Here is a 55,589-nt window from a genome sequence, read left to right on the forward strand (position 1 = left end):
CGATACCCGGATCGCCCGCCCGCACATTGGAACAGCTACACGCCCGAACAACCCCGGCGGAACCCCGTCGCTACAGTTATTGAAATACGGGCCCCCGGACGGACGGAGAACTGCCAGCGCGGCGTGTTCCCGCCCACGCACCCGTCGGCACAACCTTGGACGAGTTGATCCGGGTGGCCGACGCCCGCTGGGCGATCGATGAGTGCTTCCAAAACGCGAAGGGCGAGTTGCGGCCTGGACGACTACCAGGTCCGCCGCTACGACGGCCGGCCCCGGCGCATCATCCTTGCCATGGCCGCCCACGCCTGGCTGACCGTCCTGCGAGCCACCGAACTCGACACAGGGAAAGCAGAAACGGATCAGCCGGACTCGGCCCCTCAGCCTCCCCTAGATCAGACGGTTGATCACCCGCCCCGCCGACCGCCGCCCCACACCCGTGACCGCAGCGCAGTACACGCTTTAGGCGGCGCGTCGAAGTCGATGGCGGCGGGGAGTGGAAGGCTGTCCCGCCCACAGGCCCGTCAGCACGGGGCGTGCACCGCACCCATGACGGGGAGGCTGCCATGGTGCGGCGGCGCGAGCTGGTGACCGAGCTACGCGCCGTGGTCCACCAGGGCATCAGCGATGAGGCGCACGTGGCCGCACTCAAGGTGCTGCGCAGGATGGTCGCCAACGTGATGGCGACGGACATTCCCAGGTTCTGCCCCTTGTTCAAACGGGGACCTCATGCAGCCCCTGCCACCGCGCGTGGTTCAGCAACCTCAGCCTCCGACGTGTATGCCCGGGCGGCGGTCGGGTTCGGGCTCGTGTTTGCGGATGATCTCGCGGGTGACGGGAGCGGTGTCGCCCCGGCCGAGGAGGAAGTAGCGGAACATGTGCCGCAGAGGGCTGCCCTCGGCCCAGGCGAAGTAGCAGTGCGGCTGAACACCGGTGGTGTTGCGCAGGGCGAGCAGGATCGCGGCGATGGCGTTCGGGGCGGCCGGGGCCTCGGCGCGCAGGATGCGGTACCCGTCGACCTCCACGCCCCGTACGGTCAGGGTTTCGCTGAAGTCGGACGGGTCGACCACGTCGATCTCCAGGAACAGCACGTCGGCGGGAGCAGGCACTGGATTGGTGCCGCGCTGCTCGCGCTCCTTGGCGCCGTACTCGGCACCGTCGCCGGCCTGACGACGGTTGGTGATGATGTTGATGGCGTTGTCGTAGGCAAGGGTGTCGGTGATGAACTGGCGGGCGGCCGGGTCGAAGACGATGCGGTCGGCGCGCAGTTCGGTGGTACGCGCCACCCGGGAGATCAGTGACACGGCGATGATGCCGGCGATGAACCCGCCGGAGATGGTGATGCCGTCGGGCTTGTCGACAATGTTGGCCACCAGCGCGTAGAACAGGACCGCAGTGAGCAGAGCGAAGCCTGCAGCGCTCGCGCGCCGACGGCGGCGTACGACCGAGACGGTGACGGCGAAGGCGCCGGAGACCATCATGGCCAGGATGCCTGTGGCGTAGGCGCCGGCCTGGGCGTCGACGTCGGCGTCGAACGCGATGGTGATGACGATGCACAGGGCGGTGTAGACGAGGACGACGGGGCGTACCGCGCGTCCCCACTCCGGGGCCATGCCGTAGTCGGGCAGGTACCGGGGCACGATGTTGATCAGCCCTGCCATCGCGGAGGCGCCCGCGAACCACAGGATCAGAATGGTGCTGATGTCGTAGGCGGTGCCGAACGCCTCCCCGAGGTTCTCATGGGCCAGCCAGGCCAGAGCCCGGCCGTTGGCCGCACCGCCGGCCTCGAACTCCTTGTGGGGAATGAGGACGGTGGTCACGAAGCTCGCGGCAAGCAGGTAAACGCTCATGATGAGCGCGGCGGTGGTCAGCAGCTTGCGGGTGTTGCGGATCCGCGAGCGCTGCCGCTGCTCGGCATCGGTGCCTTCGGCGGATACGAGGGGCATCATGCTCACCCCGGTCTCGAATCCGGACAGGCCCAGCACCAGCAGCGGAAACGCCACCAGCGCCGGTCCCGCCAGATCCCCGAGGCCGCCTCCGCCCTCGACGAGCGCGTCCGTCCACGCCGAAAGAGCCCCCGGTGTGGTGAACACATTCGCCAATCCGACGGCAATGATCACCGCGTTGAGCACCAGGAAGACCGCGACCAGCGGGATGGCCACCCTGACCGCCTCGCTGAACCCGAGCAGGAACACCCCTCCCAGGACCAGCAACAATGACACCGTGAGGGCGACCTCATGACCGTGCAGGGCATGCGGAAAGTATGGGTTCTCCACCACGTGCACGGAGGCGTCCGCCGTGGACAGGGTGATCGTGATGATCCACGATGTGGCCACGAAACCGAGCAGGACCAACACGAACAACTTGCCCCACCAGAACGGCAGCAGGTCCTCCAGCATCGCCACCGACCCGGCCCCGTTCGGGCTCTCCCGGGTCACCCGCCGATACATCGGCAGCATCCCCAGCAGAGTCAACGCCACGATCACCAACGTCGCCAACGGCGACACCGCCCCGGCCGCAAGTGCCGCAATCGCCGGTACATAGGCCAGGCTGGAGAAGTAATCCACCCCCGTCAGGCACATCACCTTCCACCAGGCATGCGGCTCGGTGTGTCCCTCACCGGCCGCCGGCCCGACCGGCTGCACCCGGTGGCGCAGCAACCACCGCGCCAGGCTGCCGGTCGGCTGTGCCCGCAGAGCGGGACTGTCCACCACTTCCGGCAAAGCCAGTTCCGGCGTGGCCAGTTCGTTCGTGTCCTTCATGTCCCCATCAACCTCTTCTAAGACCCGGCGCACCGGGCTCGGCAGTCACCGCACTCACGGCACCGCGACGACCACCGAGTATCCGGCCTCCGTGTGGTACCGACCCCTCCGGGGTCGGCACACGGCAGCGGTGCACGCCGGTGGCTTGTTCCCCGTCCCCCGCTCCCCACCCCCAGTGCGACCGACGCACCCGCGTCAGGCACACCTCCCGCCCGGCGCTTCAGGTGAATCGATCACGAGCGTTACAGCCGCGCCCGGTGGCGAAACGCCATGCCGACAGCCCGGGCTCAAGACCGGGCGGTCGGCCCAAGAAACGACGTCTCAAGGCGAGCCTGCAACATCAAGGGCTGGGAGCAACGGGGCCCATGGGAGTGCGGAGGCACGTACCGCGCAGCGGTTGCCCGCGTAGGGCGAGCCCTCGTCTCAGGGAAGGTGAGGCTCGCTGCGCGGTTCGGTCAGGCCGCTGCATCATCGAGCCACCAGGGCGGTCGACGACCTTGTACGCGTGGGGTGTTGAATCCTCATAGAGATGTCGACAGGTCGGCGGCCGTGATGGCGGCCAGGGTGACCGTGGTGGCTGCCGACCGTCGCCGACGGTCGCCGCTGCGGGCTTCCAGGGCGCGGCCCAGGAGGGTCAGGTCCAGGGCATCGCCCGCAACGCGGGCCCACACACAGGGAGCGGGCCTACGGCTGCCCGCAGTTTGGGCGAAGGAACACAGGGAACCCGCCGCCGCGCAAGCCTGCCTTCGCTTCTCGAGGAGGCGAAACACCGAATCCTCGGCAACCTGAAGCGCGACGCAGCAACAAGGGCGGAGCACTCCGCAGGACCGCCGGTCCCACAAGGCCACACAGTCACACCCCAAGGCCCGGACGAAAGCCCCCACGGTGTGGATCACGGAAGGAAGGCATGAACTGTTCGAACGCGCGCCGAGCCGAGAGGTAGCTCCCCGTTGGGTAGTCGTCACTGTCATGGAGAGCCGGCGGAGGGTTCGGGCACGGGCGCAATGGTTCACGCAAAACGGTGGCTGGAGTGGGAGCTGAGCGCAGTACGTCGGACGATACATTCTGCGCTGCGCCAGCCAGGCCCGGAACGTGACGGGGTCGTGCAGTCCCTCAAGGCTGCCGCGGCGGCGATCGCCGCCTGGGCTCTGACCGGCTGGTGGCTCGAGGCTCCTCTGGCAGTGATGGCGCCGTGGACTGCTGTCGCGCTTGTCGAGAGCACCGTCTACCGGTCGTTGCGGGCAGGGTTCCAGCAGCTCGCGATTATCGTCGTGGGCACGTTGTGGGCGTCCGCCGCTATGGCCGTCACCGGCAGCAGCACCTTGGTCTCCATGGTCCTCACGCTGCCGTTCACCTTGCTGATCGGTAGCCACCGCAGGCTCGGGAGCCAAGGCATCTACGGCGCCACCACTGCCTTGTTCGTCATCACCTACGGCTCCTCCACTCCTACAGATGTGGGGCACAGGCTCCTGGAAACGCTGATCGGCGCCGCGGTCGGCATAGCAGTCAACGCTTTCATCCTGCCGCCGGTACACCTGCGCAGCGTGCGGGACAACCTCGAGCTCCTTGCCCGCGGCAGCGGAACGCTGCTGGATGCCATGGCGGAGGGACTCCGCGAGGACGATGCGCTGACCGACGCGGCCGAGTGGTGCCACCGGGCCGGGCGGCTCACCCAAACAGTGCGGGCTCTGGCCAATGCCCGGCGGTGGGCCACAGAGAGTTTCCGCTTCAACCCCGGCAGGCGCCTCCGTCGCAGCGTGCCCCCTCCCCCGCCCGCCGACGCGGACGCGGCGTGGGAGCGGATAGGCAGCCGCCTCATCGCTGTCACCCGCACGCTGGCGGCCGCCGCCGACAGCGGGTCCCGGCTGGCCGCCCCCTCCCCCGCATACCTCGGCCGCTACGCCGGAGTGCTGGAGCAGGCCGCGATCGTGTGCGGTGCCGACGCCGAACTACTCAAAGACCGCGCCCAGTCGCTGCCGGTGCGCGACCGACGCGACACGGCGCTGAAGAGCGCGTGGAGCACGCTGGAGAGTCTCACCAGGGACTTCGAGCAGGAGAAGGGCACAGCTGCGGCGATTGGGGGTGAGTTGCTGGTCGAGGCTCAACAGCTCCTGTGCGAGCTGACTCCCGGGACGGTGGCGGCCTCGACGGGGTAGGGATTACCAGCCGGTCCTTATGCCGGCTTGCGCACCATGAATACGTCCACCGGATCCTCGGTCTCGACTGTGAACCCATGCCGCTCGTACAGCTGCCGGGCCGGACTGTCCTGCAGCACGTTCAGCCGGACAAGGGCGCCGTTGCGGTCGCATCGCTCCAGCAGCCCGCGCAGCACACCCGAACCGATGCCCGTGCCCTGCAGATGCGGAGCGAGGTAGAAGTGTTCCAGCCAGTGGGCGTCCTCAGCCTGTCGCAGCGCCACACAGCCGGCGAACGCGCCGCCCACCTCGATTACCCAGGTGTGCCTCGGGTCGAATCCGTCCCTCAGCCGCTGCCGCACCCGCTGCTCGTCATACCGACCGAGCCGCTCCAGGTCATCCCGCAGCACCAGGGCACGCAACTCGGCCACCGCCTCGACGTCCGCCACCGACGCCGGCCGAATATCCCAGTCCACCATGATCGCCACGCTACCCCGCCGGACTCACCCTGGTTGCGTTGATTGTCCTCCCTCGGCTCATCAGCCCGACGTTGTCCACCGCGCGGCACCGCGGAGTCACGAGGCTGCCACCGTCACCGGCCAGGTACGGGACAGGTGATCAGGGGTGCTGACGTGGGGTTTCAGGTCACCACCGAACAGCATGGGAGTGAGCACCGGGCACCACCGAACCATGCCGCATTACGCGGCTCTGACAGGCGCACTCCGCGCTCCAATTCGAGCCCCAACCGGCGCCCATGCGCCTCGCATAGTGGCTGCATGCACAGCAGGCGGCTGAAGTATGGTGTCCCACCACATGTGCCACTGACCTGCGTGTTTCTACGGTGTGGCGACACGGAAACGTCCCCGCCAACTGTCCGGAAGTGGTGTTCATGGCCGCCCCCGCAACCGCTCCACCAGGTCCAGCAGCTCCCAGTTCACTCAAGCGCATCGTCGCCGCAAGCCTCATCGGGACCACCATCGAGTGGTACGACTTCTTCCTCTACGGATCGGCCGCCGCGCTGGTCTTCAACAAGCTTTTCTTCCCGGACTCCGACCCGCTCGTCGGAACGCTGCTCTCGTTCCTCACCTACGCTGTCGGCTTCGCCGCCCGGCCGCTCGGGGCGTTGGTGTTCGGGCACTACGGCGACCGGCTCGGCCGTAAGAAGTTGCTGGTGCTCAGCCTGCTTCTGATGGGTGGCGCCACGTTCGCGATCGGCCTGCTGCCCACGCACGCCACCGTCGGGAGCGCCGCGCCGGTGCTGCTGACCGTGCTGCGGCTGGTGCAGGGGTTCGCGCTCGGCGGCGAGTGGGGCGGGGCGGTCCTGCTGGTGTCCGAGCACGGGGATGCCGAGCGCCGCGGGTTCTGGGCCTCTTGGCCGCAAACGGGGGCGCCGGCCGGGCAGTTGCTCGCCACAGGTGTGCTCTCGGCGCTCACCGCGCTGCTGTCCGACGCCGCGTTCACCTCGTGGGGCTGGCGCGTTCCCTTCCTGCTCTCCGGAGTACTGGTCATCGTCGGCCTGTGGATTCGTCTCTCTGTCGATGAATCGCCGGTCTTCAAGGCGGCTCTGGCACAGGCCGAGGAGCGCAAGGCGGCCGCCGGCCAGGTGGAGAAGATGCCGCTCGTCGCCGTGCTGCGGCACCACTGGCGCGATGTGCTCATCGCCATGGGCGCGCGCATGGCGGAGAACATCAGCTACTACGTGATCACCGCGTTCATCCTCGTCTACGCCACCACCGCCGTGGAGATGAGCAAGCAGACCGCGCTCAACGCCGTACTCATCGCCTCGGCCGTGCACTTCGCGGTCATTCCGCTGTGGGGCGCGCTCTCGGACCGCATCGGGCGCAGGCCGGTGTATCTGATCGGCGCGATCGGGGTCGGTGCGTGGATGTTCCCGTTCTTCGCGCTCATCGACCGGGCGTCCTTCGGATCGCTGCTGCTCGCCGTCACCGTGGGCCTGGTGCTGCACGGGGCGATGTACGCGCCGCAGGCCGCCTTCTTCTCGGAGATGTTCGCGACCCGGATGCGCTACTCCGGCGCCTCCATCGGCGCGCAGTTCTCGTCCGTCGCGGCCGGGGCGCCCGCGCCGCTGATCGCGACCGCGCTGCTCGCCGACTACGGCTCGTCGACGCCCATCGCCCTGTACGTCATCGCCGCCGCACTGCTCACGGTGGTGGCCATCGGATGTGCCCGGGAGACCCGTTACCGGGACCTCAATGCCGTGGACGCCACGGACCCGGGGGCGGTCGGGGACGCACCTGCCGCCCAGGCTGCGGCGGACGCACGCACCGCCTGACGGTGTGACGGCGGTACGGAGTTGCGAAGCCGCGCGGGCCTGAGGTCCGCGCGGCTTCGCGTTTGCCGCGCCCAGTTGCCCGGTGGGCGTCCGCTACGAGGAACCGCGCGGCCCGAGGGGGGCCGCGCGGCTTGACGCACGGCTGGTCGCAGCCGCGCGCCGGCTTCGTGGTGGCTCAGTGCTCGACGGCCGCCGACATCGCGTGCAGCCGCAACGCCAGCTGGATCTCGAGGGATCTGGCCGGCGACTGCCAGGTGGGCCCGAGCAGTCGCCCGATCCGCTCCAGGCGCTGGGCCACCGTGTTCACATGGACATGCAGATCGTCCTTGGTGCGCGCCGGGCTCATACCGCTCGCGAAGTACGCGTCGAGCGTTCCGACCAGGTCGGTGCCGCGGCGCCGGTCGTAGTCGACGACCTCGCCGATCGTGCGGTGCACAAAGCCTTCGATGTCACCGGGGTCGGCGAGGAGCAGCCCGAGGAAACCCAGGTCCTGTGCCGCCGCGCCCTGCCCGGAGCGCCCGAGCAGCCGCAACGCGTCCAGGCAGCGGCGGGCCTGTGCGTACGCGCCCCCGATCGGGCCGGGATCGTCGGCCGGGGAGGCCACCGGGGACGAGGCGCCCACGGTGACCGACTCCCGTAGTGTGCCGCCCAGTTGCCGCGCGGTCTGACGGGCGAGGTCGGCCGGGGTGTCGCCGGGGCCGAGCGGCAGCAGCAGGACCGTGCCGCCGTCTCTGGCAGCGGCGAGGCCCGAGCGGGTGGCGGCCAGATGCGAGGCGGCGGACCACAGGCGCTGGCGGTCCGCTGTCTCCCTGGCCGCCGAGGCTCCTGGGTCTCGGGTACCACCGGCACCACCGTCCCTTGCCCCTCCGTCGCGGGTGCCCGGGTCCGTGCCGGGCCCGTCGATACGGGCGGCGAGCACCACATGGGGAGCGTCCAGGTCGGCACGCAGCCGGGCGGCCCGTTCCCGCAGAAGCCTGGGGTCACGCTCGGGCGCATCCAGCAGGTCGTCGAGCAGTTCGCCCCGTACACGCTGTTCGGCGTCATGCGCGGAGCGACGGGCGAGCAGCAGCAGCGAGGTCACCATGGCGGCGCGCTCCAGGGTGCGCTGGTCGACCGGGTCGAGGTCGGGGTGACCGCGCAGCACGAGCGCGCCGAACACCTCACCGCCGGCCGAGACCGCGGCGACCCAGTCGTCGCCGTGCCTGCTCGCATGGCCGTCCGCGCTCGTGGACTGCGGCGCGATATCGGTGAACTCGACGGTCCCATGGAGGACTTCGGACAAGGCCGCGGCGACATCGTGGACGCCGCCGCCGCGCAGCACCAGCTCGGTGAGCCGGTCGTGGACCTCCGATGCCCGCTCTATCACTCCGCTGTGGTCCTGGATGATGGCGTTGGCCCGCTCCAGCTCGGCGAGGGCCGACCGGGTCTCGCCGAGCAGGTTCGCGGTGTCGATGGCGACGGCGGCGTGTGCGGCGAACGAGGCGAGCAGAGCGACCTGTTCGCGTTCGAAGACCCGGGCGCGGCGATCCGCGGCGAACAGGACTCCGATGACCTGGCTGCCCAGCATCAGCGGTACGCCGAGGATGGCGACCAGTCCCTCGTCGCTGACGGCCGCGTCGATGGTCCGGGTGTGCTCGAACCGGGCGTCGTCGAAGTAGCTGTCGGTGACGTACGGGCGGGCGGTCTGGGCGACGAGGCCGCCGAGTCCCTCCCCCATGCCGAGGCGCACCTGCTGGAAGCGCGCCGACACCGAACCTTCGGTGACCCGCATGTAGGTGTCGCCGGCCGCCGGGTCGTTCAGGCTGAGATACGCGACCTCTGTGCCCAGCAGTGAGCGGGCGCGCTGCACGATCGCCCGGAGCACGGCGTCCAGGTCACGAAGCCCCGCCAGGTCGTGTGCGGTCTCGAAGAGGGCGGAGAGCTCCGCCTCACGGCGCCGCCGCCCCTCCAGTTCGGCACGCACCCGCAGCGCGAGCTGCTTGGCGTGCTCGAGCGCGGCCAGCGCCTCGGGGCCCGCGCCGCTCGCGCGGGCGAGCAGGCCAGGCCTGTCGTACGCCTCCGCGGCGGCACCGCGAGCGAGGAGCTCCAGGTAGGAGGCTTGATCGTGGGGCATGGACACAGGATTACCTGCCGTACGGGCGGTCGCACCAGCCCTGTGGACAACGAATCGGGCCTGATCCGGGGACATGCCTAGTGGGCGGTCCAGCCGCCGTCGAGGGCCAGGGAGGTCCCGGTGATGAAGGCGGCCTGCGGGGAGCACAGGTAGAGGACCGCCTCGGCGACCTCCTCCGGTTCGACGAGCCGCTTGATCGCGGAGTCCTTGAGCAGGACGTCGGAGAGCACCCGGTCCTCCGGCAGGGAGTGCGCGGCCGCCTGGTCGGCGATCTGCTTCTCGACCAGCGGGGTACGCACATAGCCGGGGTTGACGCAGACGGATGTCACCCCGTGCGGTGCCCCCTCGAGGGCGGCGGTCTTGGAGAGCCCCTCGAGGCCGTGTTTGGCCGACACATAGGCGGACTTGTAGGCGGAGGCCCGCAGCCCGTGCACGGACGAGATGTTGACGATCCGGCCCCAGCCCTGGGCGTACATGTGCGGCAGCGCGCCCCGGATGATCCGGAACGGCGCCTCCAGCATCACGGTGAGCACGGTGTGGAAGACGTCCGGCGGGAACTCCTCGATGGGCCGGACCAGTTGCAGCCCGGCGTTGTTGACCAGGATGTCCGCGCCGGCGGCGGCCGCCTCGGCCGCTTCCAGGTCGGTGAGATCCAGCAGTTGAGGTTCCAGGGCACCCGCCAGGCCGGATGTCTGCTTGGCCAGGGCGGCAAGCCCGTCGGCGTCCCGGTCGACGGCCCTGACCTTCGCCCCCGCGGCCGCGAGCCGCAGCGCGCAGGCGCGGCCGATGCCGCCCGCGGCGCCGGTGACGAGTGCGGTTCTGCCGCCGAGGTCGAGGGTGACGGTGTGGGGTGCGGGGCCTGGAGCGGTGGGCGCGGTCATGAGGGCACCCTAGGCAGCGATGATCCCCCGACCGATGTGGTCACCGCCCATACTTCACTGCTGGATGGTGGGTTGGAACCATGCTGGTCCCTCGGCCCGCGCCTGCTTGATCCGGAAGATCGAGAATGTTGTGAGCTCCGGCAGCGCGTCCACGGGGAACCAGCCCACTTCGAGAGACTCGTCGTCGTTGACACCGGCCACGCCGCCCACCGCCCGGCAGCGGAAGGTGATGTCCATGAACTGGCACTCGTCACCGTTGGGATAGACGACCGGCTCGGGCAGCGCCTGCACCAGCACGACGCGCTCCGCCACGCAGCGTACGGCGGTCTCCTCGTACACCTCGCGCTCGGCCGTCGTGGCCGGCTCCTCCCCCGGCTCCGGAATCCCGCCGATGACCGACCACTTCCCGGTGTCGGCGCGCCGACCGAGCAGCACCTGTCCGGCGTCGTCGAAGACCACGGCGCTGACGCCCGGCAGGAACAGCAACTGCCGGCCGGCCGTGGCCCGGATCTGTCGGATGAAGTCAGGGGTGCCCATGGTGTCGACCCTAACGGGCCTCAACCGGCGTCCACGGCCCCCTGATCGGCGTTGCGCTGCCTGCGGCCGCGTACGGCGCCGAGGGTGATCGTGCCCAGCGCTCCCGCCGCGAGCAGCAGCAGCGCCGCCTCGGGCCAGACACCGAGCCGCGTGGCCGGTGTGAGCGAGGACCGCAGCGGCACCTCGGCGACGAGGGCGTCCGGTGTGAACATCTTGGTCTGCCGGACGATCCTTCCGTCCGGCATGATCACCGCGCTGACCCCGCTGGTGACGGGGACGACGACGGGGCGGCTGTGCTCCACGGCTCGCACCCGCGACATCGCGAGCTGCTGGTAGGTCATCTCGCTGCGCCCGAAGGTCGCGTTGTTGCTCGGTACGGAGATGAGCTGGGCGCCATGGGTGACGGTGTCGCGTGCCGCGTCGTCGAACGCGGCCTCGTAGCAGGTGACCAGGCCGACCTTGGTGCCGGCGAGGTCGAACACGCCGACCTTGTGCCCGGGCCCGAAGTCGCGGCGCACCCGGTCGACGTCGGAGCTGAAGATCCGTACGAGGGGCCGCAGCGGGATGTACTCGCCGAACGGTTGGACATGGCGCTTGTCGTAGGTGTCGACGGGGCCGCGCGCCGGGTCCCACTCGATCAGGGTGTTGCGGAGCTTGCCGGTCTCGGGGGTGACCACCGCACCGACGACGGTGGGCACGCCGATCGCCTTCACCGCGTCGTCGATGACCAGGCGGGCATCAGGGTTGCGGTACGGGTCGAGGTCGGAGGAGTTCTCCGGCCACAGCACAAAGTCCGGCTGGGGCACCTTGCCCGCCGACACATCGTCGGCGAGCGCCTCGGTCCGATGGGCGTGGTTGTCGAGGACGGCCCGGCGCTGGGCGTTGAAGTCGAATCCGAGGCGCGGCACGTTCCCCTGGATCGCGGCGACGGTCGCGGTGCCGTCCTCGGCGGAGTCGTCGACGAGAGGCCGGGCGGCGAGGCCCGACACGACGGGCACGAGGAGGCAGAGCAGGGCGGCGGCCGCCGCCCTGAGCGGGAGTTCGCCGGTTCGTCGGCGTACCAGCAGCCGGCGGACGGTCTCGTACAGACCGAAGCCGCACAGGACGACCGCGAAACTCAGCAGGGGCGTCCCGCCGACCGCGGCGAGAGGCAGGAAGAATCCGTCCGCCTGTCCGAAGGCGATCTTGCCCCAGGGGAAGCCGCCGAACGGCGCGCGTGCGCGGGCGGCCTCGCCGGCGATCCAGACGGCCGCTCCCCATACCGGCCACACCGGCAGCCGGGAGACCAGCGCGATTCCCAGGCAGGCGGCGGCTACGAACAGCGCCTCCACGGCCGCCAGTGCCAGCCAGGGCACCGGGCCGACCTCCTCGCCTGTCCAGATCAGCAGCGGCACCAGAAACCCGAGGCCGGTGAGGTAGCCGAGGCCGAGTGCGGCCCACGGGCGCCGGCCCCGCAGGGTCCAGCCGAGCAGCGCGAAGGCGGGCAGCGCCAGCCACCACAGGGGCCGGGGCGGGAAGCTGAGGTAGAGCAGCACACCGGACAGCGCGGCGGCAGCCGGCCGTACGAGTCGCCGCAGCAGCAGCGGTCGGCCGGCGGAGGCCGGCTGGGTGGTGTCGACGGAGGTGATGGTGGCGCTCACCTGGCGGAGTCTACGGCGGTGCGCTGTGGGCGGTGCAGCGCGGTGCCTTCGTACTGAAGCAACGTTTCTGCGCATAACCGTCCCAAACTGCTGTGACTGCCGTTACCGTGTGCGCCGGTCCTCGCGGTTCGACCGCTGGTCGCGGCGGGGCGCGTCATATTCAGGGGCCGAGGGGAAGCGGGGGCGACGCGATGGGTGCACGGGAGGCACGGTCCGCGGCGCGGGAGCGCGGCAGCGCGACCGACGTCGCCGGCGTCGTCGTCCTCGGCGGCTGCGCCATGTGGTCGCTGATCAGCGCCGCCGGTCGCGAGGCCCGGCCCGAGGGTGTGCTGCTCGCCGTGTTCGCCGTCGCGGCGGGATACGCCTTCGGCCGTATCTGCGCCAGTGTCCTGCCGGTCGCAACGGCTGCCGTCGCGACGCTCGGCGCACTCGGCCTGGCGATCGCCTCCGGCCAGGGCATTCCCGGGGCCACCGCCGGAGCGGCCACCCAGCCCGGACACACGGGAGCAACCGCCTCGCTTCTGGTGCTCGGCACGGGCGCGGCCTGCTGCGCCGCGTCGTCGGCGCGGCCCGCCGGGCTGCGGCTCGCCTTGCGGATGCTGGCGATCGCCGTGGCGTGCGTCGCCGTGGCGATCGGGTCGCTCCCCGGCGCGGTGGTGTGTCTCGGTGTCCTGTTGTGCTCGCTCGCGGCGGCCCGGATGCACCGGCGCACCGCCGCGCTCGTGGGGCTCGTCGCCGCGAGCGGCCTGGTGGTCGCCATGTCGTGGAGTGTGGCCGAGGACGCCCTGCCGGACGGGCTCATGGCCACCTTGGAGGGGGCGCTCACCCCCAACCGGGTGGCACTGTGGCAGGACGCGGTCGCACTGGCCTCGCAGGAGCCGGTACGGGGAGTCGGCCCGGAGCGATTCGGCGAACTGAGCGTTACCGCGCAGCAGTCGCTCGGCTCGGACGGCAAACCCCACTCGGCGCCGCTGCAGCAGGCGGCCGAGCAGGGGGTGGTGGGGGTGGCGCTGCTCGCGGCGGCGTTCTGCTGGATGCTGCACGGTCTGTGGCGCTCGCCCCGTCCCACCCCGTTGGTGCTCAGTGCGGGCGCCGCGCTCACCGGACTCGCGGCCTTGGCCGCGGTCGGCAATGCTCTGAGCTTCACACCCGTGACGGCGGGGGCGGGTCTGCTCGCGGGGCTGGCGACGGCGCGTACGACGGGTGACGGTTGCTCCGACCGGGTGGCGGCGGACAGCGCGCGGCCCGCGGACGCGGAGAGCCGGCGATGACGCGGACCGGAGCCGAGCTGACGGGGCCGGCCCATGGAGGCGACCGGCGGACGCCGACAGCACCGCAGGCGCCGGGGAGTCGTCCGTGTCGGCCGGTGGCAGGCGCCGCCTTCCGTGGGCGCCCTGGGATCAGGCCCCTATCGGCGTACCGGTGCCCGCGCCTGTACCCCTGCCGGTCCCGGCCCTGCCCATTCGCTCCCGGATGACCCGTACCGCGGTCTCCGCGTCGTCGACGGTGACTGTGAACGTCCGGCCGTCACCCAGGGTGACGAGAATGCCCTCACCACGTCGTACGATCACGGCGGTGCCCTGCTCCGGACGCCAGCGGTGTCCCCAGCCGCCCCACTGCCGCGGCGTCACGGTGGACACGACCTCGACATCCGCCACGTGGGTGAGCGGGATACGGCGGCGCGGCAGGCCCATATGACCGCAGCGCACTTCCATGGCGTCCTGGTCGACCTTGACGGCCACATGCACGAACGCGAGGGTTCCGTAGAGCATCAGCAGGCCTGCGGCCACACAGCCGATCACGGACATCAGCAACGCTACGAAACCCGAGGCCCAGCTGGAGTCGACGGCCAGCTTGACGCCGAGCGCGAGGCAGGCCGCGCCCGCCACGGCGAGCAGCCACTGCATGCGATTGGTCGCGCGGCCGATCCAGACATCAGGGAGGGGCTCTGAGCCATGCCCCTCATGGTGGGAGTGGTCCCTCATGTCTAGGAGAGTACCCACCATCCGATTGTCCAGCAGTGGTCCGTGTCACCGGCGGCGGATTCCGGATCCCGTCGCGGGAGGGGTCAGTGGGCTGGACTGACAGCCTGGAGCAGACGGCCTTCGGCGTAGCGCAGCGCGGGTCCCGGCAGTGCGCACTCCCGTCCGCTGAGCAGCACCGTCAGCGCGTTGCTCGGTTCCGCTTCGGGGGCGGGCGACTGGCCGATACGGCGCAGTGCCTGGGCGGCGACCGCGCCGGCCGAACCGTGCAGGACGACGGGCGGAAGGTCGGGCCGCTGGAGTGCTGCCCGGATACGGTCGGCAACCAGCTCGTAGTGCGTGCAGCCCAGGACGACGGCCCTGACCCCGGTGGGAGTGAGCGCGGCAGCGGCGGCCACCGTCCGGTCGATGGCGTCCTCGTCAGCATGCTGGACGGCGTCCGCGAGTCCGGGGCAGGGGACCTCCGTGACGTCGACGGAGTCGGCGAAGTCGCGGATCAGCCCGCGCTGGTAGGGGCTGCCGGTGGTGGCGGGAGTGGCCCAGATGGCGACGGGACCGCCGCCGGCCGCGGCCGGCTTGATCGCCGGAACCGTGCCGATGACGGGGATCCCGGGCTCCAGCTCCGCGCGCAGGGCGGCCAGCGCGTGCACCGAGGCGGTGTTGCAGGCGACGATCAGGGCGTCGGGGCCGTGGACGGCCGCGGCCCTGGCCACGGCGAGCGCGCGCTCGGTGATGCCATCGGCCGTACGGGGGCCCCAGGGCATGCCGTCGGGGTCGGAGGAGAGCACCAGACCGGCGTCGGGCCGCAGCCGGCGTACCGCGGCGGCGGCCGCGAGCAGGCCGATTCCGGAGTCCATGAGCGCGATCTTCACCCGGTCACCATAGTCGACCGCCCTCGCGGCCCGGCCGCCGTGGTGCAGACTGCGGCGAATGAGCTCCGTTGCTTGGATCGCCGTGGCATCGCTGGGTGCTTGGGGGTGGCTGCTGCTCGGGCAGGGCTTCTTCTGGCGTACCGACCAGCGGCTGCCGCGCCGTGAGACCCCCGCGGTCTGGCCGGATGTCGCCGTCGTGGTGCCCGCCAGGGACGAGGCCGACGTGCTGCCGCTGAGTCTGCCGTCCCTGCTTGCGCAGGACTACCCGGGGCGGGCGGAGATCGTGTTCGTCGACGACGGGAGCAGTGACGGCACCGGGGAGGTGGCGCGGGCGCTGTCCGAGCGGCACGGCGGGCTGCCGCTGAGGGTCGCGGCCCCTGGTGAGCCCGAGCCCGGGTGGACGGGGAAGTTGTGGGCGCTGCGGCACGGCATGGCCCTGGCCGGTGCGCGCGATCCGGCGTATCTGCTGCTGACCGACGCCGACATCGCCCACCGGCCCGACAGTCTGCGCGAGTTGGTCGCCGCCGCCCATGCGAACGGTCTGGATGTCGTCTCGCAGATGGCGCGGCTGAGGGTGGTGAGCGGCTGGGAGCGGCTGGTGGTGCCCGCCTTCGTCTACTTCTTCTCGCAGCTGTATCCATTCCGGTGGATCAACAGCGCCGGGGCACGGACGGCGGCCGCGGCCGGCGGCTGTGTGCTGCTGCGTGCCGAGAGCGCGCGGCGGGCGGACATCCCGTGCTCGATCCGCCGGGCCGTGATCGACGATGTCTCGCTGGCGCGTGCGGTGCAGCGCTCGGGCGGCCGGATCTGGCTGGGGCTCGCGGACCGCGTGGACAGCGTGCGTCCCTATCCACGGTTCGGCGATCTGTGGCGGATGGTCTCCCGCTGTGCCTACGCCCAGCTGCGCCACAGTGTCCTGCTGCTCGTCGGGACGGTGGCGGGGCTGGCGCTGGTGTATCTCGCCCCGCCCGTGGCGCTGTTCACCGCTGTGGCCACCGGCGACGCGGCGGCGGCCTGGGCCGGGGGTCTGGCGTGGGCGGTGATGACGGGTACATATCTGCCGATGCTGCGCTACTACCGGCAGCCGCTGCTGCTGGCCCCGGCACTGCCGTTCACCGCCGCGCTGTATCTGCTGATGACCGTCGACTCGGCGGTGCAGCACTACCGGGGCAGGGGCGCGGCCTGGAAGGGACGTACCTACGCACGTCCCGAGGCCGCGCCCGACCGCTGACACAACGGGCGCCGGTCTCTCACTTCCTGCCGGGCGTCCAGTTCATGCCCCAGCCGTACGCGTGGTCGATGGTGCGCTGCGGGCTCACACCGCGCTCGGGAACGAGGAAGCGGGCCTCACGCTGCACGACGAGGTCGGAGCCGGTGTTGGTGATCAGCGCGAGCGCGCAGACGGTCGAGGGCACGGTGCACTCGCCGAGAGAGAAGTCGATGGCCGCGCCGTGCTGCGGCTGCAGTGTCACCGTGGCATCCAGATCGGCGAAGCTGCGGGCTCCGGCATAGATGGTCACGAAGATGACGACGCGGCGGATCTCGTTCTTGTGGTCGAGGTTGACGGTGAGGTTCTCGCCGGGCGTACCGCCGGTGCGATCGTCGCCGTCGAGGTGGATGTACGGGGGCTGGTGGAGCGCGCCGAAGGCGTTGCCGAGCGCCTGGACGACGCCCTTGCGGCCGTCGGTCAGCTCGAACAGGGCGCACAGGTCCAGGTCGAGATCGCCGTGCAGGGCGACGGCTCGGCCCAGCTTGGCTCCCCACCCCTGGAACTGCTTGCGCACCTGCCAGCTGAGGTTGACACGCATCGCGCCGGAGGTGCCGCCCTGCTTGGTGAGGGAGACGGACGGGGTCTCCTTGGTCAGGGTGACCTTGGTGAGGCGTACGGGCGCGGACGGGGCGGCCGGGGCAGTCGTGGGCGGTGGCGGGGGTGCGAGCGGCGCCGCGGCGGCGACGGGGGCCACGGGCGGCGGCACCGGCGCGTGCTGCGGCTCGTCGACGGTGATGCCGAAGTCGGTCGCGAGGCCCTGGAGTCCGGTGTCGTAGCCCTGGCCCACCGCGCGGAACTTCCAGGCACCCTGTCGCCGGTAGAGCTCGCCCAGGACGAACGCCGTCTCGACCGTCGCGTCGGCACTTTCGTACCGCGCGATCTCGGCGCCGGAGCCCGCGTCGAGCACCCGGATGTGCAGCCCGGGCACCTGCCCGAAGGTGCCGCCGTCCGCCGATGCGGCGAGCACGATCGTCTCGACCGCGCTCTCCACGCGGGTGAGATCGACCGTCACGGTGTCGGTCACAGCGCCCGCCGCGGTCTGCTTCCCCTCGTGCCGTACGGCGCCGGAGGCGTGGTCGGGCTGGTTGTAGAAGACGAAGTCCGCGTCCGAGCGGACCTTGCCGGATGCCAACAGGAGGGCCGAGGCGTCGACGTCCGGCGCCCCCGGTCCCGCCCGCCATCCCCATTCGACGCGAACGCGCTGCGCCGGCACCGGAGTATTGGCTCCTTTAAGCATGGACATGCTCGCCCCCATCGCGAGTCGCGGTGCGCGGAAATTCATTCGGCGTCAACCTATTGCCCCCACGCCCCCGGCGACCCACCGACCCGTGGGTAACCCACTCTCAGCTTGTCCTTTACAGGATCCACGCACTGCGGGACGACCGTTTTTGCCAGATTCGCTCACATTGGGGATCTCCAGCCACACACAACCGCTGAAACAACCCTCTTATCGGGCTCCCCAACCAGCACATCGTGGGCTTAACTTATGTGCCATGACCTCCCCCCGCTCCACCTATGGCGGCGGTTACTACTCCGCGCCGTCGTTCCCCGACACCCCGATCTACGACTCCCTGGTCGCGGAGCGGGGCACGCCTCAGATCGCCCCGATCCGAGTGCCTGCCGCCTATGACACCGGCAACAGCTATTACCTGCCGGCGCTCCCTGCGGCGCTCCCCGCCCTTCCGGCGGCGCCCTCCGCTCCGGCGTACGGCTACCCGCAGCCCATGCAACAGCACGTCCCGCTCCAGCAGGCGCCCGCGCCGTACATCCCGCAGCAGGCCATGGCCCCGCGCGGCTATGCGGCCACGCAGTACCAGTCGCAACCGCAGTCGCGGCCCGTCCCCACCGGTTACGAGGCCATGCGGCCCGCGGCGGCCCGGCCCGCTCCGGCACCCGCGCCCTACGAGGATCCGTACAACCGCCCCTACCAGGGCCGGGGATACTGACGCATCGGAGCTGCCGGACGGTCGCCCGGACTGGCTGGTCGGACAGACCGGGCCGGCCTGTCCGACCTGTTGTCGGTGCCGGCTGTCACGATGGGCCCATGTCCGAGTCCGTGCTGCATTCCGTTCATGTCCACCCGGTCAAGTCACTGGCCGGATCCGCACCCGGCGAGGCGGTCGTGGAGCCGTGGGGACTTGCCGGGGACCGCCGTTGGGCACTGGTCGACGCCTCGGCCACGGTCGTCACGCAACGCAGGCATCCGCTGCTGGCAATGGCGTGTGCCGAGCCGTTGCCCGACGGCGGGATCCGGCTGACCGCTCCCGGCCGGGATCCACTGACCGTCGACGTCCCCGAGCCGCGGGGCACGATGATCATGGACATCTTCGGGGACAAGGTCGAAGCGGTTGCGGCGGGCGGGCCCGTCGACGCCTGGTTCAGTGCGTATCTCGGTACGGAGGTCCGGCTGGTCCATCTCGACGATCCCGCCGTCCGGCGTCCGATGGACCCCGTGTACGGCCGGGACGGGCAGACGGTCCACTTCGGCGACTCGTCCCCGCTGCTCCTGACCACCCTCACCTCGCTCGACGCGCTCAACTCCCTCATCGCACAGGGAGACCACGCCGACGAGGGGCCGCTGCCCATGACCCGGTTCCGGCCGAACGCCGTGGTGGCGGGCACGGCTCCCTGGGCCGAGGACGGCTGGCGGCGCATCGCGATCGGCGAGGTCGTCTTCCGGGTGATCAAGCCCTGCGGCCGCTGCGTGATCACCACGACCGACCAGCGCACCGCCGAGCGCGGCAAGGAGCCGCTGCGCACTCTCGCGCGCCATCGCCGCATCGGCGACCGGCTCGCCTTCGGGCAGTACCTGATCCCGGAGCGGACCGGCCGGATCCGACGGGGCGATGCGGTCACCGTGCTCGAAGGCGAGCCTGCCGCGCCCTGACCGGTCGGCCACAACGCGTGAGGGCGACGAGCGCCGCTCATCCGGATCATCCGCCCGCGCACTGTGCACGCCCCCGACGCGCCGGTCGTGCACCCGGGCCGCGGGAACCCCGGACGCCGGCAGGCGCGTTGGACGTGATGCGCGGACACCTCGATGCCGAGGGGCCGCGCGAGGGTGACGTTCCTCTCTCTTCGTGCGACCCGCGCGTGAGCAGTGGCGCTCCGGGCTATCACGGAACGGACACGGAAGGGGGCGACGGACCGTGCGAGCAGCGGTGGGAGTCTGGCGCTGGCGGCACAATCCCCTGCGGCGGAACACCGATCTCGTCGAAGCGTGGGCCGCGCTCGTCGCTGTGCTGCTCCTCGTCACCGCCGCCCCCGCCGCCGGCTGGATCACCGGATCGCTGAGCGACGAGGCGCTGCGCCAGTCGGTGCGCGTCCAGCGCCAGCAGCGGCACGCGACGACGGCCACGGTGGTACGGCCGGCCCCTTCTCCCCGGCCCTCGTCCTACGACCCCGAGACCGGCGGCGCCGACGATCCCCGCAGACAGGTCGTGGCGAAGTGGACGGCCCCCGACGGCAGTCGGCACACCGGCACGGTCAGCACGGCGTTGCGCAGGATCCGCCCGGGCGACACCGTGACCCTGTGGACCGACCGCTTCGGCCGTGTCGTCCACCGCCCGATGGACGACACGGCCGCGCGGGTGCATGCCTTCTTCGCCGGGGCGGGCGCCGCGCTGGCCACGGGTGTACTCGTGGAATGCACCAGACGGCTGGTGGTATGGAGGCTGGTACGACGCAGACTCGCCGACCTGGAGCGGGCCTGGGCCGCGGCGGGGCCCGACTGGGGACTTACGGGCGCGGGCAGCTGACCGACCCCATCTCGTCAACTCCTTCGGCCCGCGCGCGCTACGGTGGTGCGACCCCCTCCGGGGGCATCGGGGAGGCGTCCCCTCAGCGACGCGATGGTGCACGAAGCACGAGGTGGGGGCAGAGCAGCACGATGGCACAGGGCACGGTCCAGGTGACGCACACCGGCACATCGCGGTGGCGGCGCCGCACGGGCGAGTACGCGTCTCTCGCCGCTGCCCTGGAGGCTGCCGGCGACGGCGACATCCTCACCGTGGCACCGGGTACGTACCGCGAGAACCTCGTCGTCCAGCGGGCGGTGACCCTGCGTGGCGCCGAGGGTTCGGTGGGTTCGGTACGGATCGCGCCCGTGGACGGGGTGCCGCTGACCGTGCGTGCCTCCGCGACCGTCCAGGACCTGCATGTGGAGGGCCAGGACACGTCCGCGCCTGCCCTGCTCGTCGAGGACGGCACCCCCGAACTGATCGATCTGCGGATCGTCACCCGCTCCGCCGCGGGCATCGAGGTGCGCGGCGCGGCACGACCGACCGTACGCCGCTGCACCGTGGACAATCCGGCGGGCGTCGGCATCGGCGTACTGGACGGCGCGGGCGGTGTGTTCGAGGAGTGCGAGGTGGTCGCGGCCGGACAGTCGGGGGTCTCGGTGCGCGGCGGGGCCCATCCGCGCCTGGAGCGCTGCCGGGTGCACCACGCGTCGGGCGCGGGCCTGTCCGTCACCGGCGAGGGCACCGGACTCGAGGCCATCGGCTGCGAGGTGTACGAGATCAAGGGCACCGGCCTGCAGATCGCCGCGCGCGCCGCGGCCCATCTCACCGACTCCTCCGTCCACCGCACCTCGGGCGACGGCGTCACGCTGGACACCGACGCCGTGCTGACGCTCTCCGACTGCGACATCCACGATGTGCCGGAGAACGGGATCGATCTGCGCTCGCGCTCGGTGCTCACTCTCACCCGCTCCACGGTGCGCCGCTTCGGGCGCAACGGCCTGTCCGTATGGGACCCGGGCACCCGGGTGGACGCCAACCAGTGCGAGATCCACGACAGTACGGGGGACTATCCGGCCGTCTGGGTCAGCGACGGCGCTACCGCCGTGCTCGACTCCTGCCGGGTGCACGACGTCCCCGACGCCCTGTTCGTCCTGGACCGCGGATCGCGCGCCGACGTCGTCGACAGCGACATCTCCCAGGTCCGCAACACGGCTGTGTCGGTGAGCGACGGCGCGACCGCGCAGCTCGACGACTGCCGGATCCGCGAAGTCTCCACCGGGGCCTGGTTCCGCGACCACGGCAGCGGCGGCACGCTGAACGGCTGCACCATCGACGCGGCACAGACCGGAGTGATCGTCACCAAGGGCGCGGATCCACTGATCGAGCGCTGCACGGTCACCGGGCCCGTCGAGGCCGGCTTCTATGTGTCGGCCGAGGGCCGCGGCACCTTCCGCGGCTGCCGGGTGACGGGCAGCGGCGGCTACGGCTTCCATGTGATGGACGGCTGCCGTACGACGCTGAGCCGCTGCCGCACCGAGCGGTGCGCGCGCGGCGGTTACGAGTTCGGGGAGGACGACGGTCCCCTGATCGAGGACTGCACCAGCGACGAGAGCGCCGTACGGGCAACGGCCGTACCGGCCACCCCGCCCGTGCTGACCGCGACGCAGTCTCCTGGTCTGCTGTCCGCGGTGCCCGGGCCGCGTGCGCCTGCCCCGGCGCCCGAGGCTGCGCCGGCCGATCCCGCCCGCAGCTCGGGCGCGGTCCTCGGCGAACTGGACGCGCTCGTGGGCCTGGACAGCGTCAAACGCGAGGTCCGCACCCTCACCAACATGATCGAGGTGGGCAGGCGACGCCAGGAGGCAGGGCTCAAGGCCGCCTCCGTACGCCGCCATCTCGTCTTCACCGGCTCGCCCGGAACCGGCAAGACGACCGTCGCACGGCTGTACGGCGAGATCCTGGCCTCGCTCGGGGTACTGGAGCGCGGCCATCTCGTCGAGGTGTCCCGGGTGGACCTGGTCGGCGAGCACATCGGGTCCACCGCGATCCGCACCCAGGAGGCCTTCGACCGTGCGCGCGGGGGTGTGCTGTTCATCGACGAGGCGTACGCCCTGTCCCCCGAGGACTCCGGGCGGGACTTCGGCAAGGAGGCCATCGACACGCTGGTGAAGCTGATGGAGGACCATCGCGAGGCCGTCGTGGTGATCGTCGCCGGCTACACCGCGGAGATGGAGCGGTTCCTGTCGGTCAACCCCGGTGTGGCGTCCCGTTTCTCACGGACCATCACTTTCCAGGACTACGTTCCCGACGAACTGCTGCGGATTGTCGAGCAGCAGGCCGAGGACCACGAGTACCGGCTGGCCCCGGGGACGGCCGAGGCCCTGCTGAAGTACTTCACCGAGCTGCCCAAGGGGCCTGCGTTCGGCAACGGCCGCACCGCGCGACAGACGTTCGAGTCGATGGTCGAGCGGCATGCGGGCAGGGTCGCCGAACTTGCGGAAGCGAGCACCGACGACCTGACCCTGCTCTACCCGGAGGATCTGCCCGAGCTTCCTTGATTCTGCCGGGGAACGACGGGGCCGAGGCGCTCCAGCAGCTCGCAACGTTCCGCCGCGAACGCGGGGTCCGCCTGGTAGTCGGAGTGCCCGAGGATCGGCTCGGGCAGCGGGTAGCGGTCCGAACGCCCGTACACCAGCGGGTCCTTGAGCACCTCGCGGTCGACTTCCCGGTGGTGCCCCTCGGCGGGGACCAGTACGGGCCCGCCGATCGGATCGGTGCGCCGGTACAGATTGCGCCAACAGTCCACCTCGCTGCGCAGCTCACTCAGGGCGGCCGGCCCGAAGTAGGCCGGGAACCAGCGTCCGTACAGCCGCTCGAGCGGCGACCCATAGGTCAGTAACGCCACGCGGCGGCGGGTGGCGGCGGGCAGCTGCCACACGGCGGCCGCGGCAAGCACACTGCCCTGTGAGTGGCCCGAGATGACGAGCCGGCCCCCGGTGCGTTCCGTCCAGGTGCACATGCGCCAGGTGAGATCGGGTACTGCGCGCTCGGCGTAGCAGGGCGGCGCGAAGGGGTGGGCGGCGCGCGGCCAGAAGGTGCCCACGTCCCAGAGGATGCCGATGGTGCGCCGGGCGGACGCGTCCCGGTAGGCGCGGCGGCCCATGGTGACGAACAGTATGAAGCCGAAGCCGATCAGCCAGGAGCCCAGCGCCTGCGCGGTCTCGGCGGCGGACTCGGCGATCGAGCCGTCGTCGTGGAAGGCCCGGCCCGGTACTTCCCCGCTCACCCAGGCCCCGCCGACCGCGCCCGCGCCGAGCAGCAGCGTGGCGCCGGAGACGATGCCGACGAGGATCGGAGCGACGTCGGTGAGCGCGGCACGGGCGCGTGTGCCCGCGATTCTGCGCGTACGGACCGTGTCCGGGCGGCCCTCCCCGTACTCCGACTCGACGGTCCCGGCGAGGCCGCGGGCGGTGAGCCAGGTGCGGACGGCGAGTACGACTGCGGGTACGAGCAGCACGAGGAGCAGGACCGGGATGACGGATGCCTGCCAGCTGAGCAGCACCGGGGGGCCGGGAATGGCGCCCTGATCGTCCATCCCGGGGGTTCCGGGGCCGTCCAGCCAGTCCGCGACCCGCTGTGCGACCCCGCCGGTCATCACACCGCCGAGTGCGCAGGCGAGCATGGCGACCGCGGGGCCGCCGAGACCGCGCATCGCGGCGCGCTGGTGGTGTGCGCGGCGATGGAGCGCCCCTGCGGCGACGGCGAGGGCGACGACAAGTGCGCCTTGGGCGAGGGCGATGACGCGGAAGGTGACGTCACCGGGGAGAGTGCCGCTCGATGCCCAGCCGGGGCGCGACCAGGAGGCGTAGAGCACGGACAGGGCGAGCAGGGCGATGGCGGTGCCTGGCAGACAGCGGACCGCGGCCTTGTCGAGGCGCGCGTCGAGCCGCTTCTCACAGCGGCCTCTGCGCAGCACCACCCACACCACGGCGAGACCGGCGACGGCGAGGGCTCCCTCGAGCAGCCGGCCGCACAGTTCCAGCAGGGTGTCGTCGGCTCCGCGGTCGTGGCGGGCAGCGGCTCCGGCGACCGCGGCGGCGACGCTCAGAAGGCCGGCGGCGGTGTGCGCGGCACGCAGCCGGGCGACGAGCCGGCGTCCGTACCAGAAGCCGGGCCGTCCGAGCGCGTGCCGTACGACCGGCTTCGCAACGGCGTCGGTGTCTTCGGCGCCCGCCGAGGGCACGGCGCCCTCGGCATCGTCCCCGTCCTCGCAGGGCGACGCATCGCGGCCGTCGTCGTCGTGGCCGTCGTCGTCGTGGCCCGCGTCGTCCCGGCCCTCGTCGCCCGTCGGCGGGCGCTGGGATTCGTACGCGGTCCAGGTGCGCCGGGAGAGGTACCACAGCAGTCCCACCAGCGCGGTGGGTACGGCCGCGGCGAGGGCGAGGCGCCGCCCGGGCTGCGACCACCAGCCGCCCTGGGCACTCGACATGAACCCGAGCCAGGACCTCTCACCGCTGCAGTCGGGCGAGCCCGCGCACTGCCAGGCCACCAGGTCGAGTGCCACCTCGCAGGCGGCAGCCGTCAGCAGCACGGTGAGGCTGAGCGCCACCAGGCGCACCAGTACTCCGTACAGCCGGGTGGTCCTGCGGCGTCCCGTTGCCCTGGGGCGCATCCAGTGCGCGAGGTTGGCCACCATGAACGGGAGCAGCAGCAGCCACAGGGCGCGGGCGCCGTTGCCCGAGGTGAGGTTGGACCAGCAGTACGCCTCCGGGACGGGCCGCTCCCGGAACGCCTGCGGGTGACGTTCCGCCTCGGCGTCGTCGGTGCGCCGGTACACGGCCGCCTTCTCGTCACCGGTGATCCGTACCGTACGGGGATCGTGGAGCATGTCCTGGGGGGTGGCACCGCCGACACCGTGGACCAGCAACTCAAGTGCTGGTACTCCGCAGTGCTCTGCCCCGATGCCGGGGGACACCTCAGTGTCTGGGGACACTTCGTGACTCGCTCTCTCCATGGAGGATCGGCCGGTGCGCAGCCGTGCGCGGTTCGTGACCAGAATCCCGGATCGTGCCGGTTCGCCGCACGGCTCTCACGGAATCTCCCCGAGCCCGCGCCGCGGGGCCCCGTGCGAGGATGGGGTGCCTTGGCCACAGGCGTTGTACGACGAGGTACGGCGACGACAGGGAAGGACCGGCCCGGCGGTGACCGACAACCAGAACCTGCTCGCGGAACAGCGGCGTGCGCTGATCCTGGACGAGGTGCGCAGGCGCGGCGGGGTGCGGGTCAACGAACTCACCCGCAAGCTGAGCGTCTCCGACATGACCGTGCGCCGGGACCTGGACGCCCTGGCCCGGCAGGGGGTCCTCGAGAAGGTTCACGGCGGAGCGGTGCCGGTTGTCGAGGCGAGCACGCATGAGCCGGGCTTCGAGGCGAAGTCGGCACTGGAACTGAGCGCCAAGGAGGACATCGCGCGGGTGGCCGCGCAGTTGGCGGTGCCCGGCAGCGCGATCGCCCTGTCCGGCGGCACCACGACCTTCGCGCTGGCGCACCACCTCCTGGAGGTGCCGGACCTGACGGTGGTCACCAACTCGGTACGGGTCGCCGATGTCTTCCATGCGGCGCTGCGGGCGGGCCCGACGGGCGGTCCGCGGCCCGGTGCCGCTACCGTGGTGCTCACCGGAGGGGTGCGTACGCCGTCGGACTCACTGGTGGGCCCGGTGGCCGATCAGGCGATCCGCTCACTCCACTTCGACATACTGTTCATCGGGGTGCACGGCATCTCGGTGGAAGCGGGTCTGTCCACGCCCAATCTCGCGGAGGCGGAGACGAACCGGCGGTTCGTCCAGGCCGCGCGGCGGGTGGTTGTGCTTGCCGATCACACCAAGTGGGGCACGGTGGGACTGAGTTCGTTCGCGCAGCTCTCGGACATGGACACCCTGGTGACCGACGCCGGCCTGCCGGAGGCGGCCCGCGAGGAGATGGCGGAGCATCTGCCGGAGCTGGTGGTGGCGGGCCGGGCCGAGGCCGCCGACCGCCAGGACGGCTGAGGCCGGGACCGCGGCATGACGCCTTTCCGGATCACCCGGGCCACCCATCTGCCGGCCGACGTGTGCTGGCGTCGGGTCACGGACTGGCCCGCGCATGCCGCCCAGGTGCCGCTCACGTCCATCACGGTGACGACGCCGGCGCCCCTCGGCGTGGGCACGGCGTTCGTGGCCCGCAGCGCGATCGGGCGCCGGGGTTTCGACGACCCGATGGAGGTCGTCCGGTGGGAGCCGCCCGCGCCGGGCCGGGCCGGGGTCTGTCGACTGGAGAAGCGCGGCCGTGTGATCCTCGGCTGGGCGGAGATCGAAGTACTGTCCGCAGGCCGGGGTTCGGTGGTCGTGTGGACGGAGGAGCTGCGGATCCGCCCGCTGCCACGGTTGCTCGATCCCCTGGTCGCTCGGGTGGGCCGCGCCGTGTTCGGCCGCGCACTCGACGGACTTCTGACCCGCGGTCCGGCGGTATGACGGAGCAGGGACGGACAGCTGACGGACCGCCGGATAGGGTGTGCGGGCCCGCTCCACCCTTCGCAACCGCTGGAGGTACGGACCCATGGCACGCCGACTGCGCCCCGTTGAGCTGGACTTCGTCGAGACCGCACCGGTGCGGCTGGTCTTCTCGGCCGAGGTGACGGCTTCCCCCTCGGCCGTGTACGCGGCACTCGCCGACGATGTCGCCACCTGGCCGACGTGGTTCACCGCCGTGACCGCGGCCCGGCCCACCGATGAGGGCGCGGGCCGCGAAGTCAGGCTCAGGGGCGGCACGGTGTTCACCGAGCGGATCATGGCCAGGGAGCCCGGCGCCCGCTATGCGTATCGCGTGGACGCGACCAACGCCCCCGGTCTACGGGCCCTGTTGGAGGAGTGGCGGATCACGCCGACCGCGACCGGCAGCCGGGTGCAGTGGACCTTCGCCGTCGACGGGATCGCACCGCTGCGGATCGCACTGCGGCTGGGGCGGACCGGACTGGGCCGCGCCTTCAAGGATGCCGTACGCAATCTGGACCGCCGGCTGACCAGGGCCGCCACGCCCTGACGCGCGCACAGGGCCGCCCGGTCAGCAGGCCCACTCGCCGCTCGAGAGGAACCGGTCGATCGCCGCCGCGTACGGCCGGATGTCCAGGCCCTGCTCGGCCAGCCATTCGTCGGAGTAGTACTTGTCGAGATAGCGGTCGCCCGGGTCGCAGAGCAGGGTGACCACGCTCCCCCGCTCCCCGGCCGCCACCATTTCGCCGACGATCTTCAGCGCGCTCCACAGCCCGGTGCCGGTGGAACCGCCCGCCTTGCGGCCGATCGCCGTTTCCAGGGCGCGTACGGCGGCAACGCTCGCCGCATCCGGCACCTTCATCATCCGGTCGATCGCCCCGGGCACGAAGCTCGGCTCCATACGGGGCCGGCCGATGCCCTCTATCCGGGAGCCGCAGTCGCTGGTGGCGAACGGATCGCCGTGGGTCCAGCCGTCGAAGAAGCAGGAGTTCTCCGGGTCCGGCACGCAGATGCGGGTGTCGAACTGCATGTAGTGCACGTAGCGTGCGATGGTCGCCGATGTGCCGCCGGTACCGGCCGTCGCGACGATCCAGGCGGGCTCCGGGTACCGCTCGAGCCGCAGTTGTTGGTACATCGATTCGGCGATGTTGTTGTTGCCGCGCCAGTCGGTGGCCCGCTCGGCGTAGGTGAACTGGTCCATGTAGTGGCCGCCGGTGCGCTCCGCGAGCGCGGCCGATTCCTCGTACAGCTTCCGGGAGTCGTCGACGAAGTGGCACTGGCCGCCGTGGAATTCGATCAGGCGGCACTTCTCCGCGCTCGTGGTACGCGGCATCACCGCGATGAAGGGGACCCCGATCAGCTTGGCGAAGTACGCCTCGGAGACGGCGGTCGATCCGCTGGATGCCTCGATGACCGGCTTTGCGGGTCTGATCCAGCCGTTGCACAGGCCGTACAGGAACAGCGAGCGGGCCAGGCGGTGCTTGAGGCTGCCGGTCGGGTGGGTGGACTCGTCCTTGAGGTAGAGGTCGATGCCCCACTCCTCGGGCAGCGGGAATCGCAGCAGATGCGTGTCCGCGGAACGGTTCGCATCCGCCTGGACTTTGCGCACGGCCTCTTTCAGCCATGCCCGGTACTGCGGATCACTGCGGTCCACATCAACGGTCGCAACCGCCTCGCCCGCAACCGACTTCCCCATGATGCTCATGCGCCTTGCCCCTTGTGTCGTCCGCTGCTGTCACTCGTCCCGGCAGCCTGGCCCGTCCATCCGCCCCCACCTGCAACAGTAAGCCCGTCACCTGGGCAAACGTTCACTTTGGGGAGCCATAGGAGTCCCTTGGGAATCCCCGCCCGGTGCGGTCCGTTACATGGACGTGGCATCCAGACGTACTGGTGCAGACGGCGCGGGTTGTGCAGACTTCCCTGAGGAGTCGCTGCGAAGGGGGCGGAAACACGATGGCTACGGCAGAGCCCGAGTTCAGTGCCACGGGCGTACGGATCGAGCGCTGGCCGCGCTCGCTCACCCGGGCCGGCCAAGTGCTGATCAAGGACGGCAGGCTGGCGCTCATGACCAGCTACGGCCGCGTGATCGAGAGCGCCCCGGTCCGTGCGGTGACGGCGGGCAGGCCGTGGTTCGCCGGCGACGACAGCACCGTTGCGACGCTCAACGGCAAGCGGTACCGCCTGACCATGGGCCAGCGCGACCACCGTCCGGACGCACGTGTTCTGGCCGGGCGTTTCCTCGAGGCCGTGCGCGGGGCAGGCAGCCGCAAGGGCTGACACCGCGGCTGCGGGTGCGCGAGTTGCGGACCTGTGGTTGATGGTTCACGCTGGTTTCACATCACTCAGGGTGCACCGGTGGTCACGCTGTGATCCAGCCCCGCCGGTCCGATCAGCAGGCGGCCGACTGCTGGATCCGTTCTCCGTCTTCTTCCGGACCTCACTTCGGGGAGTCGCAGCCGTGATCATCCAGCCAAGCAGGCACTGCACTGTGGAGCTCCAGGCCCTGCCGTCGCGGATCGGTCAGGTCCGCAGAATCATCTCGGCGCAATTGCGCTACTGGCGCCTCGATCCTCTGATCGACCACGCCGCGCTCGGCGTCACCGAGTTGCTGACCAACGTCCACCAGCATGCTCAGCCGGACAAGATGTGCACCGTGGACATCGAGCTCCTGCTCGACCGCCTCACGGTCTCGGTCCGCGACCACGACCCGCGCCTGCCGACCCTCGGGCATGCTGACGGTCTCGCCACCTCCGGGCGCGGTCTCGCGCTGATTGCCGCGATGAGCGAGAGCTGGGGGGTGCGGCCCGAGGGCGATCTGGGCAAAGTCGTCTGGTTCTCGCTCCCCGCATCCTCCTCGCCGGTGGCGTTGCCGGAGTATCCGGCCGTGTACGGGGCGACCACCACCGGCCCGTTCACCGGGACGCGGACGCCTCTGCCGGTCCGCTCGACCGTTGCGGGCTGACCGGACGAGCGGGGCGGCGGGCACGAGCGGAACAAGGACCGCGAGCCCTTCGGCTGCGGGGACACCCACTGCGGCCGCATCGACTCCGGGCGCTGCGTGAGGACGGTCATGGCGCACCGACCCCGGGGATGCGGCCGAACTGCTCGTCCAGAACGGACAGCCGCCGCCAGTACTCCTCCTCGTCGATCTCACCGGCCGCGAAGCGGCGGCCGAGCAGCGCAATCGGCGAGGACCCGCCGTGCGCGGCGGTGAGATGACCCTGCCCTGGGGCGCGCCGGGCACGCCACACGCCGGTGCGGCGCAGGGTGGTGACGACGCCGATGAAGACGGCCGCCCAGATCAGCGGGAAGAACAGGATCCACGGGCCGGGCCCGTCCGAATAGGCCAGCGTGTTCATGGTGGTTCAGCTCCTCGTGGCGCTGGTGATGCTGCTTCGTTGTCGCTCTTGAGGCTCCCGCTCGAAGGCGTCGAAGTCGTCGTACGGCCGGCGGCTGTGCCGCTGCGACCCAGGAAGTACGCATGGCTGTCAGGGCTGCTCCCGGTCGCCCGGGGCGGCCATGGGCCCTGTCCCTAGAACGGGCCGTACGGGCCCTGTGCCGGCCCGCCGTCGCGTTCCAGCCGCCGACGGGTGCGCTGCTCGTGGATGAGCCGCCCCACCAGCGCACCGCCGTAGACGACCACGCCGACGCCGACGAGCCACGACTGGACGACGAGGACGGTGCCGAACGGGCCGTAGGTGACGGCGTTCGAGGCGATCAGCGGGGAGAAGACCAGCTGGGAGAAGATCCGCAGTCCCAGCATGCTCAGGGCCGTGACCGCGGCTCCCGGCAGCAGCGCCCGCCAGCGGACCCGGCCGCCGAGCAGCAGCCGCTGGGACACCCAGAAGAACAGGAAGGTGCCCACCAGGTCGCCCAGTGCCACGGCCGCAACACCGGGCCAGGAGTCCTCCGGCGCAGGTGTGTTGGCGAACGCCACCAGGGAGAAGATGAGCAGGGCGAGCCAGACCACATGGCGCCACATGGTGTGCCAGCGGGCCGTCGCGAGGTCCCACACCTTCTCGTAACCGGTCTGGACGGCGGAACCGAATGTCAGTCCGAACACCGTGAGCGCGGCGAGACCGAAGGCCGTGGTGCGCTGCAGCGCCTGTCCCGGCAGCCCGAACAGCCGCTCGACCTCGTCCTGCGAACTCTCGGACACCCCGAGCGCCTGACCCATCCAGCGGGCAAAGCCCTGACCGCTCGCCGGGTCGGCCGCGGCGACGACGATCAGCAGGGGTACGAGGGTCAGGAAGCCGAGTGCGGCGAAGCCCATGGCGCGGTGCATCAACTCCATCTCACGGCCGCGGTTCCAGGCCAGGCCGACGGGTGACGCGGCGATCCTGTCGTGCAGATGCCGGAGCCGATGATGCACGGTGCGATCCGCGCCGGAGCGCTTGTCGGTCATGGTCGTCGACTACCCGTAAGCGCCGCGCAAGCCGCTCATCGTGCTCCGGACGGGTGTCCCTCCGCCGCGCCCGTGTCACGTCGCGAAGGGCGGTCGAGCGGCGCCGCCGAGCCCAGGCGGTTGTGCGCGCCGCGCGTCGAGGCACGCGGACGACACACGGCCGGGCCCAGTGCGCCGGTGCCGCCTCCGCCGTCGTGCGCCGCCGCCCGGGCCGACCACCCCCCGCCGGCCGTGGTCACCCCGGACGCCGAGCGGACGAATCTGCGGCCGTCCATGGCAATGGAATCGAGGTGACCGCGGGGCGGCCCGGCCTGACCGGCCGCCGTCCCGTCCGCACCGTGCATCCCCTGCCGGGCGCCTCCGCACCGTCGTGCCGGGCCCGGTTCCGGCGCGCCGCACCGGGGACCCGGACCGGACAGCGACCGTAATCGGACCCGCCCGGGGTGTGGCCTCTCGGCGGACCGGCAGCGCCTCACCTCCCGCCCTGCAGCCGCCCCTCGGCGTAGTCGCGCGCGCGTACGCCCGCCGCCCGTCAGCCGAGCGCGCCCAGGGGGTCGTCCAGAACGGGCTGCCAGGCCAACTCCGCTGCACCCACCAGGCTGTTGTGGTCGAGGGTGCAGGCCAGGATGGGGACGCTTCCGCTGCGGCCCCACAGGCTGCGGTCGGCGACCACGGCGCGCAGCCGGTCCGGGTCGGCGTCCAGGAGCGCGCGGTGCAGACCGCCGAGGATGATGCGGTCCGGGTTGAGGATGTTGACGAGTCCGGCGAGCCCGAGGCCGAGGCGGTCGATGAGTTCCTCGGCCGCGGCCCGCACGGCCGGGTCGTCGTACTCCCCGCGCAGGAGTTCCCTGGACTGCTCCAGCAGGGAGAGCTCGGGGCCGGGATCGCGTCCGGCAGCCGTGAGGAAGGCGAGCGGGTCGGCCTCGACATCGAGGCAGCCTCGGCTGCCGCAGTGGCAGGGACGGCCCTCGGGGTTGACGGTGAGATGCCCGACCTCGAGGGCGAGTCCGGAACTTCCGGTGTGCAGACGGCCGTCGAGAACCAGCGCGCCGCCGACGCCGCGGTGGCCGGTGGCGACACAGAGCAGGTGCTGGGCGCCGCGTCCGGCACCGTGGCGGTGTTCGGCCAGCGCCGCGAGATTGACATCGTTGCCCGTGAAGGCGGGGCCCTCGATACCGGCGGCCCGTACCTGTTCGGCGAAGATGTCCCGCACCGGAGCCCCGGCCGGCCAGGCCAGATGCAGAGGGTTGAGCGCGGTGCCTTCGGGTTCGGCGACCGCGGAGGGTACGGCGAGGCCCGCCCCGACGCAGCGGCGGCCGCTGGCCCTCAGCAGGGCGGCGCCCGCCTCGACCACCTCGCCGAGCACCTGGGCGGGGTCGGCCTCGACGGTGACGCAGCCGGGTGCCGTGGCGACGGCGGTGCCACCGAGTCCGACGAGCGCGGCGCGGAAGCCGTCGGCATGCACCTGGGCAGCGAGGACGACCGGGCCGGTGTCGTCGACGGCAAGGCGGTGCGAGGGCCGCCCCTGCGAGCCGGCGGGGGCCGTGGGCCGGGAGTCGACCCGGATCAGGCCGAGCGCTTCCAGTTCCGCGGCCACGGCACCGGCGGTGGCGCGGGTGACGCCGAGCTCCGTGGTGAGCACGGCGCGCGTCGGAGCACGGCCGGTGTGCACCAGTTCCAGCGCGGGGCCGAGTGCGCTGCGGCCCCTCTCCAGCCTCGTCCGGGTCGTCGTCGCCTTGCCGTTCATGCAGGCGAGTGTCCCATGATCCGGACGCGGACCAGTTGCCTTGTCCGGAACCGGCCCCCGCCCCTATGCTGAGTTTGTGCCGCTCATAAACAAAGTCAGGACGGCCGTCCAGGGGGGACCCGGCGGAGAACCCGCCTCCACCCCCCTGTCCCGCCTCCGCATCGCGCTGACCGTCTTCTTCGCTCTCGACGGCTTCCTCTTCGCCGGCTGGGTCGTCCGCATCCCCGCCATCAAACAGCAGACCGGCTCGTCGGCGAGCGATCTCGGGCTCGCACTCCTCGGCGTCTCGGCCGGCGCGGTGGTCACCATGACCCTCACCGGCCGGCTCTGCCGCCGGTTCGGCAGCCATCCCGTGACCGTGGCCTGCGCCGTACTGCTCGCCCTGAGCATGGCCCTGCCGCCGCTGACACACTCGGCAGCGGCCCTCGGCCTGGTGCTGCTGGTCTTCGGCGCCGCGTACGGCGGGATCAACGTCGCCATGAACAGTGCCGCGGTCGACCTCGTGGCCGCGATGCGCCGGCCCGTCATGCCCAGCTTCCACGCCGCGTTCAGCCTCGGCGGCATGCTCGGGGCGGGCCTCGGCGGACTGGCTGCGGGCGGGCTGTCCCCCACCGTGCATCTGCTCGGCCTCACGGTCGCCGGACTGGCGGTCACCGCCGCGGCCGGACCGGTACTGCTGCGCCACCCCGCGCCGGCGGCCGCCGGCCGGGCGAACCGGACCGCGCCGCGCCGGATGGCCGGCCGCACCCGCCGGCTCGTGCTGCTCTTCGGCCTCATCGCGCTGTGCACCGCGTACGGGGAGGGCGCGATGGCCGACTGGAGCGCGCTCCACCTGGAACAGGACCTGCATGCACACGCGGGCGTCGCCGCCGCCGGATACTCACTGTTCGCACTGGCCATGACGGCCGGACGGCTCACCGGTACGGTTCTGCTGGAGCGCCTCGGCCAGACCCGCACACTGGTGGCGGGCGGCCTCACGGCCGCGGCCGGCATGCTGCTCGGCGCGCTCGCGCCCAGCGTCTGGGCGGCGCTGCTCGGCTTCACCGTGAGCGGCCTGGGCCTCGCGAACATCTTCCCCGTGGCGGTGGCCAGGGCAGGTGCGCTGGCCGGACCGGCCGGTGTGGCCGCAGCCTCGACGCTCGGCTACGGCGGGATGCTCCTGGGCCCGCCCGCGATCGGCTTCCTCGCGGACTGGTTCTCGCTGCCGGTGGCCCTGACGACGGTGGCGGCACTGGCGGCGGGCGCTGCGCTGATCGGCTACGGGGCGCGGCACGCATCGGTGCCCGCGGGCGGCGCGTAGGCGCTCCGTACGGCATCTCGGTCGGGACTGCCCCACGAGGGGCACGGCAGCCCACTCACCGGCCGACCGGGCACAGGTCCCCATCCGGGCAAGACGGCGACCCGCGCGTCGCGTGGGCACCGCCCCGAGGCCGCGGCCGCCAGGGCCTCGCGCAGGGGATCAGGTCGGATCCGTGGGCGAGGTCCGGCCGGGAGCCACCTCCCGTGACCGGCGGAGTGCGCGCCGAGGCACTCGGACCGGGCGAGTACCGTGCCGATCACCGCTGACCAGCCGCTCGCGCCTCGGTGGCGCGAGCGCACCGCCATCACGTGGCCGTAGGCGGTTTCACCCTCACGTAGCGGTATGCGCGTTCACCGCAGGTTCCGGCACACCCGAGAGCATGCGGGAGAGCACCGCTCGCTGAACCGGCTGCACCTGGGCGTGACGCGCCCGGCCCTCGTCGGTGAGACGGACCCGCACGCCGCGCCTGTCCTCGCTGCACATCCCCCGGGTCACCAGGCCGTCCCTCTCCAGCCGTGCGACGAGACGGGAGAGGGCGCTCTGACTGAGATGGACCCGCGAGGCCAGTTCCTGGACGCGGTACGAGCAGTCGTCACCTTGGGCGCCGACAGGAATCTCGGCGAGCACGTCGAGCACCTCGAAGTCGCTGGCGCCGAGACCGTGCTGGTGCAGCGCGCGGTCGAGCTCGCAGATCGTGCGGGCATGCAGCGCGAGGACGTCCCGCCACTCCTCCACGAGCGTCTGCTCGGACTTCGTCGCCATGACCGCACGGTAGCAGAAAAAGGCACTTTGTTGCATCGGAATTAAATGCACTTGCATTCAATGCATGTGCATGTAGTGTGCCGCACATGACCTCTCCGTTCACCGCCCCCGATGACCAGGAGCGCTGGAGCCCCCGCCTGTGGGGCACGCTCCTCGTGCTCTGTGCAGCGATGTTCCTGGACGCCCTCGACGTCTCGATGGTGGGCGTCGCCCTGCCCTCCATCGCCACCGATCTGAACCTGTCCACCTCGAGCCTGCAGTGGATCGTCAGCGGCTACATCCTCGGCTACGGCGGACTGCTGCTGCTCGGCGGCCGCGCGGCCGACCTGCTGGGCCGGCGCCGCGTCTTCCTCATCGCGCTCGCCGTCTTCGCGCTCGCGTCACTGCTCGGCGGGCTCGTCGACTCGGGTCCGCTGCTGATCGCCAGCCGGTTCGTCAAAGGCCTGAGCGCGGCGTTCACCGCGCCGGCCGGACTCTCCATCATCACCACGACCTTCAAGGAAGGCCCGCAGCGCAACCGCGCGCTGTCCATCTACACCACCTGCGCCGCCACCGGCTTCTCGATGGGCCTGGTGCTGTCGGGGCTGCTCACCGAGGTGAGCTGGCGGCTCACGATGCTGCTGCCCGCGCCCATTGCCCTGCTCGCGCTCCTGGCAGGCATCAAACTGATCCCGCGGAGCAGCCGTGAGGACTCCGGCAAGGGGTACGACCTGCCGGGCGCCGTCACCGGCACGCTCTCGATGCTGCTCCTCGTCTTCACCGTCGTCCAGGCACCCGAGGTCGGCTGGGCCTCGGCCCGCACGCTGCTGTCGTTCCTCGCCACAGCCCTCCTTCTCACGCTGTTCGTCACCCTCGAGCAGCGCAGCTCGCATCCGCTGATCCGGCTGGGAGTGCTGCGCTCGGGCAGCCAGGTCCGGGCCAATCTCGGTGCCGCGTTCTTCTTCGGTTCCTACGTCGGCTTCCAGTTCCTCGTCACGCAGTACATGCAGTCCCTGCTCGGCTGGTCGGCGCTGCAGACCGCGCTTGCCTTTCTGCCCGCCGGAGCGCTGGTGGCGCTGTCCTCGACGAAGATCGGCTCGGTCGTGGACCGGTTCGGCACGCCCCGCGTGATCGCCACCGGATTCACTTCGCTGGCGATCGCGTACGCGCTGTTCCTGCAGATCGACCTCACACCGAGCTACGCCGCGGTGATCCTTCCGTCGATGCTCCTGATCGGCGCGGGCTGCGCCCTGGCCTTCCCCTCGCTCAACATTCAAGCCACCAACGGAGTCGAGGACCACGAGCAGGGCATGGTCTCGGGGCTGCTCAACACCTCGATCCAGGTCGGCGGCGCGATCTTCCTCGCCGCCGTCACCGCGGTGATCACGGCGGGCGGTGACTCGGGCCGCTCCCCGCAGGAGGTGCTCGACAGCTTCCGGCCCGGCCTGGTGCTGGTCACCGTGATCGCGGTGGCCGGCCTGCTCATCACGTTGACCGGGCTGCGGACGCGACGCCGTCAGGAGAGCGTTCTGGTCGCGAAGTCGGCGAACTCGGTGGCGCAGCGCGAGCCGGAGCGGGTGCCTGCCGGCGACTGACCGGCTGCCCGCCCAGGAGGCGGCGGCCGCGGGTGGATTCTTACCCGCCGGTCGCCGCCCCTGTGACACTGCGCGTATGGAAAGACGCACACAGGCCGAACGGGACGCCGAGACCGTGGAGATCGGGTACGCGCTGCTGAGCGCGGTCCTGGTCGCGGCCTTGGTCTTCGGCGTGATCGCGGGACCGAAACTGATGTTCGCCATGCCGTACGCGGTCGAGCGCGGGCTGCTGCTCGCGGGCGGCGCCGCCGCGGTGCTCGCCTTCGTGGTGCGGGTGGTGACGGTGCTTTGGCGGTTCTCGCGGACGCCCGCTCAGCCGAGCCAGCCCGGCCGCACCAACCCCGACTCATAGGCCATGACAACGAGTTGAGCCCGGTCACGGGCGCCGAGTTTCACCATGGTGCGGCTCACATGCGTCTTGGCGGTGAGGGGGCTGACCACCAGACGGCGGGCGATCTCCTCGTTCGACAGCCCGATGCCGACCAGGGCCATCACCTCCCTTTCCCGTTCGGTGAGTTGACCCAGGCCCTCGAAGTGGGCGGGCACCTTGGACCGTGCCGCGAACTCGGCGATGAGGCGGCGTGTGACCCCCGGCGAGAGCAGGGCGTCGCCCTCCACCACCGCCCTTACCGCGCGCAGCAGTTCCTCCGGCTCGGTGTCCTTGACGAGGAAGCCGGAGGCGCCGGAGCGGATGGCCTCGAAGACGTACTCGTCGAGTTCGAAGGTGGTGAGCATGACGACTTTGACGTCGTGCAGCCGCTCGTCCTCGCAGATCCGGCGGGTGGCCGTCAGGCCGTCGAGCACCGGCATGCGGATGTCCATCAGCACGACGTCCGGGCGTACTTCGCCCACCACACGTACCGCCTCCTCGCCGTCGGACGCCTCGCCCGCCACCTCGATGTCGTGCTGGGCGTTGAGCAGAGCCGTGAACCCTGCACGGACCAGCATCTGATCGTCGGCCAGCAGTACGCGGATCACATCGACTCCCCCGGCCGCAAAGGCAGATCGGCCCGGACCCGGAAGCCGCCGTCCGGGCGCGGACCCGCCTCGATCGTGCCACCGAGCCCGGCGGCACGCTCCCGCATACCCGCGAGACCGTTGCCACTGCCGCCGGCGTCGGAACCGGTGGCCGGCCCTTCGTCGTCGATCTGCAGCTGAAGCCTCCCTGGTGCATGGACGATCCGCACCCGCGCGACACGCGACCCCGAGTGCCGAACAACGTTGGTCAGCGCCTCCTGGACGATGCGGAATGCGGCCAGGTCGGTGCCGGGCGGCAGCGGTCGCGGCTCGCCGTCCGTGAGCACCTCCACCCGCAGCCCGGTGCCCGCCGCCTGTTCGACGAGTTCGGGGAGGCGCTCAAGACCCGGGGCGGGCGCGCGCGGCGCGGCGCCCGGGGCGCGCAGGGTGTCGAGGACCTGCCGCACCTCACCGAGTGCCTCCTTGCTCGCCGACTTGATGGTGGTGAGCGCGGTCCGGGCCTGCTCGGGGTCAGTGTCCAGCAACGCCAGGCCCACGCCCGCCTGGACGTTGATGACGGAGATGGAGTGCGCGAGGACATCGTGCAGTTCGCGGGCGATCCGCAGCCGCTCCTCGTCCGCGCGGCGGCGCTCGGCGGCCGCGCGCTCGGCGCGCTCTTTGGCCCAGACCTCCCGGCGTACCCGCGCCAGTTCGGAGGCCGCCAGGATCGCGACCACACAGGCGGTGACGAACACCTCCTGCCCCCAGGGTGCGGAGTCGTCGGTGCCGGGCGGCAGATACCGGTAGAGCCAGTGCGCGATCAGCAGATGGCCCGCCCACAACAGACCGAGCGCCCACCAGGCGGCCCGCCGGTGCCCGGAGACGACGGCCGCGAAGCAGCCGACGGCGACGGTGAGGAAGACCGGCCCGTAGGGATATCCGGCCGCGAAGTACACGAAGGCGGTGGCCGCGACCCCGAAGACCGACACCACGGGGTACCGGTGGCGCAGCAGAAGCACTGCCGGACCGGCGACCAGCAGGAGGCGCCCGAAGGTGTCGAGCGGCTCACGGTCCTGGCCCTGTGCGGCGAACCGCGTCCCGACCATGACGAACACTGCCAGTGCCAGGGTCGACGGCCAGGGCACCCGCCCGGCCGCCCGCCGTTCCTCCCAGAGCCGCATCCCCGGTGGCCCGCCCTGTGACCAGCCAGGGCCACCGCAGATGCGTGCGCGCCGATGTTCCATAACGGCCACGCTAGACCGGGCCTGCGCTCCGGGTCGTCAGCCGGACGTGGCGATCACGTCTACTCCCTGGGCAGTACGGGCTCGGGAGCCTCGGCCCGCCTCGGGGGGCCGAGGCGTGCGCTGCGGCCGGCGCTGCCGGCGCGGGCCTGTCCGTCGGCGGGTGCCTGCGCGGCGTCTTCCGGCGGGTGCCGTGTCAGGAGCCGGCGCTGCTGCCCGGGGCCGCGCCGGCCGCGCGCGTGGGCCGCAGTCCGACCTCGTGAGCGAGGCGGTCCGTGACATGTGCGAAGAAGGTGTCCCGGTCCTCCACGACACGGTGGAACTGCCCGAAGAGCTCGAAGGAGATCAGGCCGAAGAGCTGCGACCAGGCGGCGATAAGTGCGACCGCGACGGCCGGCGGCAGATCGGGGGCGATCTCGGCCGCCAGCCGCTCCGCCTCGGGGCGCATGTGCGGGGTGAGCGGTGGCAGCGCGATGCCGTCCGCGCGATGGGCGTCGCGCACGATCGAGATGAGCGCGAGTCCGACACGGGACGCGGGGCCGATGGTGTCCTCGGGTGCGCGGTAACCGGGGACGGGGGAGCCGTAGATCAGCGCGTACTCATGAGGATGTTCGAGAGCCCAGCCGCGTACGGCGGAGCAGAGCGCGCTCCAGCGGGCAAGGTGGTCGTCCTGGCCGGGGGCCGACGTGAGGGCGGACTCGGCGGCGGCGCCGACCGCGTCGTAGGCGTCGACGATGAGGGCGGTCAGCAGCTCGTCACGGCTCGGGAAGTAGCGATAGAGGGCGGAGGAGACCATGCCCAGCTCGCGGGCGACAGCACGCAGCGAGAGCTTGGCAGCGCCTTCCCGGGCGAGCTGGTTGCGGGCCTCCTGCTTGATGGCGGCGGTCACTTCCATGCGGGCCCGTTCCCTGGCCCCTCGGATCGTGCTCATGCGGCGCAGTCTTTCACGTTTCGGAGCACCGACCAACAACGAGAGCAGTGCTCTTGCTTTGGAGCAGGCTTTCGGTGCACACTGCTCTTAAGCGAGAGCACCGCTCTCGAAAGAGTCCAGCAGCGCACCGAGTGGAGACGGCCATGCCGCAGGCGCACTACATCAAGCCCAACCGGTTCGACACGATCATGAACAACACCATCGGCTGGCTCGCCCGGCGAGGCATCAGCCTGCTGGGCACCGCCGAGCTCTCCGTCCGCGGCCGCTCCAGCGGCGAATGGCGTCGCATTCCGGTCAACCCGCTCCCCTACGAGGGAGGCCCGTATCTGATCTCCGCCCGCGGCCACTCCCAGTGGGTGCGCAATCTGCGGGCAGCGGGCAGCGGAAAGCTCCAGGTCGGCCGCAGCACCCAGCAGTTCACTGCCGTGGAGCTGCCCGACGAGGAGAAGCCCCCGCTGCTGCGCAGCTACCTCAAGCGCTGGGGCTGGGAGGTCGGCCGCTTCTTCGGCGACGTGGATGCCGACTCGACGGACGAGGAGCTGCTCGCCTCCGCGCACAAGCACCCCGTCTTCCGGATCACGATCACCAAGTGAGTCCCGGCGCCCCGAAACGCCTTCGCCAGGCCCTGTCCGCGCCTAGGCAGTGCGGTCCAGGACATCCAGCGCGCGCCGCGCCAGCGAATGCGTCCGCACCAGTGCGGCCAGTGACGTGGACCCGCGGGTGATGTCCGAGAACGCCTTCCAGGCGGGCCTGAATCCGGTGATCACCGCGTGCAGCAGCCCCGGCCTGCGCTCGAACAGGGCGAGCATCCGCCGGCCGACCGCCATCTCCACGCCGAGGCCCGCCTTGATCGCGAAGGCGTAGTTCAGCGCCTGTCTGCGTGCGTCCACGGCGTCGTGTGCCTCGGCGATGCGCACCGCCCACTCCCCCGCCAGCCGCCCCGACCGCAGCGCGAAGGAGATGCCCTCCCTGGTCCAGGGCTCCAGCAGCCCCGCCGCGTCGCCGCACACCAGGACCCTGCCGCGCGACAGCGGCGAGTCGTCGCTGCGGCATCGCGTCAGATGCCCGGAAGAGATCGCCGGCTCGAAGCCGGCGAGCCCGAGCCGGGCGATGAAGTCCTCGAGATAGCGCTTGGTGGCCGCGCCCTCGCCGCGAGCGGAGATCACACCGACGGTCAGCGTCTGCCCCTTGGGGAACACCCAGCCGTAACTGCCCGGCATCGGCCCCCAGTCGATGAGCACGCGCCCCGCCCAGTCCTCCGCGACCGTCGGCGGCACGGGGATCTCCGCCTCCAGTCCGAGGTCGACCTGGTCCAGCTTCACCCCGACATGGGCGCCTGTACGGCCGGCGCTGCCGTCCGCGCCCACGACCGCGTGCGCCAGCAGCGTCTCACCGTCGGACAGGACCACCGCCACCGTGCGCCGGTCGGGCACGGCCGGGCCGTGCTGCTCGACCCGGGAGACACTCACGCCGGTGCGCAGCACCGCGCCCGCCTTCTGCGCCTGCTCGACGAGCCCGGCATCGAAGTCGGGGCGGTTGATGAGCCCGAAGAGCATCCGCTTGGAGCGGCGGGTGCGGGCCAGCTTGCCGTTCAGCGAGAACGTGACGGCATGGACCTTGTCCCGCAGAGGGAGTTCGAAGCCGGGCGGCAGGCTGTCACGCGAGGGACCGATGATGCCGCCACCGCAGGTCTTGTAGCGGGGCAGCTCGGCCTTCTCCAGCAGCAGCACCCTGCGGCCGGCGACCGCGGCGGCATACGCCGCCGAGGCGCCCGCGGGCCCGGCGCCCACCACCACTACGTCCCACACCGAACCGTCGCCAAGCTCATTCGCCGCCGCTGCTCCGGTGGCATCGTTCTCGCTGCTCACGATGTACTTCTGCTCCCGATCCGACCTGGGGCCCAAGCTCTGGACCGCATCCTACGGCGCAGCCGCGTCCTGCCCGCTGTGGCAGGATCGGCCACACATTCGCCGTACACACTTCGCACAACGTCGCACCCACAAGGAGCGTGCCCATGACCGCGAATCCGATCGCCGAGACCGTCGCGTCGTTGATGCCCCGCGCCAAGGCGGAGCTCACGGAGCTGGTGGCCTTCCAGTCGGTCGCGGACGAGGCAGTGGCGCCGAGGAGTGAGTGCGAGGCCGCCGCGAAGTGGGTGGCCGGCGCGCTGCGCGGCGAAGGGTTCCAGGACGTAGCGCTCCTTGACACCCCCGACGGCTCGCAGTCGGTGTACGGCCTGCTCCCCGGCCCGGAAGGTGCGCCGACCGTCCTGCTGTACGCGCACTACGACGTGCAGCCGAAGCTGGACGAGTCGGCATGGGTGACCCCGCCGTTCGAGCTCACCGAGCGGAACGGACGCTGGTACGGGCGCGGTGCCGCCGACTGCAAGGGCGGCTTCATCATGCATCTGCTCGCGCTGCGTGCCCTGAAGGCGAACGGCGGCGTCCCGGTCTCGGTGAAGGTGATCGTGGAGGGATCGGAGGAGCAGGGCACGGGCGGTCTGGAGCAGTACGCCGAGGCGCAGCAGAACCTGCTGACGGCCGACGCGATCGTGATCGGTGACACCGGGAACTTCCGTGTGGGCCTGCCGACGGTGACGGCGACGCTGCGCGGCATGACCATGATCCGCGTGCAGGTCGACACCCTGGAGGGCAATCTGCACTCGGGCCAGTTCGGCGGAGCCGCGCCCGACGCGCTGGCCGCGCTCATCCGCGTACTGGACTCGCTGCGCGCCGAGGACGGCTCGACGGTGATCGACGGGCTCCCGGCGCAGGCCCGGTGGGAGGGACTGCAGTACCCGGAGGACGAGTTCCGCCAGGATGCCAGGGTTCTCAACGGTGTCTCGCTGACCGGCAACGGCTCGGTCGCCGACCGGATCTGGGCGCGTCCCGCCGTCACCGTGGTCGGTATCGACTGCCACCCGGTGGCAGGGGCCACCCCGTCCATCCCTTCCAGCGCCCGTGCGCAGATCAGTCTGCGGGTTCCACCCGGCCAGGACGCGGCGGAAGCGACCAAGCTGCTGTTCGCGCACATCGAGAAGCACACGCCGTGGAACGCCCGGGTCACTCTGGAGCAGGTCGGCCAGGGGCAGCCGTTCCAGGCGGATGTCACCAGCCCCGCGTACACCTCCATGGCGCAGGCGATGAGTGTGGCGTACCCGGGCGAGGAGATGCAGGCCTCCGGCATGGGCGGCTCGATCCCGCTGTGCAACACGCTGGCCGCCCTCTACCCGGAGGCGGAGATCCTCCTGATCGGTCTCAGCGAGCCGGAGGCGCAGATCCACGCCGTGAACGAGAGCGTCTCACCCATGGAGCTGGAGCGGCTTTCGGTCGCCGAGGCGCTGTTCCTGGTCAACTACGCCGAGTCCAAGAAGGCTTGAGCGGCTGCGGCTGGAACTGCGACTACGCCTCGCGAGGGGACGACTTCAGCGCTCAGCGAAGATCGCCGCAAGCGTAGATCCATACGGCGGACGTACGACGTTGCGTACGTTCGCCGTATGGACTTCATCCGGGTACTGCCTCAACTGCACATGCTCCGCTTCCCGATCGGCCAGGCGTATCTGTGGTGCGACGGCGACGAGCTGACGCTCGTCGACGCGGGCCATCGGGACTCCGGGCCGCTGATCGAGGAGGCGATACGCGGCGCGGGGCTGTACCCCGACGCCCTCCGCCGGATCGTCCTGACGCACTGTCACCGCGACCATGTGGGCGCGGCCGGGGAGTTGGCACAGCGGTACGGGGCCGAGGTACTGGCACACCGCCTGGACGCCCCGGTCGTACGGGGCGAGGCGCCCGTACCCGACCCCGTACTGCTGGACTGGGAGGTCCCGCTGTACGAGCACGGGCTCACCGTCCCGCCGGCGCCTCCCACCCGGGTCGACCGTGAGCTCGAGGACGGCGACGTTCTCGGCTTCGGCGGCGGGGCACGGGTGGTGCACTCCCCCGGCCACACCGACGGTTCGATCGCTCTCCATCTCCCGGACCACGGCGTGCTGTTCACGGGCGACTGTGTCGCGGGGGTGGGCCGGGTGATGCTGGGGGTCTTCAACGTCGACCGGGCCCTGGCACAGGTGTCGATGCGCCGCCTCGCCTCGCTCGCGCCGTCCACGGTCTGCTTCGGGCACGGCGATCCCCTGACCGAGAACGCCGCGGCCGTGCTGCTGGCGTCAGCCGACGGGGATGCCGGCCTCTAGGTTGAGCACGGTCCCGCGTTCGCGGGCCCGCAGCGCCCAGCGCAGCCGTTCGTAACGGGTGGGCGGCAGCAGCTGCGCCGCGTCCTGTTCGCTGACGAACTTCCAGCCGCGCAGTTCCGATCCGGGGAGCCTCACCCGTCTTGCGTCGCCGTCGGGCAGCCGGCCGCCGTCGAACAGCAGCCGCAGCCCGCCGAAGCCGGGCGGGCGGGGCGCCTCCCAGTCCACGACCAGCAGCCGTGGCACATCGGTGAGCCCGATGCCCAGTTCCTCGGCGACCTCTCGCATCCCGGCGCGTGCGGGGGCCTCGCCGCTCTCCACGACGCCACCGGGGAACTCCCAGCCGGGCTTGTAGGTGGGGTCGACGAGCAGCACCCGGTCGTCCTCGTCGAAGAGGAGGACGCCGGCGGCGACGGTCTCGGCGGTCGGCTCGGGTGTCTGGACGATCTCGCAGGCGGGGGCCGCATCGGTGCGTACCGCTCGGGCGATCTGCCACGCACTCTCGTGCGGGTCGAGCCGGCTGGTGTCGATGACGTGCGCGTCCGCGGTGATCCAGTCGAGCGCGGCGCGATACGGCTCCAGGTGGTCGTACGCCCACTGCCCGACCCGCTGCTCCCCGTCCGGGGTCTGCGGCACCTCGCGTCCGGCGATCCGCTCGCGCAGGATCGTTTCGTCCGGACGCAGCAGCACATGGCGCACGGGTATGCGCCGCGAGGCGAGCCCGCCGAAGATCTCGTCGCGGTACTCCTGCCGCAGCACGGTCATCGGTATCACCAGCACACCCCCCAACTCGGTCAGCAGCGCGGCCGCGGTGTCCACGACCAGCCGGCGCCAGATCGAGAGGTCCTGGTAGTCGCCGACCTCGTCGAGCCGCTTCTGGGGCAGCAGGTACCGCATACCGTCGCCGACCAGCTCGGGGTCGAACAGCGTGCTGTTCGGGATCAGATCGATCAGTTCGCGCGCGGTACTCGTCTTGCCCGCTCCGAACGCACCGTTGATCCAGACAATCACGGGTCCCCCTCCTCCGTAGCCCACAGTGGATTGCCCGCAACACCCTGCCACGAAAACAACTGTCCGGGAGGAGGACGCGTTCTCGGCCCTCGCCCCGCGGCTGCCGCGGGGCGACCTGGCGATCACCCGCTCGTCGAGCCGGGCGTCAGTCCCGCGTCGAAGTGCCCCTGCAGCAGCAGGAACACGATCGGCGTCGGCAGCGCCACGATCACCCAGCCGGCCGCCGGCAGGGTGTGCTCCGTGAAGAACCGGCCTTCTTGGATTGTTCAGCGCCGAGGGGTGATCGGGAGCTTCTCGCCGTGGGAGACGTGGACCAGCGCCCAAAAGAAGTCGTTGTACGTCCAGGCGAGTTGTGCCTCCGGGTGAACTGGAGCGCACCGGTCGGAGCGTTGGCCGTGGCCGTCGGGAGGTCTCCGGACAGTCTCGGCGTGGCCTCCCGGGCGGCCTGCTGGAGGGGTCACCCGGGTCGGGGAGAGGGGTCGCCCGAGCCCTGGAGGAGCGGCCGTCGGCAGGTCTCAGGAGCGGCCGCTGAAGACCGTCGGCCTACCCCCGTGGCCGGCGAGCGTGGCGGCCGCCGCCGCGCCCACGAGCCCCGCGTCCGTACCCGTCAGCGCGGGCGCCACCGTCAGCCGCTGCACGAAGGAGAGCGTGGCGTAGTCGCGCAGCGCACGGCGCAGCGGGGCGAAGAGCACCTCGCCCGCACCGGCCACTCCCCCGCCGATCACCGCGATGTCGATCTCGACGAGCGTCGCGGTCGCTGCGATCCCGGCGGCAAGGGCCTGGGCCGCGCGCTCGAAGGAGGCGGCGGCCACCGGGTTCCCGGCCCGGGCGGCGGCCGCCACGGCCGCGGCGGAGGTGTCGCCGTCGGGGCCGGGCACCCAGCCGCCCTCCAGCGCACGGCGGGCGATGTTGGGGCCGCTGGCGATGCGCTCCACACAGCCGCGAGCACCGCACGGGCAGAGGTCACCGTCCAGGTCCACGCTGATGTGACCGATATGGCCTGCGTTGCCCGTCGGGCCCGTGTGCAGCGCGCCGTTCAGCACGAGGCCGCCGCCGACTCCGGTGGAGACGACCATGCACAGCGCGTTGTCGTAACCGCGTGCCGCGCCCTGCCAGTGTTCGGCCGCCGTCATCGCCACGCCGTCGCCGACCAGCTCCACCGGCAGCCCGCCGACCTTCCGGGAGACCCTCGCGACCAGCGGAAAGCCGCGCCATCCGGGGACGTTGACCGGGCTGACCGTACCGGTGGACGCGTCCACCGGGCCCGCACTGCCGATGCCGACGGCCATGACGCCCGCCCAGAGCGGGGAGGCGGTCAGCTCGGCCAGGACGGCCTCGACCGCGCGCATCACCGTGTCGCCGCCCTCACGGGCGGGCGTCGGGCGCTGGGCACGCACAAGGAGCGTGCCACTGAGGTCCACCAACGCGCCGGCGATCTTGGTGCCGCCGATGTCGAGCGCGGCGACGAGGCTGGTATGCATCGGTGTGCGTTCCCCCGGGGAGCTGTCGGAGCTGCGGTTCCGATAACAGTCTCCATTCACCTGACAACGTTGTCCAGGGCCTATGCTCGACGCCACACCGTCATATATGCCTAATGCCGACCGCGACAGCCCGGCAAACGACAGCAGACAGGACAGCGCACTGTGGCCGATTCCACCCGCCCCCTGCCGCCGGGGAGCCCTCGAGGCCCCGAACCCCGATACGGCAATCGGCCCACGATGAAGGATGTCGCGGCACGGGCGGGCGTAGGCCTCAAGACGGTCTCCCGGGTGGTCAACGGGGAACCGGGCGTCACCCCGGACACCGAGCGCCGGGTCCAGGAAGCCATCGAATCCCTGGGCTTTCGCCGCAACGACAGCGCGCGGGTACTGCGCAAGGGCCGCACCGCCTCCATCGGCCTGGTTCTCGAAGATCTCGCCGACCCCTTCTACGGACCTCTCAGCCGCGCCGTGGAGGAGGTCGCCCGTGCCCACGGCGCGCTGCTCATCAACGGGTCGAGCGCCGAGGACCCCGACCGTGAACAGGAGCTCGTGCTCGCGCTGTGCGCGCGCCGGGTGGACGGTCTGATCGTCATCCCGGCCGGTCACGACCACCGCTATCTGGAGCCCGAGATCAAGGCCGGCGTCGCCACCGTGTTCGTGGACCGCCCCGCGGGGCGGATCGACGCGGACGTGGTCCTCTCCGACAGCTTCGGCGGTGCCCGCACCGGCGTCGCCCATCTGATCGCGCACGGCCACCGCCGGATCGGCTTCATCGGAGACCAGCCCCGTATCCACACCGCGGTCGAGCGTCTGCGCGGCTATCGCGCCGCGATGGCGGACGCCGGTATCGCGGTCGAGGACGGCTGGGTCTCCCTCGGCTCGACGGCTCCCGACCGGGTTCGGTCGGCCGTCACCGGGATGCTCGAAGGACCGGAGCCGGTCACCGCCGTCTTCGCGGGCAACAACCGGGTGACGGTCACAGCGGTACGGGTCCTGGCGGGTCACGACAGGCCCGTCGCCCTGGTCGGCTTCGACGACATCGAGCTCGCCGACCTCCTGGGCATCACGGTGATAGCCCAGGACGCGGCGGCACTGGGACGCACCGCCGCGGACCGCCTGTTCCGCCGGCTCGACGGTGTGGCCGAGAAGCCGTCGCAGGTGGCACTCGAGACGGTGCTGATCCCGCGCGGCTCGGGCGAGATCCCGCCGTCGGCCTGAGCAACCGCCCCCGCGCGCACCTCCTCGCCCGGGGTGCGCGCGTCCGTCAGCAGTCCGGCAGGCCCGGCACCGGCGCGTCGTTGTCGCCGCCCCGGATGTAGACATCGCTGACGTAGACGCCGGCGTTGCCGCTGTCGTCGTCCGTCTTCGCCCACCAGACGTTGGTCCACTGGCCGTACGTCTCGCGGCGGCCCAGATTCTGCTGGCAGTAGAAGTAGTTGGTGCCTGCGTTGAGCACGCCCACCTCGGTGCCTGACGCGGTGTAGGACTTGGCCTTCGCCCAGACCTCGCAGTTGTACTTGCCGCCGCCGATCGCCTGGCAGGCGGGGGCGGGCTGCGAGCCGCCTCCGCTCGTGGAGCCTGTTCCGGATCCGCCGGTCGTACCCGACCCGCCCGTGGATCCGCCACCGGTCGTACCGCCCGAACCGCCGGTCGTGCCCGCGGAGTCCGAGCCCGCCGAACCGCTCCCGGGGGCCGGGGGCCTGGCGGACGGAGCCGGGGACCCCTTCTTGCCCGGGCCCTTCGTATCGGCGTCCGGGGTCTTGCCCTTCCCTTTGCCCTCGCCCTCGTCCTTGCCGGACGGTGTCGCGCCCGGTGCCGCGGAACTCCCCGCCGTCGCCGACGGGTTCTCGTCGGTTCCGCCCGCGAGTTCGCCCGTTGCCGTGGCATCCCGGTCGACCAGGGCATACGTCAGGCCGCCGCCGACGAGCAGCACGGTGGCGACAGCTGCCGCCACGAGGACGGTGCGACGGCTGCGCCGCCCAGGCGCGGCGGATGCGGGCGCGGGGGCAGGATGAGGCGCCGGAGCCGGTGCCGGCGCGCCGAAGCCCTCCGGCCGGTGCGGCATCGCGTTGAGCTCGGTCGGCACCCGGGTGTCCGGCGCGGGCGCGGGCGCGGCTGGCGGCGCGGAGACCCCCGGTCCCAGCGGTACCGTGGCACCGGTCTCCTCGCCCGCCGCGACCGCTTCCAGCAGCCGCGCCGCCGTCTGGGCGTCGGGCCGCTGCGCCGGGTCCTTGTGCATCAACTGCTGCAGTACGGGCCCCAGCGGCCCCGCCCGCCTCGGCTCCGGCAGCGGCTCGGCGACGATCGCCGTGAGTGTGGACCAGGTCGACGTACGGCGGAACGGGGACGAGCCCTCGACAGCCGCGTACAGCGTGGCGCCCAGCGCCCAGATGTCGGAGGCCGGGCCCGGCTCATGGCCCTGGGCGCGCTCGGGCGCCAAGTAGTCGAGGGATCCGACCAGTTCACCGCTGCGTGTCAGATGCGTGGTGGAGCTGTCGCCGGGGTCGTCCATCGCCGCGATACCGAAGTCGGTGAGCACGACCCGGCCGGAGCGGTCGAGCAGCACATTGCCCGGCTTGACGTCGCGGTGCAGCACGCCCGCTCGGTGTGCCGCGCCCAGAGCCTGAAGCACCTTGGCTCCGATGCCGGCCGCCTCGCGCGGGTCCAGCACCCCGCGTTCGCCGAGCACGTCGTCGAGCGAGGGTCCGTCGACGAGCTCCATGACGATGACCGGGCGGCCCTGGTGGTCGGCGACGTCATGGACGGCGATGACTCCGGGGTGCCGTACCCGGGCGGCGGCGCGTGCCTCGCGCTGCATCCGTACGTGCAGGTCCGCCAGTTCGGGGCCGGACGAGTCGGTGTAGGTACGCAGTTCCTTGACGGCGACCTCGCGGCCGAGCACCTCGTCGACGGCACGCCAGACAACTCCCATGCCTCCGCGGCCCAGTTGCCCGATCACGCGATAGCGGCCCGCCAGCCGCAGGTTCTCCCCCGATGACACCGCTGCCCCGCTCCTTGTCGCCTCCGTGGTCGACGCCAGCCTATGCGGCTCCCGTTGTCACAGGAGACGGCTGTTACGGGGCTGTGGCCGTGAGGTCTCCGCGGCGCGGAGCGGCGTACGCGTCGAGTTCCGCGCGCGACAGACCGGTGAGGCGGGCGACTTCGGCGGTGTCGAGTGCGCCGCAGTCGATGCCGCGCAGCAGATAGGAGCTGAGCGCCTTGGCCGTGGCAGGCTCGTCCATGACAGCGCCGCCGGCCTGGTTCGCGTAGGCGGCGAGGCGCGCGGCCGCCTGCTGGAAGCCCTCGCGGTAGAAGGCGAACACGGCGGCGTAGCGGGTGGGCAGATGGCCCGGGTGCATGTCCCAGCCCTGGTAGTAGGCACGGGCCAGAGCGCGGCGGGTGAGGCCGTAGTGGAGCCGCCAGGCCTCGTGGACCTTCTCGGTCGGGCCGACGGGCAGCACGTTGGTGGAGCCGTCGCAGACGCGTACGCCGGTACCGGCCGCGGCGACCTGCATGATCGCCTTGGCGTGGTCGGCGGCCGGGTGGTCACTGGCCTGGTGGGCGGCGCTGACCCCGAGGCAGGCGCTGTAGTCGAAGGTCCCGTAGTGGAGCCCGGTGGCGCGGCCCGCTGCGGCGTCGATCATCCGGGCGACGGTCGCGGTGCCGTCGGCGGCGAGGATGGACTGGCTGGTCTCTATCTGGATCTCGAAGCCGATCCGGCCGGCGTCGAGGCCGCGGGCCTTCTCGAACTCCTCGAGCAGGCGCACCATCGCACCGACCTGTTCGGCGTAGGTGACCTTGGGCAGGGTCAGCACCAGCCCGTCGGGCAGACCGCCGGCCTCCATCAGGCCGGTGAGGAAGATGTCGAGGGTGCGGATGCCCCGGTCGCGTACGGGGGCCTCCATGCACTTCATGCGGATGCCCATGTACGGGGCGGCGGTGCCGTGTGCGTAGGCCTCGGAGACCAGACGCGCCGCGCGTGCGGCGTCCGCGTCCTCCTCGCGCCCGGTGTAGCCGTCCTCGAAGTCGACCCGCAGGTCTTCGACCGGCTCGCGCTCCAGCTTGGCGCGCACGCGGGTGTGGACGGGCTCGGCGAGCTCGTCGGACAGACCGAGGACGCGGGCGAGGGAGGCGGCGTCGGGGGCGTGCTCGTCGAGCGCCGCGAGGGCCTGATCGCCCCAGGAGCGGATGGTGTCGGCGGCGAAGGCGTTGCCGGGTACGTAGACGGTGTGAACGGGCTGGCGGGTGCCGGGGTCTCCCGGGTAGCGGCGGGCAAGCTCCGCGTCCACATGGGCGAGCGAGGCGCTGATGCCCTCGCCGACCGCACCGGCGAGGCTCGTCGCCACCTTCTCCTGCTGCCCCATTCCCAACCCTCCGCACTCAGCTTTCCGCTTCACGGAATCAACAATCCGTATAGCGAAGTTAATAGGCGGCCATGACCTGCGTCAATGGTCCACCACAACCGGCAGGGGCCGCGCGGTGAAGATCACCACGCGGCCCCTGCTGCGGAGACTCGTACAGGTCAGCCCTTGCGGGTCCTGACCTCTTCGGTCAGCTGCGGGACAACCTCGAACAGGTCGCCGACCACTCCGTAGTCGACCAGGTCGAAGATAGGGGCCTCGGCGTCCTTGTTGATGGCCACGATGGTCTTCGAGGTCTGCATGCCGGCCCGGTGCTGGATCGCGCCGGAGATACCGGAGGCGATGTACAGCTGCGGGGAGACCGACTTGCCGGTCTGGCCGACCTGGTTGGTGTGCGGGTACCAGCCTGCGTCGACGGCGGCACGCGAGGCGCCGACCGCGGCACCGAGCGAGTCGGCCAGCGACTCGATGATCGCGAAGTTCTCGGCGCCGTTGACGCCACGGCCGCCGGAGACCACGATCGCGGCCTCGGTCAGTTCGGGGCGGCCGGTGGACTCACGCGGGGTGCGCGAGACGACCTTGGTGCCCTTCGCCTTCTCGGAGAAGGAGACGGTGAGCGCCTCGACCGCGCCGGCGGCCGGGGCGGCCTCCACGGCGGCCGAGTTCGGCTTGACCGTGATGACCGGAGTGCCCTTGCTGATGCGGGACTTGGTGGTGAAAGAGGCGGCGAAAGCGGACTGCGTGGCCACCGGGCCCTCGTCGCCGGCCTCGAGGTCGACGGCGTCGGTGATGATGCCGGAGCCGATGCGGACCGCGAGACGGGCCGCGATCTCCTTGCCCTCGGCGGAGGACGGCACGAGCACGGCGGCCGGGGAGACGGCCTCGTACGCGGCCTGCAGCGCGTCCACCTTCGGTACGACGAGGTACTCGGCGAACTCCGGGGCGTCGGCGGTCAGCACCTTCACCGCGCCGTGCTCGGCGAGCGCGGGGGCGGTGGCCTCGGCGCCGGCGCCCAGGGCGACGGCGACCGGCTCGCCGATGCGGCGGGCCAGGGTCAGCAGCTCGAGGGTGGGCTTGCGGACGGCGCCGTCCACGTGGTCGACGTAGACGAGAACTTCAGCCATGGGATTGCTCTCCTGCGAATGCGAAGTATCTGGGGGCGGTTGGGGATGTGGCCGAAGCTCAGATGAACTTCTGGCTCGCGAGGAACTCCGCGAGCTGCTTGCCGCCCTCGCCCTCGTCCTTGACGATCGTGCCGGCGGTACGGGCCGGACGCTCGGTGGCCGAGTCGACCTTGGTCCAGGCACCCTCGAGGCCGACCTCGTCGGCGTCGATCTCGAGGTCCTCGAGGTCCAGGGACTCGACCGGCTTCTTCTTGGCGGCCATGATGCCCTTGAAGGACGGGTAGCGGGCCTCGCCCGACTGGTCCGTCACGGAGACGACGGCCGGCAGGGACGCCTCGAGCTGCTCGCTCGCGCTGTCGCCGTCACGACGGCCCTTCACCGTGCCGTCCTCGACCGAGACCTCGGAGAGGAGGGTGACCTGTGGGACGCCCAGACGCTCGGCCAGGATCGCCGGGAGCACGCCCATGGTGCCGTCGGTGGAGGCCATGCCCGCGATGACCAGGTCGTAGCCGGTCTTCTCGATCGCCTTGGCCAGCACCAGCGAGGTGCCCATCACGTCGGTGCCGTGCAGGTCGTCGTCCTCGACGTGGACGGCCTTGTCGGCGCCCATGGACAGAGCCTTGCGCAGCGCGTCCTTGGCGTCCTCGGGGCCGACGGTCAGCACCGTGACCTCGGCGTCGTCCGCCTCGTCGGCGATCTGCAGGGCCTGCTCGACCGCGTACTCGTCGAGCTCAGACAGCAGGCCGTCGACGTCGTCGCGGTCGACGGTCAGGTCATCGGCGAAGTGCCGGTCGCCGGTGGCGTCGGGCACGTACTTCACACAGACAACGATCCTCAGGCTCACGCCGGCTCTCCTACTGCATCGTCTCTATTGGAATGCCTTGTGAACGCAGCATAGGCGTCCGATGGGGCGGATCCCGGTCGGGGCGGGCCGCGCTCCGATCGAAATATTACTCGTCAGTACAGCGGTTGGTATCCAGGTAAGCAAGCGCTTTGTGCTGTGACCTTGCCAACGCCCCAGCGTGCCATTTCCCGGCGCCCAGCGGGAACTGACTCAGTCCCGCAGCGTGTTGAAGCGACCCTGATGGTAGAGCAGCGGCCGGCCCGCCCCGGCGGGGTCCCCGACGACTGCTTCGGCAATCACGATGCGATGGTCCCCGGCCGGGACCCGGGCGACGACCCGGCACACCAGCCAGGCCAGGACACCGTCGAGCACGGGGACGCCCTCGGGGCCCGTCCTCCAGCTCGTGGGCGGCGCGAACCGGTCGGCCCCGCTGCGCGCGAAAGTGGCGGCCAGCTCCTGCTGGTGCTCGCCGAGTATGTGAACCCCTATGTGCTCGGCCTCGGCAAGAACCGCCCAACTGGACGAGGACGTCCCCACCCCGAAAGAGATCAGCGGCGGGTCGGCCGCGACGGAGTTGAGCGAGGTGGCGGTGAACCCGACAGGGCGCTGCCCCCGCGCCGTGATCACCGCGACACCGGCGGCGTGCCTACGGAAGACGGAGCGGAGCAGATCCGGGGAGGCCAGCTGTGCCGTGCCGAGATCGGGCGATGCCGTCATCGAGATGTCCTTCTGCGGGGGGCGCGAAACGGGGCGGCTGCGACTGCTCGGCCGGCCGGACAGCGCGCACTCGCGTTCCGGGCGAGGTTCACATGAACGCGCCCGTGGAGAAGGAGAAGTGGGGGCACAGCGTCAGCCTGACGATAGTTGGCGCGTGCAGTCAAGTGCGCGCCGGAATGTGGGATCAGCCTCACGGGTGGTCAGACCGCCTGCCCGAGTGCGGCGATCACATCCGCCTTGCGGGGCTGGCCCGAGGCCCGCGTGACGATCCGTCCGCCGGCGTCGAGCACCAGCACAGTGGGCGTCTTCATGACGCCGAGCTCCCGCACGAGCGAGAGCCGCTCCTCTGCGTCCAGCTCCACATGCACGACGCCGTCGACCATGTGGGCGACCTCGGCGAGGGTGCGCCGGGTCGCCCGGCACGGCTGACAGAACGCGCTGGAGAACTGCACCAGGGTCGCCCGGTGCCCGAGCTCCGCACCCAGTACGGCCGCATCCAGCCGTCGCCCCGCGTCCCGGTCCCGCACCTTCAGCCTCCCGTCGCCGCGCCGCTGCCACAGCCCGAAGGCACTCGCCGCCGCGAGCACCACCACACACACCATGACTCCGTTCATCCCCGGGTCCAGCGTTCACACGACCGCAAAGATTCCCGCTCCCCGCAGCCGGATCCGCTGCGCGATGCTGTGCGGCATGGACATCGACGTCAGGGGTCCGCGCTTCGGAGCCGCGGTCACCGCACTCGTACTCGCCGCCGTGCTCGTCACGGGCAGCGATCTGCTGCTCGTGTGGCAGACGCTGTGCTTCGCCGCCGGGGCCGCCCTCGGCGTGCAGCGCACTCCGTACGGCCTGCTCTATCGCACCGCGGTACGCCCCCGGATCGCCCCGCCCACGGATGTCGAGTCGCCGGCCGCGCCGCGCTTCGCGCAGGCCGTCGGGCTCGCCTTCGCCGCGCTCGGCCTCATTGGTCAGCTCTGGGGGCCGGGGTGGCTCGGGCTCGCCGCAGTCGGCTGCGCGCTGGGAGCCGCTTTCCTCAACGCCACCTTCGGGTACTGCCTCGGGTGCGAGCTATTTCTGCTGCTGCGACGGACAATGACTGTGAGTCGGTGAGATGTACGACCATGACGTGACAAGAATCTCGCCCACACAGGGCGCCAGGACTGGCCAGCACGCCGTACATGGGGCACGATCGCCCCAATGCCGAAAACCTACGGCTGCGTAACTTCCGCCGGGAGAACCCTCCCCGGGCACAACAGAAGGGTGTCTCCCCAGATGGCAGAGCTCGTCTATCGGCCGGTCATCGGCGCCGCTCTCGCGATGTTCAAGGCGCTCGACCTGAAGATCGACACTCAGGGGTCGGAGAACATTCCACGCTCGGGCGGGGCGGTGCTCGTCAGCAACCACATCAGCTACCTGGACTTCATCTTCACCGGTCTCGGCGCGCTGCCCCAGAAGCGTCTGGTCCGCTTCATGGCGAAGGACTCCGTCTTCCGCCACAAGATCTCCGGGCCACTGATGCGGGGCATGAAGCACATCCCGGTGGACCGCAAGCAGGGAGAGGCCGCGTACGCGTACGCGCTGGACTCGCTGCGTGCGGGCGAGATAATCGGTGTCTTCCCGGAGGCGACGATCTCCCAGTCGTTCACGCTGAAGTCCTTCAAGTCGGGCGCGGCCCGACTTGCGCAGGAGGCCGGCGTGCCGCTGATCCCGATGGCGCTGTGGGGCACCCAGCGACTGTGGACCAAGGGCCGCCCGCGTAACTTCAAGCGTGCGCACATCCCGGTCACGATCCGCGTGGGCGAGCCCGTCGAGGCACCGGCCGACCAGTACGCCGGGGCCATCACCCGGCGACTGCGCGAGCGGGTACAGGAGCTGCTGGAGGCCGCGCAGCGCGCCTATCCGGTACGCCCGAAGGACGCCCACGACACCTGGTGGGTGCCCGCGCACCTCGGGGGTACGGCCCCGACTCCGGCCGAGCTGCGCGAGGCCCGCTGAACCTCACTCGGGGGTGCGCACCGTGATCTGCGCCCCCGGGCTCAACTTCTGAAGCGACTCGGCGAGTTCGGCGGCTGCGGCCTCGAGCTCGCCGCCTGTCGTGGGGGCCATGCCCTCCAGCAGGAACAGCGCGTTCACGGACTTCTCGGTGAGGCGGGTACGCACGCCCTGGCGCCAGTTCCAGCGCCGGCAGGTGACGCCTTC

51 protein-coding genes and 2 pseudogenes (1 of these 53 running past the window's edge) are annotated in these 55,589 nt (G+C 71.3%); 24 read left to right on the top strand and 29 right to left on the bottom strand.

Annotated features, from left to right (window positions below):
- Positions 1–131: 131 nt before the first annotated feature.
- Together ACFYWI_RS32365 and ACFYWI_RS32370 are read left to right on the top strand one after the other, a co-directional pair.
- Positions 132–404, top strand: a pseudogene (locus ACFYWI_RS32365) (IS701 family transposase); the annotation flags it as partial.
- Between the two features lie 138 nt (positions 405–542).
- Positions 543–677 (top strand): annotated as a pseudogene (locus tag ACFYWI_RS32370) (MarR family transcriptional regulator); the annotation flags it as partial.
- Between the two features lie 84 nt (positions 678–761).
- On the opposite strand, the gene ACFYWI_RS32375 reads toward ACFYWI_RS32370, so the two are convergent.
- A complete protein-coding gene (locus ACFYWI_RS32375) occupies positions 762–2,759 on the bottom strand; it encodes an amino acid transporter (protein ID WP_389239325.1) in 1,998 nt (665 codons plus the stop codon).
- Positions 2,760–3,280: 521 nt separating this feature from the next.
- Positions 3,281–3,430, bottom strand: coding sequence for a hypothetical protein (locus tag ACFYWI_RS32380; protein WP_389239326.1), 150 nt, complete (start codon positions 3,428–3,430; stop codon positions 3,281–3,283).
- A 432-nt stretch (positions 3,431–3,862) separates the two neighbouring features.
- Here ACFYWI_RS32380 and ACFYWI_RS32385 point away from each other — a divergent pair, with 432 nt between their 5' ends.
- Positions 3,863–4,915, top strand: a complete 1,053-nt coding sequence (locus ACFYWI_RS32385; RefSeq protein ID WP_389239327.1) for an aromatic acid exporter family protein — start codon at positions 3,863–3,865, stop codon at positions 4,913–4,915.
- Positions 4,916–4,932: 17 nt separating this feature from the next.
- Here the strand turns inward: ACFYWI_RS32385 and ACFYWI_RS32390 are convergent, their stop codons facing one another.
- Positions 4,933–5,373 (bottom strand): GNAT family N-acetyltransferase, encoded by a 441-nt coding sequence (locus ACFYWI_RS32390; protein WP_389239328.1) that lies wholly within the window; start codon positions 5,371–5,373, stop codon positions 4,933–4,935.
- A 410-nt stretch (positions 5,374–5,783) separates the two neighbouring features.
- On the opposite strand from ACFYWI_RS32390, the gene ACFYWI_RS32395 reads away from it, so the two are divergent.
- Positions 5,784–7,187: an MFS transporter gene (locus tag ACFYWI_RS32395; RefSeq protein ID WP_389239329.1), complete on the top strand. Its 1,404-nt coding sequence runs from the start codon at positions 5,784–5,786 to the stop codon at positions 7,185–7,187.
- A 175-nt stretch (positions 7,188–7,362) separates the two neighbouring features.
- On the opposite strand, the gene ACFYWI_RS32400 is transcribed toward ACFYWI_RS32395, so the two are convergent.
- The 4 genes from ACFYWI_RS32400 to lnt form a co-directional block, all read right to left on the bottom strand.
- Positions 7,363–9,300, bottom strand: a complete 1,938-nt coding sequence (locus ACFYWI_RS32400) for a helix-turn-helix domain-containing protein (RefSeq protein ID WP_389239330.1) — start codon at positions 9,298–9,300, stop codon at positions 7,363–7,365.
- Between the two features lie 77 nt (positions 9,301–9,377).
- The gene (locus ACFYWI_RS32405; RefSeq protein ID WP_389239331.1) at positions 9,378–10,181 is read right to left on the bottom strand and encodes a 3-hydroxybutyrate dehydrogenase; all 804 of its coding nucleotides are present in this window, start codon (positions 10,179–10,181) and stop codon (positions 9,378–9,380) included.
- A 54-nt stretch (positions 10,182–10,235) separates the two neighbouring features.
- The gene (locus ACFYWI_RS32410) at positions 10,236–10,718 is read right to left on the bottom strand and encodes an NUDIX domain-containing protein (protein WP_389239332.1); all 483 of its coding nucleotides are present in this window, start codon (positions 10,716–10,718) and stop codon (positions 10,236–10,238) included.
- Between the two features lie 20 nt (positions 10,719–10,738).
- Positions 10,739–12,358: an apolipoprotein N-acyltransferase gene (gene lnt / locus ACFYWI_RS32415; protein ID WP_389239333.1), complete on the bottom strand. Its 1,620-nt coding sequence runs from the start codon at positions 12,356–12,358 to the stop codon at positions 10,739–10,741.
- A 191-nt stretch (positions 12,359–12,549) separates the two neighbouring features.
- On the opposite strand from lnt, the gene ACFYWI_RS32420 reads away from it, so the two are divergent.
- The gene (locus tag ACFYWI_RS32420; protein WP_389239334.1) at positions 12,550–13,629 is read left to right on the top strand and encodes an O-antigen ligase family protein; all 1,080 of its coding nucleotides are present in this window, start codon (positions 12,550–12,552) and stop codon (positions 13,627–13,629) included.
- Between the two features lie 129 nt (positions 13,630–13,758).
- Here the strand turns inward: ACFYWI_RS32420 and ACFYWI_RS32425 are convergent, their stop codons facing one another.
- Together ACFYWI_RS32425 and ACFYWI_RS32430 are read right to left on the bottom strand one after the other, a co-directional pair.
- Positions 13,759–14,343, bottom strand: coding sequence for a hypothetical protein (locus ACFYWI_RS32425; protein WP_389239335.1), 585 nt, complete (start codon positions 14,341–14,343; stop codon positions 13,759–13,761).
- A gap of 83 nt (positions 14,344–14,426) precedes the next feature.
- Positions 14,427–15,212, bottom strand: a complete 786-nt coding sequence (locus ACFYWI_RS32430) for a glutamate racemase (RefSeq protein WP_389239336.1) — start codon at positions 15,210–15,212, stop codon at positions 14,427–14,429.
- A 58-nt stretch (positions 15,213–15,270) separates the two neighbouring features.
- On the opposite strand from ACFYWI_RS32430, the gene ACFYWI_RS32435 reads away from it, so the two are divergent.
- On the top strand, positions 15,271–16,443 hold the full coding sequence (locus ACFYWI_RS32435; RefSeq protein WP_389239337.1) for a glycosyltransferase: 1,173 nt from the start codon (positions 15,271–15,273) through the stop codon (positions 16,441–16,443).
- Between the two features lie 19 nt (positions 16,444–16,462).
- Here the strand turns inward: ACFYWI_RS32435 and ACFYWI_RS32440 are convergent, their stop codons facing one another.
- The gene (locus ACFYWI_RS32440; protein ID WP_389239338.1) at positions 16,463–17,725 is read right to left on the bottom strand and encodes a TerD family protein; all 1,263 of its coding nucleotides are present in this window, start codon (positions 17,723–17,725) and stop codon (positions 16,463–16,465) included.
- Between the two features lie 250 nt (positions 17,726–17,975).
- On the opposite strand from ACFYWI_RS32440, the gene ACFYWI_RS32445 reads away from it, so the two are divergent.
- The 4 genes from ACFYWI_RS32445 (at position 17,976) to ACFYWI_RS32460 (ending at position 22,780) form a co-directional block, all read left to right on the top strand.
- On the top strand, positions 17,976–18,428 hold the full coding sequence (locus ACFYWI_RS32445; protein WP_389239339.1) for a DUF6643 family protein: 453 nt from the start codon (positions 17,976–17,978) through the stop codon (positions 18,426–18,428).
- Positions 18,429–18,526: 98 nt separating this feature from the next.
- A complete protein-coding gene (locus tag ACFYWI_RS32450) occupies positions 18,527–19,369 on the top strand; it encodes an MOSC domain-containing protein (protein WP_389239340.1) in 843 nt (280 codons plus the stop codon).
- Between the two features lie 262 nt (positions 19,370–19,631).
- Positions 19,632–20,240, top strand: a complete 609-nt coding sequence (locus ACFYWI_RS32455; protein ID WP_389239341.1) for a hypothetical protein — start codon at positions 19,632–19,634, stop codon at positions 20,238–20,240.
- Between the two features lie 131 nt (positions 20,241–20,371).
- Positions 20,372–22,780: a right-handed parallel beta-helix repeat-containing protein gene (locus ACFYWI_RS32460; protein ID WP_389239342.1), complete on the top strand. Its 2,409-nt coding sequence runs from the start codon at positions 20,372–20,374 to the stop codon at positions 22,778–22,780.
- Here ACFYWI_RS32460 and ACFYWI_RS32465 read toward each other — a convergent pair.
- Complete coding sequence (locus ACFYWI_RS32465) at positions 22,750–25,236, bottom strand: hypothetical protein (protein ID WP_389239343.1); 2,487 nt, start codon at positions 25,234–25,236, stop codon at positions 22,750–22,752. The genes ACFYWI_RS32460 and ACFYWI_RS32465 overlap by 31 nt on opposite strands.
- 187 nt (positions 25,237–25,423) lie before the next feature.
- Here ACFYWI_RS32465 and ACFYWI_RS32470 point away from each other — a divergent pair, with 187 nt between their 5' ends.
- The 3 genes from ACFYWI_RS32470 (at position 25,424) to ACFYWI_RS32480 (ending at position 27,299) form a co-directional block, all read left to right on the top strand.
- Positions 25,424–26,269, top strand: coding sequence for a DeoR/GlpR family DNA-binding transcription regulator (locus ACFYWI_RS32470; RefSeq protein ID WP_389239344.1), 846 nt, complete (start codon positions 25,424–25,426; stop codon positions 26,267–26,269).
- Positions 26,270–26,284: 15 nt separating this feature from the next.
- Positions 26,285–26,731, top strand: coding sequence for an SRPBCC family protein (locus ACFYWI_RS32475; protein ID WP_389239345.1), 447 nt, complete (start codon positions 26,285–26,287; stop codon positions 26,729–26,731).
- An 85-nt stretch (positions 26,732–26,816) separates the two neighbouring features.
- The gene (locus ACFYWI_RS32480) at positions 26,817–27,299 is read left to right on the top strand and encodes an SRPBCC family protein (RefSeq protein WP_389239346.1); all 483 of its coding nucleotides are present in this window, start codon (positions 26,817–26,819) and stop codon (positions 27,297–27,299) included.
- A 21-nt stretch (positions 27,300–27,320) separates the two neighbouring features.
- Here ACFYWI_RS32480 and ACFYWI_RS32485 read toward each other — a convergent pair whose 3' ends face one another.
- Complete coding sequence (locus tag ACFYWI_RS32485) at positions 27,321–28,454, bottom strand: PLP-dependent cysteine synthase family protein (RefSeq protein WP_389239347.1); 1,134 nt, start codon at positions 28,452–28,454, stop codon at positions 27,321–27,323.
- A 248-nt stretch (positions 28,455–28,702) separates the two neighbouring features.
- Between ACFYWI_RS32485 and ACFYWI_RS32490 the strand changes: the two genes are divergently transcribed.
- Together ACFYWI_RS32490 and ACFYWI_RS32495 are read left to right on the top strand one after the other, a co-directional pair.
- Entirely contained in the window at positions 28,703–29,026 is a 324-nt protein-coding gene (locus ACFYWI_RS32490; RefSeq protein WP_389239348.1) for a hypothetical protein, read from the top strand.
- Positions 29,027–29,207: 181 nt separating this feature from the next.
- Complete coding sequence (locus tag ACFYWI_RS32495; protein WP_389239349.1) at positions 29,208–29,711, top strand: ATP-binding protein; 504 nt, start codon at positions 29,208–29,210, stop codon at positions 29,709–29,711.
- A gap of 106 nt (positions 29,712–29,817) precedes the next feature.
- Here the strand turns inward: ACFYWI_RS32495 and ACFYWI_RS32500 are convergent, their stop codons facing one another.
- The 3 genes from ACFYWI_RS32500 to ACFYWI_RS32510 form a co-directional block, all read right to left on the bottom strand.
- Complete coding sequence (locus ACFYWI_RS32500) at positions 29,818–30,108, bottom strand: SHOCT domain-containing protein (RefSeq protein ID WP_389239350.1); 291 nt, start codon at positions 30,106–30,108, stop codon at positions 29,818–29,820.
- Between the two features lie 173 nt (positions 30,109–30,281).
- Positions 30,282–31,154, bottom strand: coding sequence for a YhjD/YihY/BrkB family envelope integrity protein (locus tag ACFYWI_RS32505; RefSeq protein ID WP_389239351.1), 873 nt, complete (start codon positions 31,152–31,154; stop codon positions 30,282–30,284).
- Between the two features lie 532 nt (positions 31,155–31,686).
- Positions 31,687–32,901, bottom strand: coding sequence for an ROK family protein (locus tag ACFYWI_RS32510; RefSeq protein ID WP_389239352.1), 1,215 nt, complete (start codon positions 32,899–32,901; stop codon positions 31,687–31,689).
- A gap of 76 nt (positions 32,902–32,977) precedes the next feature.
- Here ACFYWI_RS32510 and ACFYWI_RS32515 point away from each other — a divergent pair, with 76 nt between their 5' ends.
- Positions 32,978–34,201, top strand: coding sequence for an MFS transporter (locus ACFYWI_RS32515; RefSeq protein WP_389239353.1), 1,224 nt, complete (start codon positions 32,978–32,980; stop codon positions 34,199–34,201).
- A 330-nt stretch (positions 34,202–34,531) separates the two neighbouring features.
- Here ACFYWI_RS32515 and ACFYWI_RS32520 read toward each other — a convergent pair whose 3' ends face one another.
- The gene (locus tag ACFYWI_RS32520; protein ID WP_389239354.1) at positions 34,532–34,963 is read right to left on the bottom strand and encodes a MarR family winged helix-turn-helix transcriptional regulator; all 432 of its coding nucleotides are present in this window, start codon (positions 34,961–34,963) and stop codon (positions 34,532–34,534) included.
- Between the two features lie 86 nt (positions 34,964–35,049).
- On the opposite strand from ACFYWI_RS32520, the gene ACFYWI_RS32525 reads away from it, so the two are divergent.
- Positions 35,050–36,537: an MFS transporter gene (locus tag ACFYWI_RS32525; protein ID WP_389239355.1), complete on the top strand. Its 1,488-nt coding sequence runs from the start codon at positions 35,050–35,052 to the stop codon at positions 36,535–36,537.
- 76 nt (positions 36,538–36,613) lie between these two features.
- The gene (locus ACFYWI_RS32530; RefSeq protein ID WP_389239356.1) at positions 36,614–36,889 is read left to right on the top strand and encodes a DUF6332 family protein; all 276 of its coding nucleotides are present in this window, start codon (positions 36,614–36,616) and stop codon (positions 36,887–36,889) included.
- Here the strand turns inward: ACFYWI_RS32530 and ACFYWI_RS32535 are convergent.
- From ACFYWI_RS32535 to ACFYWI_RS32545, 3 genes are all read right to left on the bottom strand, one after another.
- A complete protein-coding gene (locus ACFYWI_RS32535; RefSeq protein ID WP_389239357.1) occupies positions 36,850–37,515 on the bottom strand; it encodes a response regulator in 666 nt (221 codons plus the stop codon). The two genes, ACFYWI_RS32530 and ACFYWI_RS32535, sit on opposite strands and share 40 nt — an antisense overlap.
- Positions 37,512–38,738, bottom strand: coding sequence for a histidine kinase (locus ACFYWI_RS32540; RefSeq protein WP_389239358.1), 1,227 nt, complete (start codon positions 38,736–38,738; stop codon positions 37,512–37,514). The genes ACFYWI_RS32535 and ACFYWI_RS32540 overlap by 4 nt, the downstream gene beginning before the upstream one ends.
- A 193-nt stretch (positions 38,739–38,931) precedes the next feature.
- Positions 38,932–39,666, bottom strand: a complete 735-nt coding sequence (locus ACFYWI_RS32545) for a TetR/AcrR family transcriptional regulator (protein ID WP_389239359.1) — start codon at positions 39,664–39,666, stop codon at positions 38,932–38,934.
- Between the two features lie 143 nt (positions 39,667–39,809).
- Here ACFYWI_RS32545 and ACFYWI_RS32550 point away from each other — a divergent pair, with 143 nt between their 5' ends.
- Positions 39,810–40,259: a nitroreductase family deazaflavin-dependent oxidoreductase gene (locus ACFYWI_RS32550; protein WP_389239360.1), complete on the top strand. Its 450-nt coding sequence runs from the start codon at positions 39,810–39,812 to the stop codon at positions 40,257–40,259.
- Positions 40,260–40,301: 42 nt separating this feature from the next.
- On the opposite strand, the gene ACFYWI_RS32555 is transcribed toward ACFYWI_RS32550, so the two are convergent.
- The gene (locus ACFYWI_RS32555; RefSeq protein WP_389239362.1) at positions 40,302–41,534 is read right to left on the bottom strand and encodes a geranylgeranyl reductase family protein; all 1,233 of its coding nucleotides are present in this window, start codon (positions 41,532–41,534) and stop codon (positions 40,302–40,304) included.
- Positions 41,535–41,680: 146 nt separating this feature from the next.
- Here ACFYWI_RS32555 and ACFYWI_RS32560 point away from each other — a divergent pair, with 146 nt between their 5' ends.
- A complete protein-coding gene (locus tag ACFYWI_RS32560) occupies positions 41,681–43,045 on the top strand; it encodes a dipeptidase (RefSeq protein WP_389239363.1) in 1,365 nt (454 codons plus the stop codon).
- A 117-nt stretch (positions 43,046–43,162) separates the two neighbouring features.
- Positions 43,163–43,858 carry an MBL fold metallo-hydrolase gene (locus tag ACFYWI_RS32565; protein WP_389239364.1) on the top strand — a complete coding sequence of 232 codons (696 nt, stop codon included), beginning with the start codon at positions 43,163–43,165 and terminating at the stop codon, positions 43,856–43,858.
- Here the strand turns inward: ACFYWI_RS32565 and ACFYWI_RS32570 are convergent.
- Positions 43,832–44,866, bottom strand: a complete 1,035-nt coding sequence (locus ACFYWI_RS32570) for an NUDIX domain-containing protein (RefSeq protein ID WP_389239365.1) — start codon at positions 44,864–44,866, stop codon at positions 43,832–43,834. The two genes, ACFYWI_RS32565 and ACFYWI_RS32570, sit on opposite strands and share 27 nt — an antisense overlap.
- 515 nt (positions 44,867–45,381) lie before the next feature.
- A complete protein-coding gene (locus tag ACFYWI_RS32575) occupies positions 45,382–46,347 on the bottom strand; it encodes an ROK family protein (RefSeq protein ID WP_389239366.1) in 966 nt (321 codons plus the stop codon).
- A gap of 237 nt (positions 46,348–46,584) precedes the next feature.
- Here ACFYWI_RS32575 and ACFYWI_RS32580 point away from each other — a divergent pair, with 237 nt between their 5' ends.
- Complete coding sequence (locus ACFYWI_RS32580) at positions 46,585–47,565, top strand: LacI family DNA-binding transcriptional regulator (RefSeq protein ID WP_389239367.1); 981 nt, start codon at positions 46,585–46,587, stop codon at positions 47,563–47,565.
- 46 nt (positions 47,566–47,611) lie between these two features.
- Here the strand turns inward: ACFYWI_RS32580 and ACFYWI_RS32585 are convergent, their stop codons facing one another.
- From ACFYWI_RS32585 to ACFYWI_RS32610, 6 genes are all read right to left on the bottom strand, one after another.
- Positions 47,612–49,348, bottom strand: coding sequence for a serine/threonine-protein kinase (locus ACFYWI_RS32585; protein ID WP_389239368.1), 1,737 nt, complete (start codon positions 49,346–49,348; stop codon positions 47,612–47,614).
- Positions 49,349–49,421: 73 nt separating this feature from the next.
- Positions 49,422–50,711, bottom strand: a complete 1,290-nt coding sequence (locus ACFYWI_RS32590; protein ID WP_389239369.1) for a DUF6986 family protein — start codon at positions 50,709–50,711, stop codon at positions 49,422–49,424.
- Positions 50,712–50,869: 158 nt separating this feature from the next.
- The gene (locus ACFYWI_RS32595) at positions 50,870–51,832 is read right to left on the bottom strand and encodes an electron transfer flavoprotein subunit alpha/FixB family protein (RefSeq protein ID WP_389239370.1); all 963 of its coding nucleotides are present in this window, start codon (positions 51,830–51,832) and stop codon (positions 50,870–50,872) included.
- A 58-nt stretch (positions 51,833–51,890) separates the two neighbouring features.
- Positions 51,891–52,676 carry an electron transfer flavoprotein subunit beta/FixA family protein gene (locus tag ACFYWI_RS32600; RefSeq protein ID WP_389239371.1) on the bottom strand — a complete coding sequence of 262 codons (786 nt, stop codon included), beginning with the start codon at positions 52,674–52,676 and terminating at the stop codon, positions 51,891–51,893.
- Between the two features lie 210 nt (positions 52,677–52,886).
- A complete protein-coding gene (locus ACFYWI_RS32605) occupies positions 52,887–53,393 on the bottom strand; it encodes a flavin reductase family protein (RefSeq protein ID WP_389239372.1) in 507 nt (168 codons plus the stop codon).
- 200 nt (positions 53,394–53,593) lie between these two features.
- Positions 53,594–54,007, bottom strand: a complete 414-nt coding sequence (locus ACFYWI_RS32610) for a TlpA family protein disulfide reductase (protein ID WP_389239373.1) — start codon at positions 54,005–54,007, stop codon at positions 53,594–53,596.
- Positions 54,008–54,083: 76 nt separating this feature from the next.
- On the opposite strand from ACFYWI_RS32610, the gene ACFYWI_RS32615 reads away from it, so the two are divergent.
- Together ACFYWI_RS32615 and ACFYWI_RS32620 are read left to right on the top strand one after the other, a co-directional pair.
- Entirely contained in the window at positions 54,084–54,500 is a 417-nt protein-coding gene (locus tag ACFYWI_RS32615) for a DUF4395 domain-containing protein (RefSeq protein ID WP_389239374.1), read from the top strand.
- Positions 54,501–54,662: 162 nt separating this feature from the next.
- On the top strand, positions 54,663–55,385 hold the full coding sequence (locus tag ACFYWI_RS32620; protein ID WP_389239375.1) for a lysophospholipid acyltransferase family protein: 723 nt from the start codon (positions 54,663–54,665) through the stop codon (positions 55,383–55,385).
- Between the two features lie 3 nt (positions 55,386–55,388).
- Here ACFYWI_RS32620 and ACFYWI_RS32625 read toward each other — a convergent pair whose 3' ends face one another.
- A protein-coding gene (locus ACFYWI_RS32625; RefSeq protein WP_389239376.1) for a B3/4 domain-containing protein crosses the window boundary here: on the bottom strand, positions 55,389–55,589 show its final stretch. Its footprint extends 492 nt past the window's final position; the window shows 201 of its 693 coding nt (coding positions 493–693); the start codon falls outside the window, past its right edge — the gene reads right to left on this strand; it ends in the stop codon at positions 55,389–55,391.

It is taken from the genome of Streptomyces sp. NPDC002889, from assembly GCF_042888425.1.
GTDB lineage: Bacteria > Actinomycetota > Actinomycetes > Streptomycetales > Streptomycetaceae > Streptomyces.

Bases quoted from the DNA above. Each gene is read 5' to 3' on its own strand.
- ACFYWI_RS32375 (WP_389239325.1), bottom strand. From the start codon at position 2,759: ATGAAGGACACGAACGAACTGGCCACGCCGGAACTGGCTTTGCCGGAA.
- ACFYWI_RS32390 (WP_389239328.1), bottom strand. From the start codon at position 5,373: ATGGTGGACTGGGATATTCGGCCGGCGTCGGTGGCGGACGTCGAGGCG.
- ACFYWI_RS32395 (WP_389239329.1), top strand. From the start codon at position 5,784: ATGGCCGCCCCCGCAACCGCTCCACCAGGTCCAGCAGCTCCCAGTTCA.
- ACFYWI_RS32400 (WP_389239330.1), bottom strand. From the start codon at position 9,300: ATGCCCCACGATCAAGCCTCCTACCTGGAGCTCCTCGCTCGCGGTGCC.
- ACFYWI_RS32405 (WP_389239331.1), bottom strand. From the start codon at position 10,181: ATGACCGCGCCCACCGCTCCAGGCCCCGCACCCCACACCGTCACCCTC.
- ACFYWI_RS32410 (WP_389239332.1), bottom strand. From the start codon at position 10,718: ATGGGCACCCCTGACTTCATCCGACAGATCCGGGCCACGGCCGGCCGG.
- ACFYWI_RS32420 (WP_389239334.1), top strand. From the start codon at position 12,550: ATGGGTGCACGGGAGGCACGGTCCGCGGCGCGGGAGCGCGGCAGCGCG.
- ACFYWI_RS32425 (WP_389239335.1), bottom strand. From the start codon at position 14,343: ATGAGGGACCACTCCCACCATGAGGGGCATGGCTCAGAGCCCCTCCCT.
- ACFYWI_RS32435 (WP_389239337.1), top strand. From the start codon at position 15,271: ATGAGCTCCGTTGCTTGGATCGCCGTGGCATCGCTGGGTGCTTGGGGG.
- ACFYWI_RS32440 (WP_389239338.1), bottom strand. From the start codon at position 17,725: ATGTCCATGCTTAAAGGAGCCAATACTCCGGTGCCGGCGCAGCGCGTT.
- ACFYWI_RS32445 (WP_389239339.1), top strand. From the start codon at position 17,976: ATGACCTCCCCCCGCTCCACCTATGGCGGCGGTTACTACTCCGCGCCG.
- ACFYWI_RS32450 (WP_389239340.1), top strand. From the start codon at position 18,527: ATGTCCGAGTCCGTGCTGCATTCCGTTCATGTCCACCCGGTCAAGTCA.
- ACFYWI_RS32460 (WP_389239342.1), top strand. From the start codon at position 20,372: ATGGCACAGGGCACGGTCCAGGTGACGCACACCGGCACATCGCGGTGG.
- ACFYWI_RS32465 (WP_389239343.1), bottom strand. From the start codon at position 25,236: ATGGAGAGAGCGAGTCACGAAGTGTCCCCAGACACTGAGGTGTCCCCC.
- ACFYWI_RS32475 (WP_389239345.1), top strand. From the start codon at position 26,285: ATGACGCCTTTCCGGATCACCCGGGCCACCCATCTGCCGGCCGACGTG.
- ACFYWI_RS32480 (WP_389239346.1), top strand. From the start codon at position 26,817: ATGGCACGCCGACTGCGCCCCGTTGAGCTGGACTTCGTCGAGACCGCA.
- ACFYWI_RS32485 (WP_389239347.1), bottom strand. From the start codon at position 28,454: ATGAGCATCATGGGGAAGTCGGTTGCGGGCGAGGCGGTTGCGACCGTT.
- ACFYWI_RS32490 (WP_389239348.1), top strand. From the start codon at position 28,703: ATGGCTACGGCAGAGCCCGAGTTCAGTGCCACGGGCGTACGGATCGAG.
- ACFYWI_RS32500 (WP_389239350.1), bottom strand. From the start codon at position 30,108: ATGAACACGCTGGCCTATTCGGACGGGCCCGGCCCGTGGATCCTGTTC.
- ACFYWI_RS32505 (WP_389239351.1), bottom strand. From the start codon at position 31,154: ATGACCGACAAGCGCTCCGGCGCGGATCGCACCGTGCATCATCGGCTC.
- ACFYWI_RS32510 (WP_389239352.1), bottom strand. From the start codon at position 32,901: ATGAACGGCAAGGCGACGACGACCCGGACGAGGCTGGAGAGGGGCCGC.
- ACFYWI_RS32520 (WP_389239354.1), bottom strand. From the start codon at position 34,963: ATGGCGACGAAGTCCGAGCAGACGCTCGTGGAGGAGTGGCGGGACGTC.
- ACFYWI_RS32525 (WP_389239355.1), top strand. From the start codon at position 35,050: ATGACCTCTCCGTTCACCGCCCCCGATGACCAGGAGCGCTGGAGCCCC.
- ACFYWI_RS32530 (WP_389239356.1), top strand. From the start codon at position 36,614: ATGGAAAGACGCACACAGGCCGAACGGGACGCCGAGACCGTGGAGATC.
- ACFYWI_RS32540 (WP_389239358.1), bottom strand. From the start codon at position 38,738: ATGGAACATCGGCGCGCACGCATCTGCGGTGGCCCTGGCTGGTCACAG.
- ACFYWI_RS32545 (WP_389239359.1), bottom strand. From the start codon at position 39,666: ATGAGCACGATCCGAGGGGCCAGGGAACGGGCCCGCATGGAAGTGACC.
- ACFYWI_RS32550 (WP_389239360.1), top strand. From the start codon at position 39,810: ATGCCGCAGGCGCACTACATCAAGCCCAACCGGTTCGACACGATCATG.
- ACFYWI_RS32560 (WP_389239363.1), top strand. From the start codon at position 41,681: ATGACCGCGAATCCGATCGCCGAGACCGTCGCGTCGTTGATGCCCCGC.
- ACFYWI_RS32565 (WP_389239364.1), top strand. From the start codon at position 43,163: ATGGACTTCATCCGGGTACTGCCTCAACTGCACATGCTCCGCTTCCCG.
- ACFYWI_RS32575 (WP_389239366.1), bottom strand. From the start codon at position 46,347: ATGCATACCAGCCTCGTCGCCGCGCTCGACATCGGCGGCACCAAGATC.
- ACFYWI_RS32580 (WP_389239367.1), top strand. From the start codon at position 46,585: ATGAAGGATGTCGCGGCACGGGCGGGCGTAGGCCTCAAGACGGTCTCC.
- ACFYWI_RS32590 (WP_389239369.1), bottom strand. From the start codon at position 50,711: ATGGGGCAGCAGGAGAAGGTGGCGACGAGCCTCGCCGGTGCGGTCGGC.
- ACFYWI_RS32595 (WP_389239370.1), bottom strand. From the start codon at position 51,832: ATGGCTGAAGTTCTCGTCTACGTCGACCACGTGGACGGCGCCGTCCGC.
- ACFYWI_RS32605 (WP_389239372.1), bottom strand. From the start codon at position 53,393: ATGACGGCATCGCCCGATCTCGGCACGGCACAGCTGGCCTCCCCGGAT.
- ACFYWI_RS32610 (WP_389239373.1), bottom strand. From the start codon at position 54,007: ATGAACGGAGTCATGGTGTGTGTGGTGGTGCTCGCGGCGGCGAGTGCC.
- ACFYWI_RS32615 (WP_389239374.1), top strand. From the start codon at position 54,084: ATGGACATCGACGTCAGGGGTCCGCGCTTCGGAGCCGCGGTCACCGCA.
- ACFYWI_RS32620 (WP_389239375.1), top strand. From the start codon at position 54,663: ATGGCAGAGCTCGTCTATCGGCCGGTCATCGGCGCCGCTCTCGCGATG.